The 57,671-nt window shown below is 53.2% G+C and carries 55 protein-coding genes (1 of these 55 only partly in view); 44 read left to right on the forward strand and 11 right to left on the reverse strand.

The features are described 5' to 3' along the window. From dinG to EDM57_RS08325, 27 genes are all read left to right on the forward strand, one after another. Positions 1-1,124: the end of an ATP-dependent DNA helicase DinG gene (dinG, locus tag EDM57_RS08195; protein WP_122904266.1), read on the forward strand. 1,777 nt of this gene lie to the left of the window's left edge; the window shows 1,124 of its 2,901 coding nt (coding positions 1,778-2,901); the start codon falls outside the window, past its left edge; the stop codon is at positions 1,122-1,124. 41 nt (positions 1,125-1,165) lie between these two features. Continuing rightward, entirely contained in the window at positions 1,166-2,077 is a 912-nt protein-coding gene (locus EDM57_RS08200) for a ComEC/Rec2 family competence protein (protein WP_122904267.1), read from the forward strand. After that, positions 2,070-2,693, forward strand: a complete 624-nt coding sequence (locus tag EDM57_RS08205; protein WP_122904268.1) for a redox-sensing transcriptional repressor Rex — start codon at positions 2,070-2,072, stop codon at positions 2,691-2,693. Before EDM57_RS08200 ends, EDM57_RS08205 begins: the two co-directional genes overlap by 8 nt. 15 nt (positions 2,694-2,708) lie before the next feature. Then, entirely contained in the window at positions 2,709-4,013 is a 1,305-nt protein-coding gene (locus EDM57_RS08210; protein WP_122904269.1) for an amidohydrolase, read from the forward strand. Positions 4,014-4,390: 377 nt separating this feature from the next. Further along, the gene (locus EDM57_RS08215) at positions 4,391-5,062 is read left to right on the forward strand and encodes a hypothetical protein (RefSeq protein WP_122904270.1); all 672 of its coding nucleotides are present in this window, start codon (positions 4,391-4,393) and stop codon (positions 5,060-5,062) included. A gap of 31 nt (positions 5,063-5,093) precedes the next feature. Further along, the gene (locus EDM57_RS08220; RefSeq protein ID WP_122904271.1) at positions 5,094-5,573 is read left to right on the forward strand and encodes a cell wall elongation regulator TseB-like domain-containing protein; all 480 of its coding nucleotides are present in this window, start codon (positions 5,094-5,096) and stop codon (positions 5,571-5,573) included. 159 nt (positions 5,574-5,732) lie between these two features. Next, positions 5,733-6,260 carry a hypothetical protein gene (locus tag EDM57_RS08225; protein WP_122904272.1) on the forward strand — a complete coding sequence of 176 codons (528 nt, stop codon included), beginning with the start codon at positions 5,733-5,735 and terminating at the stop codon, positions 6,258-6,260. Further along, positions 6,253-7,767 carry an AAA family ATPase gene (locus EDM57_RS08230; RefSeq protein ID WP_122904273.1) on the forward strand — a complete coding sequence of 505 codons (1,515 nt, stop codon included), beginning with the start codon at positions 6,253-6,255 and terminating at the stop codon, positions 7,765-7,767. Before EDM57_RS08225 ends, EDM57_RS08230 begins: the two co-directional genes overlap by 8 nt. 178 nt (positions 7,768-7,945) lie before the next feature. After that, positions 7,946-10,375, forward strand: coding sequence for a WIAG-tail domain (locus EDM57_RS08240; RefSeq protein ID WP_246005768.1), 2,430 nt, complete (start codon positions 7,946-7,948; stop codon positions 10,373-10,375). 191 nt (positions 10,376-10,566) lie between these two features. After that, complete coding sequence (asnS, locus tag EDM57_RS08245; RefSeq protein ID WP_122904274.1) at positions 10,567-11,856, forward strand: asparagine--tRNA ligase; 1,290 nt, start codon at positions 10,567-10,569, stop codon at positions 11,854-11,856. Positions 11,857-11,971: 115 nt separating this feature from the next. Next, entirely contained in the window at positions 11,972-12,655 is a 684-nt protein-coding gene (locus EDM57_RS08250; protein WP_122904275.1) for a DnaD domain-containing protein, read from the forward strand. Between the two features lie 109 nt (positions 12,656-12,764). Continuing rightward, a complete protein-coding gene (locus EDM57_RS08255; protein WP_122904276.1) occupies positions 12,765-13,187 on the forward strand; it encodes a hypothetical protein in 423 nt (140 codons plus the stop codon). Then, a complete protein-coding gene (locus tag EDM57_RS08260) occupies positions 13,168-14,349 on the forward strand; it encodes a glycosyltransferase family 4 protein (RefSeq protein ID WP_122904277.1) in 1,182 nt (393 codons plus the stop codon). The genes EDM57_RS08255 and EDM57_RS08260 overlap by 20 nt, the downstream gene beginning before the upstream one ends. Positions 14,350-14,471: 122 nt before the next feature. Further along, positions 14,472-15,518 (forward strand): glucose-1-phosphate thymidylyltransferase, encoded by a 1,047-nt coding sequence (locus EDM57_RS08265; RefSeq protein ID WP_122904278.1) that lies wholly within the window; start codon positions 14,472-14,474, stop codon positions 15,516-15,518. Beyond that, a complete protein-coding gene (locus tag EDM57_RS08270) occupies positions 15,515-16,318 on the forward strand; it encodes a glycosyltransferase family 2 protein (protein WP_122904279.1) in 804 nt (267 codons plus the stop codon). The genes EDM57_RS08265 and EDM57_RS08270 overlap by 4 nt, the downstream gene beginning before the upstream one ends. After that, on the forward strand, positions 16,315-17,265 hold the full coding sequence (locus EDM57_RS08275; protein WP_122904280.1) for an NAD-dependent epimerase/dehydratase family protein: 951 nt from the start codon (positions 16,315-16,317) through the stop codon (positions 17,263-17,265). The genes EDM57_RS08270 and EDM57_RS08275 overlap by 4 nt, the downstream gene beginning before the upstream one ends. Positions 17,266-17,289: 24 nt before the next feature. After that, positions 17,290-18,366, forward strand: a complete 1,077-nt coding sequence (locus EDM57_RS08280; RefSeq protein ID WP_122904281.1) for a glycosyltransferase — start codon at positions 17,290-17,292, stop codon at positions 18,364-18,366. 9 nt (positions 18,367-18,375) lie between these two features. Then, entirely contained in the window at positions 18,376-19,662 is a 1,287-nt protein-coding gene (locus tag EDM57_RS08285) for a UDP-glucose dehydrogenase family protein (protein WP_122904282.1), read from the forward strand. Between the two features lie 153 nt (positions 19,663-19,815). After that, entirely contained in the window at positions 19,816-21,627 is a 1,812-nt protein-coding gene (pepF, locus tag EDM57_RS08290) for an oligoendopeptidase F (protein WP_122904283.1), read from the forward strand. Then, positions 21,596-21,877, forward strand: coding sequence for a hypothetical protein (locus EDM57_RS22975; protein ID WP_148039100.1), 282 nt, complete (start codon positions 21,596-21,598; stop codon positions 21,875-21,877). Before pepF ends, EDM57_RS22975 begins: the two co-directional genes overlap by 32 nt. Continuing rightward, positions 21,874-23,097, forward strand: a complete 1,224-nt coding sequence (locus tag EDM57_RS08295; protein ID WP_122904284.1) for an efflux RND transporter periplasmic adaptor subunit — start codon at positions 21,874-21,876, stop codon at positions 23,095-23,097. Before EDM57_RS22975 ends, EDM57_RS08295 begins: the two co-directional genes overlap by 4 nt. 3 nt (positions 23,098-23,100) lie before the next feature. Beyond that, positions 23,101-26,196 (forward strand): efflux RND transporter permease subunit, encoded by a 3,096-nt coding sequence (locus tag EDM57_RS08300; protein ID WP_122904285.1) that lies wholly within the window; start codon positions 23,101-23,103, stop codon positions 26,194-26,196. A 107-nt stretch (positions 26,197-26,303) separates the two neighbouring features. Then, the gene (locus EDM57_RS08305) at positions 26,304-27,092 is read left to right on the forward strand and encodes an SDR family oxidoreductase (protein WP_122904286.1); all 789 of its coding nucleotides are present in this window, start codon (positions 26,304-26,306) and stop codon (positions 27,090-27,092) included. A gap of 51 nt (positions 27,093-27,143) precedes the next feature. After that, positions 27,144-27,635, forward strand: coding sequence for a YajQ family cyclic di-GMP-binding protein (locus EDM57_RS08310; protein WP_122904287.1), 492 nt, complete (start codon positions 27,144-27,146; stop codon positions 27,633-27,635). A gap of 91 nt (positions 27,636-27,726) precedes the next feature. Then, complete coding sequence (locus EDM57_RS08315; protein WP_122904288.1) at positions 27,727-28,209, forward strand: hypothetical protein; 483 nt, start codon at positions 27,727-27,729, stop codon at positions 28,207-28,209. A 122-nt stretch (positions 28,210-28,331) separates the two neighbouring features. Continuing rightward, entirely contained in the window at positions 28,332-29,990 is a 1,659-nt protein-coding gene (locus tag EDM57_RS08320; protein WP_122904289.1) for an AMP-binding protein, read from the forward strand. A 101-nt stretch (positions 29,991-30,091) separates the two neighbouring features. Then, a complete protein-coding gene (locus EDM57_RS08325; protein WP_122904290.1) occupies positions 30,092-30,604 on the forward strand; it encodes a GNAT family N-acetyltransferase in 513 nt (170 codons plus the stop codon). A gap of 236 nt (positions 30,605-30,840) precedes the next feature. Here the strand turns inward: EDM57_RS08325 and leuD are convergent, their stop codons facing one another. Both leuD and leuC read right to left on the reverse strand, forming a co-directional pair. Next, the gene (leuD, locus tag EDM57_RS08330) at positions 30,841-31,434 is read right to left on the reverse strand and encodes a 3-isopropylmalate dehydratase small subunit (protein ID WP_122904291.1); all 594 of its coding nucleotides are present in this window, start codon (positions 31,432-31,434) and stop codon (positions 30,841-30,843) included. Continuing rightward, positions 31,431-32,861, reverse strand: a complete 1,431-nt coding sequence (leuC, locus tag EDM57_RS08335; protein WP_122904292.1) for a 3-isopropylmalate dehydratase large subunit — start codon at positions 32,859-32,861, stop codon at positions 31,431-31,433. The genes leuD and leuC overlap by 4 nt, the downstream gene beginning before the upstream one ends. 116 nt (positions 32,862-32,977) lie before the next feature. Here leuC and EDM57_RS08340 point away from each other — a divergent pair, with 116 nt between their 5' ends. The 4 genes from EDM57_RS08340 (at position 32,978) to EDM57_RS08355 (ending at position 36,424) form a co-directional block, all read left to right on the forward strand. Then, complete coding sequence (locus EDM57_RS08340) at positions 32,978-33,865, forward strand: LysR family transcriptional regulator (RefSeq protein WP_122904293.1); 888 nt, start codon at positions 32,978-32,980, stop codon at positions 33,863-33,865. A gap of 94 nt (positions 33,866-33,959) precedes the next feature. Beyond that, positions 33,960-34,307, forward strand: coding sequence for a thioredoxin family protein (locus EDM57_RS08345; protein ID WP_122904294.1), 348 nt, complete (start codon positions 33,960-33,962; stop codon positions 34,305-34,307). A 30-nt stretch (positions 34,308-34,337) separates the two neighbouring features. Beyond that, on the forward strand, positions 34,338-35,246 hold the full coding sequence (locus EDM57_RS08350) for an RluA family pseudouridine synthase (protein WP_122904295.1): 909 nt from the start codon (positions 34,338-34,340) through the stop codon (positions 35,244-35,246). Positions 35,247-35,305: 59 nt separating this feature from the next. Next, complete coding sequence (locus EDM57_RS08355; protein ID WP_122904296.1) at positions 35,306-36,424, forward strand: YheC/YheD family endospore coat-associated protein; 1,119 nt, start codon at positions 35,306-35,308, stop codon at positions 36,422-36,424. A gap of 126 nt (positions 36,425-36,550) precedes the next feature. Here EDM57_RS08355 and EDM57_RS08360 read toward each other — a convergent pair whose 3' ends face one another. The 4 genes from EDM57_RS08360 to EDM57_RS08375 form a co-directional block, all read right to left on the reverse strand. After that, positions 36,551-37,510: a carbon-nitrogen hydrolase family protein gene (locus tag EDM57_RS08360; protein WP_122904297.1), complete on the reverse strand. Its 960-nt coding sequence runs from the start codon at positions 37,508-37,510 to the stop codon at positions 36,551-36,553. Positions 37,511-37,643: 133 nt separating this feature from the next. Continuing rightward, positions 37,644-37,979, reverse strand: coding sequence for a hypothetical protein (locus EDM57_RS08365; RefSeq protein ID WP_122904298.1), 336 nt, complete (start codon positions 37,977-37,979; stop codon positions 37,644-37,646). Positions 37,980-38,139: 160 nt separating this feature from the next. Next, positions 38,140-39,264 carry an aminotransferase gene (locus EDM57_RS08370; RefSeq protein WP_122904299.1) on the reverse strand — a complete coding sequence of 375 codons (1,125 nt, stop codon included), beginning with the start codon at positions 39,262-39,264 and terminating at the stop codon, positions 38,140-38,142. A 15-nt stretch (positions 39,265-39,279) separates the two neighbouring features. Continuing rightward, on the reverse strand, positions 39,280-40,338 hold the full coding sequence (locus EDM57_RS08375) for an ornithine cyclodeaminase family protein (RefSeq protein WP_122904300.1): 1,059 nt from the start codon (positions 40,336-40,338) through the stop codon (positions 39,280-39,282). A 131-nt stretch (positions 40,339-40,469) separates the two neighbouring features. Here EDM57_RS08375 and EDM57_RS08380 point away from each other — a divergent pair, with 131 nt between their 5' ends. Next, a complete protein-coding gene (locus EDM57_RS08380) occupies positions 40,470-41,351 on the forward strand; it encodes a LysR family transcriptional regulator (RefSeq protein ID WP_122904301.1) in 882 nt (293 codons plus the stop codon). 619 nt (positions 41,352-41,970) lie between these two features. On the opposite strand, the gene EDM57_RS08385 is transcribed toward EDM57_RS08380, so the two are convergent. Together EDM57_RS08385 and EDM57_RS08390 are read right to left on the reverse strand one after the other, a co-directional pair. Then, the gene (locus tag EDM57_RS08385) at positions 41,971-42,471 is read right to left on the reverse strand and encodes an NUDIX hydrolase (protein ID WP_122904302.1); all 501 of its coding nucleotides are present in this window, start codon (positions 42,469-42,471) and stop codon (positions 41,971-41,973) included. Positions 42,472-42,515: 44 nt separating this feature from the next. Further along, on the reverse strand, positions 42,516-42,968 hold the full coding sequence (locus tag EDM57_RS08390) for a GNAT family N-acetyltransferase (protein WP_122904344.1): 453 nt from the start codon (positions 42,966-42,968) through the stop codon (positions 42,516-42,518). A 273-nt stretch (positions 42,969-43,241) separates the two neighbouring features. Between EDM57_RS08390 and EDM57_RS08395 the strand changes: the two genes are divergently transcribed. The 3 genes from EDM57_RS08395 to EDM57_RS08405 all read left to right on the forward strand — a co-directional run bounded on the left by EDM57_RS08395 (position 43,242) and on the right by EDM57_RS08405 (position 46,294). Continuing rightward, entirely contained in the window at positions 43,242-44,609 is a 1,368-nt protein-coding gene (locus tag EDM57_RS08395; RefSeq protein WP_122904345.1) for a D-serine ammonia-lyase, read from the forward strand. A gap of 334 nt (positions 44,610-44,943) precedes the next feature. Continuing rightward, positions 44,944-45,594, forward strand: a complete 651-nt coding sequence (locus EDM57_RS08400; protein ID WP_122904303.1) for a helix-turn-helix transcriptional regulator — start codon at positions 44,944-44,946, stop codon at positions 45,592-45,594. Between the two features lie 250 nt (positions 45,595-45,844). Then, entirely contained in the window at positions 45,845-46,294 is a 450-nt protein-coding gene (locus tag EDM57_RS08405; RefSeq protein ID WP_122904304.1) for a hypothetical protein, read from the forward strand. 255 nt (positions 46,295-46,549) lie between these two features. On the opposite strand, the gene trhO is transcribed toward EDM57_RS08405, so the two are convergent. After that, positions 46,550-47,491: an oxygen-dependent tRNA uridine(34) hydroxylase TrhO gene (gene trhO / locus EDM57_RS08410; protein ID WP_122904305.1), complete on the reverse strand. Its 942-nt coding sequence runs from the start codon at positions 47,489-47,491 to the stop codon at positions 46,550-46,552. A 216-nt stretch (positions 47,492-47,707) separates the two neighbouring features. Here trhO and dut point away from each other — a divergent pair, with 216 nt between their 5' ends. Next, entirely contained in the window at positions 47,708-48,244 is a 537-nt protein-coding gene (gene dut / locus EDM57_RS08415) for a dUTP diphosphatase (RefSeq protein WP_122904306.1), read from the forward strand. Positions 48,245-48,354: 110 nt separating this feature from the next. Here the strand turns inward: dut and EDM57_RS08420 are convergent, their stop codons facing one another. Next, positions 48,355-48,657, reverse strand: a complete 303-nt coding sequence (locus tag EDM57_RS08420) for a DUF3846 domain-containing protein (protein ID WP_122904307.1) — start codon at positions 48,655-48,657, stop codon at positions 48,355-48,357. Between the two features lie 323 nt (positions 48,658-48,980). On the opposite strand from EDM57_RS08420, the gene EDM57_RS08425 reads away from it, so the two are divergent. The 5 genes from EDM57_RS08425 to EDM57_RS08445 all read left to right on the forward strand — a co-directional run bounded on the left by EDM57_RS08425 (position 48,981) and on the right by EDM57_RS08445 (position 54,900). Continuing rightward, the gene (locus tag EDM57_RS08425) at positions 48,981-50,048 is read left to right on the forward strand and encodes a sulfate ABC transporter substrate-binding protein (RefSeq protein WP_122904308.1); all 1,068 of its coding nucleotides are present in this window, start codon (positions 48,981-48,983) and stop codon (positions 50,046-50,048) included. A gap of 40 nt (positions 50,049-50,088) precedes the next feature. Next, positions 50,089-50,925, forward strand: a complete 837-nt coding sequence (gene cysT, locus EDM57_RS08430; RefSeq protein ID WP_122904309.1) for a sulfate ABC transporter permease subunit CysT — start codon at positions 50,089-50,091, stop codon at positions 50,923-50,925. A 12-nt stretch (positions 50,926-50,937) separates the two neighbouring features. Continuing rightward, positions 50,938-51,804 (forward strand): sulfate ABC transporter permease subunit CysW, encoded by an 867-nt coding sequence (gene cysW / locus EDM57_RS08435; RefSeq protein WP_122904310.1) that lies wholly within the window; start codon positions 50,938-50,940, stop codon positions 51,802-51,804. Then, positions 51,801-52,916 carry a sulfate/molybdate ABC transporter ATP-binding protein gene (locus EDM57_RS08440; RefSeq protein WP_122904311.1) on the forward strand — a complete coding sequence of 372 codons (1,116 nt, stop codon included), beginning with the start codon at positions 51,801-51,803 and terminating at the stop codon, positions 52,914-52,916. Before cysW ends, EDM57_RS08440 begins: the two co-directional genes overlap by 4 nt. A gap of 370 nt (positions 52,917-53,286) precedes the next feature. Further along, on the forward strand, positions 53,287-54,900 hold the full coding sequence (locus EDM57_RS08445; RefSeq protein ID WP_122904346.1) for an ABC-F family ATP-binding cassette domain-containing protein: 1,614 nt from the start codon (positions 53,287-53,289) through the stop codon (positions 54,898-54,900). 75 nt (positions 54,901-54,975) lie between these two features. Here the strand turns inward: EDM57_RS08445 and EDM57_RS08450 are convergent, their stop codons facing one another. Beyond that, positions 54,976-55,167, reverse strand: a complete 192-nt coding sequence (locus tag EDM57_RS08450) for a hypothetical protein (protein WP_122904312.1) — start codon at positions 55,165-55,167, stop codon at positions 54,976-54,978. Positions 55,168-55,372: 205 nt separating this feature from the next. Here EDM57_RS08450 and EDM57_RS08455 point away from each other — a divergent pair, with 205 nt between their 5' ends. The 3 genes from EDM57_RS08455 to EDM57_RS08465 are packed head-to-tail and all read left to right on the forward strand — an operon-like array spanning position 55,373 to position 57,645. After that, positions 55,373-56,230 carry a carbon-nitrogen hydrolase family protein gene (locus EDM57_RS08455; protein ID WP_122904313.1) on the forward strand — a complete coding sequence of 286 codons (858 nt, stop codon included), beginning with the start codon at positions 55,373-55,375 and terminating at the stop codon, positions 56,228-56,230. 27 nt (positions 56,231-56,257) lie between these two features. Then, positions 56,258-56,926 (forward strand): GNAT family N-acetyltransferase, encoded by a 669-nt coding sequence (locus EDM57_RS08460; protein ID WP_122904314.1) that lies wholly within the window; start codon positions 56,258-56,260, stop codon positions 56,924-56,926. A gap of 47 nt (positions 56,927-56,973) precedes the next feature. Then, entirely contained in the window at positions 56,974-57,645 is a 672-nt protein-coding gene (locus EDM57_RS08465; RefSeq protein WP_122904315.1) for a GNAT family N-acetyltransferase, read from the forward strand. Positions 57,646-57,671 lie beyond the last annotated feature (26 nt).

Genomic DNA, 57,671 nt, shown 5'->3' on the forward strand with positions numbered 1-57,671 from the left:
AAATCCGCAAAGTGACGAAAAAGCTGCTGGAAGGCATGACGGACTTCGCTCAGCACCTGGAGCAAATGCTAAAAAGCGTTCCCCAGGAAGAGAAGCCGCCGTTTTCCATCCGCAGCTTTCAAACCGATTTATACGGTCTGCTCAAGGAATGGCAGCAGGTGATGGAGCTTTTGCATTTCTTTTTGCTCGACCAAGACGACGAATACGTCTACTGGATGGAGGTCGAGTCCCGCATGGCGCGCAAGCAGGTGCATCTGTCTGCAGCATTGCTGAACGTGGCAGACTCGCTTGCGGAGCCGCTTTTTTCGCAAAAGCGCAGCCTGATTATGACGTCCGCCACCTTGACGGTCAAAGGCAGTTTTTCCTACGTGATGAGCCGCTTTGGCCTGGACAAGCTCCCCGCTGAACGGGTGCGCACGCTGGTGCTGCCGTCTCCGTTTCATTACGAGGAACAGGGACTTTTGCTCATCCCGTCCGATTTCCCGGCACCGGGCAAAGAAAACGACCAGGCGTATCTCGATGCGATTGTCCAGGGCTGTGTCGATGTCGTCGTCGCGTCGAAGGGCAGAACCTTGATTCTGTTCACGTCACACTCGATGCTGCGGCTGGTGTACCAGGCGATGAAGGAGCGGCTGGCCGAGGAAGCAGAGCCGTATACCCTGTTCGGGCACGGGATCGACAGCAACAACCGCAGCAAGCTGGTGCGGCTGTTCAGGACGATGGAGCGGAGCGTGCTCCTTGGGACGAGCAGTTTTTGGGAAGGCGTGGACATCCAGGGCGAGGAACTGAGCAGTCTCGTCATCGTGCGGCTGCCGTTTACGCCGCCGAATCATCCCGTCTATCAGGGACGCGCCGAAGCGCTCAAGGCAGAGGGGAAAAACGCGTTTATGTCGCTCTCGCTGCCACAGGCGGTCATTTTGTTCAAGCAAGGGGTTGGCCGCCTGATCCGGCATCATTTGGACCGCGGCGTCGTAGTCGTGTTCGATACGCGTGTCGTCGAATCGCGCTATGGCCGTTCGTTTTTGCAATCCCTCCCGCCGTTTCAGGTTGCGACCGGCTCCTGGCCGACGCTGCGTGAGCGAATTGCGCCGTTCCTTCGTATGCAATCCTTGTCAGATTCATAAAATGAAGCAATAGTCTAGCAAGGATTTAGGTGATAAAATAAATGTTATGGAAAAAAAAGTGGGTCTGGCTGCTGCTCGCCGCGTGTGTAGCTTTGTTGTGCTCGTGCTCGATTGACGCCCATCTGCAGGAAGCCGTGAAGGTAGACGACCCGTTTGCTGCTGAGCGTGCGGAAGAGTTTACGGGGCTTGTCGTTACTTTTTTGGCGCTTCCGCATGGCGAAAGCACACTGGTGCGGCTGCCGGGCGGAAAAACGATGCTGATTGACACAGGCAGCGCAGAGGATTGGGGCACGTTGTCCACGCATCTGTCTGCCGCCAAGGTGACGCGCCTCGACTATCTCGTGCTTACGAACGATCAGCCCGAGTATGCAGGAGGATACCCTTTTTTAAGCCAGCAAATCATCATCGACTCGGTCATTGTGCCCAAGCTGATTTCTCCCTCGATCCGCCAGTTCGTCCCGCTTGACCTGATCCGCAAGCAGAAAGAGATCGAGGAGAACCAGGAATTGATTCTGGATACCGACGTGACACTGGAAGCTTTGCTGCCGAGCGAACCGCTGTTTTTGTCCCCGCAGAACAATTCACTCGTCTTTTTGCTCAAGCACGGCCAATTGCGGTTTTTGTTTGCGAGCGGGATCAACGAAAAAGCCGAGGAACGCCTGCTGGAACGCCATTCCGACCGACTCAAGGCGGAAGTCCTCAAGGTCGGCGACCAGGGGAGCAATCAAGGCACTTCTCAGCCGTTTCTCACGCGGGTCGATCCGCATGTTGCCGTCATCCAGACAGGCAAGGAGCGCAGCGGGGACGGCCAGTCCGAGGTGCTGGAGCGGCTGGGCGAATCGTGGGCGGAGACGTTTGTCACAGGCAGGGACGGCTCGATTGTTATTTTGTCCAATGGGAAAGATTACAGGGTATTCAAGCAAAAAAATAGGGGGAAGACCGAAAGTGGCTAAACACGAAAAGATTTCGGAAGCGGTCGTCCGCCGTTTGCCGATTTATCTGCGTTACCTCAGCTATTTGCAGCAAAACGAGGTGACCACTGTTTCCTCCCAGCAAATGGGCAAAAATTTGGATGTGAATCCAGCCCAAATCCGAAAAGACCTGGCTACCTTCGGGGATTTCGGAAAAAAAGGGATTGGCTACGACGTCAATTACCTGGTGGAAAAAATACGGCAGATTTTGAAGCTGACAGAGGAAGTTCGCGTCGCCCTTGTAGGAGCCGGACATTTGGGGCATGCGATTAGCAACTACAACGCTTATTTGAAAGATAACATGCGGATTGCGGCCATTTTTGACAACGATCCCGGCAAGCTCGGCAAAGAAGTGGCGGGCATCCCGATTCAGCCGATGGATGAACTGGCAAAAACGATCCCAGACAAGCAGATCAAGCTGGCGATCATTACGGTTCCCGCATCGGCTGCGCAATCCGTATGTGATCTGTTGACTCAAGCGGGTATCAAGGGAATTTTGAATTTTGCTCCTACGACCATTCGCGCCAATAAAGATGTGCGCATTCACTATGCAGATGTAACATCGAATTTGCAGAGCCTGGCTTATTACTTAACGTAAGAATGGAGTGTAACGATGAAAAAGACCATCCTCATCCACGCAACAGTGATTACAGTGAACGACAAAAACGAAGTGATCCACGATGGAGCTGTCGCATTCGAGGGCGACAAGATCACGTATGTAGGACCAACTCCTGAGGATCTTACGGATGCCGGCTACGATGAAGTCATTGACCAAAAAGGCGACTTCATCCTGCCAGGACTGATTAATACGCACGGACACGCGGGCATGTCGCTTCTGCGCGGCTATGCCGACGATTTGCCGCTGCAGCAGTGGCTGGAAGAAAAAATGTGGCCGCTGGAAGCGCAATTTACCGCTGATTCCGTCAAATGGGGAACCCAGTTGTCGCTGATCGAAATGATCCGCACGGGTACCACGACATTCGTGGATATGTACGATCACATGGATGAGGTAGCCAAGGCGGTAGAAGCATCCGGCATGCGCGCCCGCCTGTGCCGCGGCATGATCGGACTGTGCTCGGAGGAAGAGCGTCAAACCAAGCTCGCCGACGCAACTGCCTTTGCCAAAGAATGGCACAACCAGGCAGACGGCCGTATTACCGTCATGATGGCACCGCATGCGCCGTACACTTGCTCGCCGGAATTCATCACGCAAATTATTGAAAAAGCGGACGAACTGTCCCTGCCACTGCACATCCATATGTCCGAAACGGCCTGGGAAGTCGGCCAAAACGAGAAAGACTACGGTCTGCGTCCGGTTGCTCACCTGGAGAAACTCGGCATGTTCAACCGCCCGACACTGGTCGCACATGCTGTACATTTGACGGATGAAGAGATTGACATCTTGGCAAAATACAAAGTGAGAGTGTCGCATAACGTCGTGAGCAACCTGAAGCTGGCGAGCGGCGTAGCTCCTGTGCCAAAAATGCTGGCAAAAGGCGTGAGCGTCTCGCTTGGCACAGACAGCTCGGCGAGCAACAACAACCTCAACCTGTTTGAAGAATTGAAGCTCGCGGCGATTTTGCACAAAGGCGTAAACAACGACCCGGTTGCCGTGCCAGCCGAAGAAGCGTTGCGCATGGCGACACGCTACGGCGCAGACGGCGTATTCCAGTCGGACACGCTCGGCAGCATCGAAGTAGGCAAACAGGCTGACCTGATCGTTCTCGACAGCCATCAAGCCCATTTCCACCCGGCGCACGAGCCGATTTCCCATGTCGTCTATGCCGCCAATGGCCGCGATGTCAAAGACACGATTGTTGCGGGCAAATTTTTGATGCGCAACCACAAGCTGCTCACAATCGACGAGGAGAGGGCTATCTACGAAGCGAACCGTATGTTCCAGAAGTTGAAACGGTAAAAGGCTCCTGTCTGGTGTGGGACAGGAGTAAGGGAGTGTAGGTGTAGGTAGGGGAATATGGGTACTACATCATGCCGTGCTCATTTTCGCCACAACTCTGTCAGGGGATGATGGCGAAAATGCAGTGTGGGTGTGTGTGACAGTTGACGCAATGGAGAAGACAATGCAGCCCAGGAGACTCGGTATTCCTGTAGCAAAAACCCTAGGATGTCAGGAGATGCGTTTTGTTGCGGTGACTTCACGCGCTCACCTCCTTGCGGGTGTATCAGTAGTATGACCGCCCGGCCCCGAGCTATGAATAGCAACTTTTCCGTGTCGTTCTAAAACCTTCCCGTATAGCATAGGCTAGAGACAAAAATGGGACAGGGGGAACGGAAATGTACATCCGGCCCAAACAGCTGTGGTGGCTTTTCCCGATTTTTCTCGGTCTGTTTTGTCTGGGGATGGCGCTCGGCTCAGCAGGCGAATGGAGTCGTTCGGCGTCTGTTACCAAGCAGGAGTCGTATCCGGTGCCGCAGCTACTGGAGCAGTTGACACAGGACGAAGAGCGTGCCTTTTTGGTTTACATGCACGATCAGGTGTTGAGCGGACGCTACGTACACGAGAAGTTCACCCTCGACGGGGAAATCGGGGGACACAAACTGGCGATCAGCCGTAACGATGAACAGCCGGTTTCCGTAAGAATAGACGGACAGGTACAGGATCATGCCGCCTTGCCCTACGCTTTGTTTACACCGTATGAACATGCGACCCTGCTGAAAAGTGTGCTGTCATCCATCTCGCCCGAGCCCGTCGCGGATCTGTCAGGGAGTGACTGGAGCGGCTATCGCCTTGCCGTGCCGCCGGAAAAGGTGACGTCGCTTCTCGCGATGTGGCTGGGGCCGTCTTTTCCCATCGCGGACATCACGCCCGAACTGGCGAGAGGGATCAGCATCGAGTATCAGCTATGGTATGAGCCGGATACAGGCACGCTTCGCCAGCTGGAGCTTTTAATGCAAATGAGGACGGCGGCTGGCGTCAAACAGGACCAGCTGCGCTTCCGTTTGTAATGTCAACCGCATAAAGGAGTTAAACGGGAACGTGATAGTGAGAATCATTGTGGGAGCGATCATCGTGCTGGTGTTGACAGGCGCGGGATTTGCCTATCATCTGACGGCTTCCGTAGCAGGAGAGCGCAAGCAATTCGAGGCGACCGTCCGCGAGTGGGTACAGGCGCGGACGACCATCGCAGAAATCGAGTCCATCGACGAATACCGCGGGACGGAGAGCTACGCTGTCGTCATCGGCAAAAACAAGGCCGGCACGCCTGTCGTCGCCTGGATGACGGCGGAAAAAGCAGTGTTTGACCGGATGGATCTTGCCGTGCCGCGCAAACATGTCGAGGAAGCAGTAAGCAAGGCGTATCCGCAATCAGCGATTACCCATATCGTCCCCGGACTTGAAGGGGACAAGAAATTTTGGGAAGTCACGGTAAAAGACGCAAATGGCCGCTACCACTACTTGCATTACGATTTGTTCAGTGGGGCCCTGCTCACCTCTTATGTTTTGTCGCCTGCATGATCGCTTCATAAAAAGAACGGATGACAGGTCTTTTCCGATTGGGAAAAGGCCTGTTTGGCATGCTACCCAACATCTGTATAAAAAATTGATATACCCATGTGATATACTGTTTTTGTTGATAAAAGAGAACAACGAGAACGCAATATGGGGGGAGTAGCCGTGCAGTTGAAATTGAGTGCGATCGGATTGTCCTTGCTAGCGACACTTGCTCTCCTGTTCGGAGGATGGTTCTTGTATCAGAAAATGGAGATCGAGGAGCCGATCCGCGCAGAAATCGGTCAGATGCAATCCGCCACCTTGGGCGATTTTGCTGTGAGCAAAGACAAAATTCAAATAGATTTGAAAGTGACCAATCCGGAGACGTTTCCGGCGGAGTACCGCAATCTCGTAGCCAAAACGGAAAAGGTTGCGGGCAGCAAACAAGTGACAATCGTGGTCACGAACCAGTCAGAAGCGATGACAGACATTTGGAAAAGCGGACAGTTCGTCTTTACGGAAGCGATGGACTTGCATCAGTACAGCCGCATCCCTGCTCTGATCGAGGAGTGGAAGCAGACGAACAAACTGGATGCAGCATCTGCCTTGATGGATGATGCAAATATCTACGTTTACTTGAAAAAAGGAGCGGAGGATTTCTACACCATTATTCCCCGTTCCGAGACAAAAGAGGTGACGGCGCGTGGGTAAAGAATGGCTGCTTGGCATCGTTCCTGCCGTCCTTGTTTTTCTGGTTTTTCTCGGAGTGAACATCACGCCGTTTGTACTGTTTGCCGCCGTTCTCGGTGCGATTTACTTCCTCGTCGTGCGTCAGCAAAACGGTCAGGGAGGCAATGTCGCGCTTGGCGGCAAACGAAAGCAGAACAAGCACGAAATTCCGAAGTCGGACGTGCAGTTTGCCGATATTGGCGGACAGGAGCGGGCCAAAAAAGAATTGAAGGAATCGCTTGATTTTCTTGTGTACAAAGACAAGATCGAGCAATACGGCATTCGCCCAATCAAAGGCGTACTGTTGACCGGACCTCCCGGAACAGGAAAAACGCTGATGGCAAAAGCCGCAGCGAACTACACCAACTCTGCCTTCGTGGCCGCTTCCGGCTCCCAGTTTGTCGAGATGTACGTTGGGGTCGGGGCGCAGCGTGTGCGAGAGCTGTTTAAAGAAGCAAGAACGATGGCGGAGAAAAACGGGCAGGACAGCGCGATTATTTTCATCGATGAGATAGATGTCATCGGGGGAAAACGGGATGGTCAGCAGCAGCGGGAGTACGACCAGACCTTGAACCAGCTTTTGACCGAGATGGACGGGGTGGCGACGAGCGACAAGCCGCGCATTTTGGTCATGGCTGCGACGAACCGCAAGGACATGCTCGATGCCGCACTGCTTCGACCGGGCCGTTTTGACCGTCACATTACCGTCGATTTGCCCGACAAGCCTGCGCGAGAGCAAATTTTGACCATCCATACGGCGAACAAGCCACTTGGCGAGGATGTTGTTCTGGAAAAAGTGGCGCAAGAGACGTTTGGCTTTTCCGGTGCGCAACTGGAAAGCGTCGCGAACGAGGCCGCCATCTACGCCATGCGCGACAAAAGCGAGAAAATCATGGCGAAGCATTTTGCCTACGCCGTAGACAAGGTCATGCTCGGCGAAAAAGTCGACCGCCAGGCTTCCGAGGAAGAGAAGAAGCGGGTTGCCCTGCATGAGCTTGGCCACGCGATCGTAAGCGAAGTGGTGCGTCCCGGCTCTGTCTCGCAGGTCACGCTCAGCCCGCGCGGCAAGGCGCTCGGCTACGTCCGGCAAAATCCGATGGAAGACCGCTACCTGTACACCAAAGAGGCGCTGGAAAAGCAGATCATGGTCAGCCTCGCCGGAGCGGTAGCCGAAGAAATCTACTACGGCGGACGCAGTACCGGCTCGAAAAACGATTTCGAGCAAGCGCTGGGAATGGCGCAGGAGATCGTGACGAGCGGCATGTCCGACCTTGGGATTGTTCATTTGCAGTACGTTGACAAAAACCGGATTCACGACGAAGTGGAGCGATTGCTCTCCCGCCTGCTGGAGGATACGCGCAGCCTGCTCAAACAGTATGACGACGTATTCCGCACAGGTCTTGGCACGCTATTGGAGGCGGAAGTTCTGCAAGGCGACGAGTTCCGGACGCTTCTGTCGCAGACGAGACAGGAAGCCGCTGTCTCGTAATCCCAGGTCTATTCGAGAAAACCTGTCAGCCAACGAATACCGTTGGTTTGACAGGTTTTTTTGCGTGTGCGGCTATCGGGACGATCGTAACAAATTTCGCCGTGCGGTGCCAAAAGCCTACTACTTTGAATATGTTACACAATGATACGGGAATGACATCAGGAGGCAAGGAGACTCTATGGCGAATGTAAACCGAAAAAAAATGAACAGAGGTCTGGGAAAAACATTTCGGCAATCGCTGCATGAAATTCCGTTAATGCAGACTTCTTCCAGGGTGGAGCGGGACTGGATAACCGATCTGGAGTTGGAGCTTTTGGAGAGCGAATCTGACAACAGTGTGACGAAGCCAGGCGCACAGACAGGCAAAACACCGATGCAACAGCCGCTGCCGAAAATGCCCAAGCAAGGCGCGTCCTCCAATCAGACAACTTTTTCCAAAGTTATCAAGGAGCGCAATGACGGCCGGGTTCAATCGTTTGTCTACACCGACGACTTGACGGATCAATCTGTCACCACAGAGAAAATCGCCAATCGAGCCGTCGATTCCTCGAAAATCAAGCCGGGAACGATTGATACCGTACTCCTGAAGGATTACGCCGTGGACAGCAACAAGCTTGCGGACAAGAGCATTACTTCAAGCAAAATCGCTCCCGGTGCTATCTTGGGAGAGCATTTGGGGCGCAATATCATCACGAGCGACCATGTGCAGGACCACTCCATATCCGGACAAAAGCTGGTCAACAACAGCATTACCTCCGAGAAGCTGGCTGACAAGACGATCGACTCGATGAAGTTCGCCGAGGCTGCCATCCAGACCAAACACATCCAGGAGCAGGCGATTACGACCGAGCTGCTTCAGGATCAATCTGTCACCTCGGATAAGATCAAGATGGGCTCCATTCAGACAAGTAACCTCGCCAACTATGTGATTAACTCCGTGAAGCTGGAGGACGGTGCGGTCACGACGGACAAAATTCGCGACGGGGCGGTGACTTCGACCAAGCTGGAGGAAGATGCGGTCGAGTCCCAGCATATTCGCGAAGGAGCCATTTTGCATCATCATCTGGCAGACAACAGTGTGGATGGCGCTAACATTGCACCAGGCTGTGTAACAGACCAGCATCTCGCCTTTCACAGCATTTACAGCCAGCATTTGCAGCCAGAGGCAGTCACCAGCGACAAAATCAGCCCGTACGCGGTCTTGACGGAGCATCTCGACCATGCGAGCGTCACCTCGGACAAAGTGGCCAAAGAATCAATCGGCAGCGTGCACGTCCAGGCTGGCAGCATCCAGACGAACCACTTGCAGGACGGTTCGATCACCGCGCGAAAAATCGCGGAGCACCAGATCACGACAGCGAAAATTGCCGACAAAGCCGTCACGCACGATAAATTGGCGAACAGAAGCGTGGGCGATCAGCAGTTGATTGAAGAGAGCGTGAACACGCGGCATCTGGCAGACGGGGCCATTCGCGCGGAAAAAATTGCGCGGCGCTCGATTGAAGAACAGCATCTGACGGATCGCCTCATCGGCAGCCAACACCTGCAGGAATATTCCATCCAGACACAGCATTTGCACGATCACGTGATTACCACCTCGAAGCTCGCGCCGGAGTCTGTCTCGACCGACAAGGTGAACGATCAGAGCATTACGGCCAGCAAGCTGGCAGATTCCGCCGTCACAGCCGCCAAAGTGGCGACAGAAGCCATCAAGACACGGCACCTGGGCAAGGGAGCCGTCACGGGCGAGAAAATCGCGGAAAAAGCAGTGTCCTCCCAGCATCTTGCCAATCAATCCGTGCAGCCCGAGCACATCCAGCCGAAAGCGATTTCGAAGGAAAAATTGCTGGAGGGCAGCGTCACCCGTGAGAAGCTGGCCGATTTCGCTGTTGACGGAAGCAAGCTGGAACTGCATGCCGTCACAGGCAAGCACGTGGAAAAAGGCAGCTTGAACGGCGGGCATCTCGCGAAGGGAACGCTGTCCGGCGAGCATCTTGCCGCCCAATCCATCGAGGGACAGCATTTGCAAAACCACGTCATAACCGAAGAAAAGCTGGCCGATCATGCGGTTACGGGAGCGAAAATAGCGCCGCGAGCGATTGCGGGGAGCCATCTTTCCGACAAGTCGATTACGCAGGAGAAGCTCGCCTTTCCAGCAGTAGAAACCCATGTCAACTTGGGGACGATGCTGCAGCAGTTTGGCTTTGTCCCATTCCGTATCGCGGCAACCAGCCAGACAGCAGATGTCACGGTGCGTCTGCCGCTGCCTTATGCCGATACGCACTACTGTCTGGTGGCGATGACCAACCAACCGGGGGTGTCCGTGTCCCTTAAGTATACGAAGCGCACCTCTGCCGTGTTGACCGTTTTCCGGCACGAGACAGGGGAGGAAGACAGCGGGGTACTGCAATGGATTGCGATTGGGGAAAAAGGCGAGCATGTGCACGACGAATTTGCTGAACTGCAAGCCGAGCAGCCCGAGCATGTCCTGGAGGACGAGTGGGAAGAGGACGACGATGTAGTCGATGAAGTACATGGAGAAGAAGCCGAAGAAGACAGTGAACTTGATGCCGAAGCAACTGGCGGCACAGACGACGGGGACGACTAGTTTGGTCAGAAGTTACAAGCAGGGGAGGTCAACGGCGAACGAACCAGACGACCTCCTCCAGTTGGTTTACATAATAATATTACGGTAATCAAGGAGAGGGAGTCTCTCATTGAATTTGCGGTTCCCCAATAGTATAATTGTTGGGTAGACTTAGTCTGTTGTGTCGCATGGTAAATGGAGGGAATTATTCGATGTTGACGACGATTGCCCAGGTAGGGCAGCATGTTGGACAAGAAGTGCGCATTGGATGTTGGCTGTACAACAAGCGCAGCAGCGGCAAGATTCAGTTTCTGCAGCTTCGCGATGGCTCCGGCTTCATCCAGGGCGTTGTAGTAAAAGCAGAAGTAGCGGAAGACGTATGGGAAAAAGCATCCCAACTGACCCAGGAAAGCTCTTTATACATAACCGGTGTCGTTCGCGCAGATGACCGTGCTCCAAGCGGCTTTGAGCTGACGGTCACTGGCGTGGAAATTATTCAGATTGCCCAGGATTACCCGATCTCCCTCAAGGAGCACGGTGTAGATTTCCTGATGGATCACCGCCACCTGTGGCTGCGTACCCCTCGTCAGCGTGCGGTCATGGCCATCCGCTCCGAGGTGATTCGCGCTGTTTACGAGTTTTTCCACGAAAATGGGTTCGTGAAAGTAGACCCGCCAATCCTGACGCCGACTTCGGCAGAAGGAACAACAAACCTGTTCCATACCAAGTATTTTGATGAAGATGCGTATCTGTCCCAGTCCGGCCAGTTGTACATGGAAGCAGCGGCAATGGCATTGGGCCGCGTATTCTCGTTTGGTCCGACCTTCCGTGCGGAAAAATCGAAAACCCGTCGTCATCTGATCGAATTTTGGATGATCGAGCCGGAGATGGCGTTCGTCGACCATGAGGAAAACTTGCGCATTCAGGAAGCATTTGTGTCCCACGTGGTACAATCCGTCCTGAAAAACTGCCAGCAGGAGCTGAAAACGCTGGAGCGCGATACAACCAAACTGCAAAACGTGACAGGCCCGTTCCCGCGCATCACGTACGATGATGCGATCAAGCTGTTGCAGGAAAAAGGCAGCGAGATCAAGTGGGGCGACGACTTCGGTGCGCCGGACGAGACATTGATCGCAGAACACTTCGACAAGCCGGTGTTCATCACGCACTATCCGACCGAGATCAAGGCGTTCTACATGAAGCCTGATCCAAACCGTCCGGAAGTAGTGCTTTGTGCAGACCTGATCGCGCCGGAAGGCTACGGTGAGATCATCGGGGGCAGCCAGCGCATCGACGATCCGGAGCTGCTCGCGAAGCGCTTTGCCGAGCATGAGCTGTCCGAGGAAGCTTACCGCTGGTACATGGACCTGCGCAAATACGGTACTGTTCCTCACTCCGGCTTCGGTCTGGGGCTGGAGCGGACGATTGCCTGGATTTGCGGACTGGATCACGTGCGCGAGACAATTCCGTTCCCGCGTATGCTGTATCGTCTCTACCCGTAAGGCTTTTCGTTTTTTCATACACCCTGTTGCGAGAGGGCAGCAGGGTGTTCCTATTGTCAGACAGCGCGTTTTACGCCCTTCCTTCGCTATTCCAACCCAGAGGTGAACATGCGTTATGGATTCCCACATTTTGCAATTGTTGCAAGAAGGTGCAACATCCGTCTCCAACCTTCTTCTGAAGATGTACAAACGAATGTCCCTGGCAGACGACGAAATGATGCTGCTCATTCATCTGCTTTCTTTTCAGCAGGAGGGGAATCGTTTTCCGACCTTGACTGAGCTGGAGGAACGCATGTCCATGTCCAGCATGAGATTGATCCAAACGCTGCAAAAGCTGTTGAAGGAAGAGTGGATCAGCATCGACGAGTTTATCGACCCGCATACAGGGCTGCGCCACGAGCAGTACAATTTGACCCCCTTGTACAAAAAGCTGTACCAGACCTGGCGCGAGCAGCAGATCGATCCACGGATGCTGACGCCGTTTCAGGAGACCGCAGCCACAGCAGATTCCGAACCAGTGGCGATTTATTCCCGGTTTGAGCAGGCTTTTGGGCGACCGCTGTCTCCGTTTGAAATGGAAAGCATCCACATGTGGACAGAGCAGGACGGGTATCAGGAAGAGCTGATTTTAACAGCATTGCGTGAAGCCGCAACTGTAGGCAAGCTCCACATTCGCTATATCGACAGAATTCTTTTGGAGTGGCAAAAGCAGCAAATTACCACGGTCGAGCAGGCACGGCTGTACAGCCTGAACTTTCACAGACAAAACCATTCCAAAGATTATCGCCAACCGCTTTGATGCAGTCGTCAAAGCGGTTTTTCCATTGTCTGTCTCCTTGGTACACGTACCCATTTTCCGCGTCTGACATAGCATATTACGTAGAAGCACGTTGCAGGAGGGAAGACATATGGAAAAACGCAAAAAATGGGATCTGTCGCATTGGGTCACGCCAGGCGTTTTTTCTGGCCATTTTGTGGTCGATGAAGCGGTGGAGCGTGTCTCGATTGTGAAGGTCGGTGAAAAAGGGCAGGAGGCTGTTGGGGAAAAAGCGACGGCAAAGACAGCTTGCGAGCAGCCCGCAGAGACGAAAGAGCCGGTGCCGGAGCCGAAGTTTGAGATCATCATGAGAGAAACCGACGTGGTGACAACCGAGCAGTTGGAGAAGCTGGAGCAGGAGGTTGCCGCCCTGAAGGAGTCGCTTGCCGCCTGGGAAAAACGTTGGAAAAAATTCGAGGAAGAGCAGGCAAAAGAAAGACAATATTTGTATCAGGTGGTTCTTTCCTTGAAAAAGGAGTGGGAGAGCGAACGCAATGAACATCGCCATAATTAGCCCGGGGCCATTTTCGGTGCCACCAGTCAAAGGCAGCTCGGTGGAGCACGACATTGACGAAGTGACGAAGATGATCGACCCCGAGCACAAAGTGACGATTTACACCCGGCGCTGCGCGGCATACCCCAAGTCGTCCGTGGAGGACAACCGGGAGTTCATTCGCTTTCCCTACGATAACCCTGCGTCTTATTTGCGCAAGATCATCAGGCACATTCGCAAGCATAAGCCGGATGTCATCCTCGTGGAAAATCGGCCGATTTATGTCTTGCAGCTCAAAAAGCATTTTCCGAAAATCCCCGTTTTCGTCAACATGCATTCTCACGTGTACGGCTCTCCGCCCATGATTGGCAAGGAAAAAATGAAGCGGGTCGTCCGGCTGTCGTCCGGCTTTATTACGAACAGCGAGTTTTTGCGCCAGCATTTTATCAAGTCGTGCAAAATCCCCCCGCACAAAATTCACGCGGTACATCTTGGCGTGGACGTGACGCCCTATCAGGTGGCGAAACTGCATTACACAATCAAAAAACTGCGCAAACAGATCGGGCTTGCGCCGGATGACCGCGTGCTGTTTTATGCAGGAAGGCTCATGCGGGGAAAAGGCGTCCATATTCTCATTAAAGCGTTTCACCAAGTCAGCAAGCAGGATCCCCGTGCGCGGCTTGTCATCGTCGGTGGAACCGGATACGGCAGCAATCGCTTGAATCCGTACGTGCGCGAGCTGAAACGGCTGGCGAAGCCGCTCGGTGACAAAGTGCGCTTCGTCAAATTCGTCCCGAGTGCGCAGATGCCGCTGTATTACCAGATTGGCGACATCGTGGCGACCCCTTCCATCTGGAAGGAAGCGTTTTGCCGCGTCAACCTGGAGGCGATGGCCGCAAGCAAGCCTGTCATTTCCACGACGCGAGGCGGGATCAAGGAGGTTGTCACTCATCAGAGCAGCGGGTTTTTGCTTCCGCCCAAAGAGTGGGAAAAAGAATTGCCCGCCATTTGGAAGCTGCTCTGGAGCAATCCGCAGATCCGTGCAGAGATGGGCAGACAGGCATTGCTGCGGGCAAAGCAATTTTCCTGGTACGCGACCGCCCAAGGCTATTTGAATATTTTTGAAAATGCCATCGGCAAACGCCCAACAGAAAAGCAGCAGCCGCTTTTGAAAACAGGCTGACCCGCTTGAACGGCCGTTAGGTTATTGCCTTTTCTTCGTGCTGAGTGGACGCGAGCCCTGTCCAGATCCCACACCATGCATACCTTGTAAGTATCGCAGAGCACAACTGGGGAGTGATACTTGTGAAAGGGTTAATCTTGTGTGCTGGACGTGGTACGCGACTGCACCCCTTTTCCTATTCTCAACCAAAAACCCTCCTCCCTGTGGCCAATCATCCGGTTTTACACTACTGCATCAGCAAACTGTGTGAAGTGGGTGTGCATGACATCGGTATCGTCATCCACCCTTCCCAAGTGCAGATTCCTCCCTTGGTGGGCAATGGTAGTCAATTTGGGGCTACCATTACTTTTATCGAGCAGGAGGTGCCGCTTGGAATCGCACATGCTGTCCAATTAGCGCAACCGTTCCTGCAAGACGAACCGTTTATTTTGTTGCTTGGTGACAACTTGTTGATGGATTCGCTGCACGGGCTAATGCGTGCGTTTACCAGTGAAAAGTCAGACGGTGTAGTGATGCTAAGTGAAGTGGAGAGACCACAGGATTACGGGATCGCCGAAGTCAAGAAAGGGCGTCTGGTCTCAGTCGAAGAAAAACCTCGCCAGCCGAAGAGTAATCTGGCTGTCATAGGTGCATACCTGTTTACCCCTCCCATTTTTGAGTCGATTGCTACACTGCAGCCATCCGCCCGTGGTGAATATGAAATCACGGATGCGATCCAGTCGATGATTGATCGCGGTTATCATATTGCGCATGCGCTTGCGAAGGGCAAGTATTCCGATGTGGGAACGATTGATCGTTGGCTGGAAGCAAACCGTTGGATGCTGGCAAAAGATTTGGGCCAGACTCATCACATTGGCAATCGGTCCGTCGTCACGAACTGCGAGATTGTCGGACCAGTGCTGATCGGGGAAGACTGTCACATTGAAAATTGTCGCCTTGGTCCATACGTTTCGATTCAAAATGGGGTGCATCTGAAAAACTGTGCACACATTGAAAACAGCATCCTGTTGGAAAACAGTTCACTCATGGACGTCGCCTGGAGCGTTACGGACAGCGTTTTCGGAAGATCGTCTTATTTGAGAGGGCAGTCAGCGAGTTCAAGCGGCATCTTCATCTTGAGTGACAAGTCATCGATTCGCATTCCAGGTGTGAAGAGGGAGGACACATGAACCCAACCTTTACCGTGGTCATCCCGACGTACAACCGCGCCAAGTTCATCCGCAAAGCGATCAACAGCGTTTTGAAGCAGACGTCAAAAGACTGGAAGATGTTAATCATCGACGATGCCTCAACCGACAATACGAGGAAAAAGGTAGAGAAGTATTTGTACCACCCCAACATCACGTACTACCGGATGGAAAAAAACTCCGGCATCGGAAAAGTGATGAACCAGGCACTGTCCATGGTTGACACGCCATACCTTTTGCAACTGGATTCGGACGACTGGCTGCCCAAACGGACGCTGGCGATCATCAAAAAGTACATTCGCAAAAGCAAAAAAAGTACGGCGCTTTTCTATGGCAACGTCAAAATCTGGCGAGTGCGGCGCGGGAAATATTACAACCCGTTTCTCGTCAAGCACAAGCATTTTCGCAACAAATACCAGTTTTTGAAGTACAACCGCTGGATGGTTGCGCCGCGCTGCTACCGGGTCGAGGCGCTTCGCGAAGTGGGAGGGTGGGATACCTCCGACAAATACGAAGGCCGGATCATGGAGGATCGGCGCATCATTTTGCGGCTCATCGAAAAATTCCGCGTCCGGTATATCAATCGCAAGCTGTACAACCGGACGAAGCACAAAGGCCAGCTGACCGACAAAAAGATGAAGCGGAGACGGAATCATTTACGCAAAAAAACGTTCAAATATTACCTCAAACGCTGGGGCAACAAGTACAAAGCGGTCTATGGCTACAAAGATGGCTATCTCATCATTAAACGGTTGAAGAAAGTGAGGCGGCGGAAGCGATGACAAAGGCACTTGTCACCGGTTGTGCTGGTTTTATCGGGTCGCATCTGACCCAGCGCTTGCTGAAAGACGGGGTGACAGTGATTGGCGTCGACGGGTTTGTCGATAACTACGACGTTGCTGCCAAGCTCCGCAATCTGGCAGAGATTGGGAGCCATCCCGCCTTTACCTTTCATTCAACCATGCTGCAGGCAGAGCGGTGGAACGACTGGCTGGACGGAGTGGATGTCGTCTATCATCTGGCTGCGCTGCCGGGCGTGCGAAACAGCTGGGGCAAGGCATTCTCGGAGTACGTCAATCACAATATTCTGGCTACCCAACTGCTGCTGGAGGCGTGTCTGCAAAGGCCAAAGCCACCAGTCATCGTCGTTTCGTCTTCCTCCTCCGTGTACGGAACGATGCAAGGGACGCTGACGGACGAATCCGCCCCGCTTCGGCCCGTATCGCCTTATGGTGTCACGAAGGAAGCGATGGAGCAGGTATGCTCCGTCTACGTCAAAGCGTACGGCCTGCCGATCACGATGCTGCGCTACTTCACCGTGTACGGCCCAAGGCAGCGGCCGGACATGGCTTTTCACCGCTTTTTCCGGCAAATGATGAAGGGAGATCCCGTGGTCGTGTACGGGGATGGCCAGCAATCGCGTGACTTTACGTACGTGACGGACGCCGTGGAAGCAAACATATTGGCGGGACGCCACGCTGCACCGGGCGAGATTTTCAATGTGGGTGGAAATCGTGAAATCAAGTTGATCGACGTGTTGCACATCATGGGTAAGCTCATGAACGTCACGCCGAAAATCAGCTTTCAGCCCGGCCCGGCAGGCGACTCGTTGCGAACCTGCGCGGACATTCGGCTGGCCGAGCAGCGTTTGGGATACCGTCCGCAAGTTTCCCTGGAAGAGGGGCTTCGCCGGCAGTTGGCGGATATGCGTTTTCATCCTAGAAGCTAAATTCGAGAACAGGAGGCCGGTTGCATGCATCGGGTCCTCGTCTATCGGAGAAAATTCCTGCCCAGAAGCGAAACCTTCATCTACGAGCAATTGCTCGGGCATCAGAGGGTCAAACCTGTCGTGCTGACCAGACAGCGGCCGTTCAACCGAAAACAGTTTCCGTACTCGCCAGTCTACGTGCGCAAGACAATGGCGGGTCTGACCCGCTGGCTGAAACGAAAAAAAATCAATTGCTTGCATGCGCGGTTTGGTCCGGCCGGACTGGAACTGCTTCCGTACGCCAAAAAAGCGGGCCTGCCTTTGATTACCTCCTTTCACGGCTTCGATGCGACCAAGCGCGTGCGGCAAAGCCCGCGTTATCGCCGTGCGTTGAAGCGATTGTTCCGCAAGGGCAAGGCGTTTACTGTCGTCAGCGACTACATGAAAAGGCGGCTGATCCGCCTGGGCTGCCCGGGTGGCAAGATCACGCTGATCCGCTCGGGCATCGACCTGCGCAAATTCCCGATGCTGCCGCCCCAGCCGGTTGAAGATGGCGAGTACAGGCTGCTCAGCGTCGGACGGCTGACGGAGAAAAAAGGCATGGACACGTTAATCAAGGCGTTCGTGCAGGTGCATCAAAAACATCCGAAGGCCAAGCTGATAATCGTAGGCGACGGCGAGAAAAAGAAAAAGCTGCGCAGCATGATTAAAAAATACAAGCTGGGCAAGCACGTCGTCCTCAAGGGCGCTTTGCCGCATCAGGCAGTGCAGCGCGAGCTGGCGAGATGCCACCTGTTTGTCATCGCCTGCAAAACGGCGAAAAACGGCGACCAGGAAGGGATCCCGAACGTGCTGATGGAAGCGATGGCGTCCGGCAGACCTGTCATTTCCACGTATCATGCGGGCATTCCCGAACTGGTGAGCCATGGAGAGACTGGCTATCTCGTCCCGGAGCGCGCTCCGACGAAGCTGGGCAGGATGATAAACCACGCGCTGGCCTCTGCTCATGAATGGCCGGAAATGACGGCGCGGGCGAGGATGAAGGTGGAGAAAAACCACGATATTCACAAGCAGCGTCTCAAGCTGGAGGAGCTTTACTTGCAAATGATGAAAAAACGATGAGGTGAAGTGATGAAAGTTGCCGTTATCGGTACTGGCTACGTAGGGCTGACAACTGCTGTCTCCTTGGCCATGAACGGGCATCAGGTGATCGGCATCGACCTGGTCGAAGCAAAAATCGTCAAGCTCAGGCAAGGGATTTCCCCGATCTACGAGCCCGGATTGGAGGAAGCGTTGAAGCAGGTGCTGACAAACGGCGCCCTGGCTTTTTCCACCAAACTGCAGGATGCCGGGGACGCGGACGTTTTCTTTGTTTGCGTCGGCACACCGGAAGCAGAAGACGGGACTGCTGACTTGCGCTATGTGTACAGTGCCGTAGCTGCGATCAAGGAGATACACCAAGCCTCGCCGAAAAGCCGAGTCATCGTCATCAAAAGCACGGTGCCAGTAGGGACAGGCGACAAGGTAGCCGAGCTGCTCAGCGGCTGCCAGGAGCTGTCGGTCGCGTCCAATCCGGAGTTTTTGCGAGAGGGTAACGCACTGTTCGATGCACTGACGCCGTCGCGGATCGTCATTGGAGCAAGCGAGCCAAAAACGCGAGAGGTCATGGAAGAGCTGTACAAAGGAGTGAGCGCTCCGCGTGTGGTCACCACCCGAGCGAACGCCGAGCTGATTAAATACGCCTCCAACGCCTTTTTGGCGACGCGCATTTCGTTCATGAACGAGCTGTCGAGGCTGAGTGCGGCGCTCGGAACTGATATGGTAACGATTGCGCACGGGATGGGCCTGGACAGCAGAATCGGGCCGGAGTTTTTGCGGGCGGGCGTCGGCTATGGCGGCTCCTGTTTTCCAAAGGACACCATTGCCTTGCTGCAACTCGCGGCGCAAAACGGCATTTCGCTCAGCATCCTGGAGCAAGTGCGCAAGGTCAACGCGACACAGCCTGTCTGGTTTTTGGAGCAACTGCAAAAATTCGTGCCCGACTGTCGCGGCAAGCGGATCGCCGTCCTGGGCTTGGCTTTCAAACCGGATACGGATGACATCCGCGAGGCACCATCTCTTTCCATCCTGAAAGCGCTGGAGGAAAAGGGAGCGGCTGTTTTTGCCTACGATCCGATTGCAGCGGACACGGTGCGGCAGAAGTTTCCGAACGTTTCATATACGAATACAGCTGATGAGGCCATGCAGGGGGCACATGCTGCGCTGTTGATAACCGAGTGGAAAGAGTGCGTGCAGCTTGATTGGGCAAAAATTTATCAGAGCATGGCTCAGCCCGTGCTGCTGGACGGACGCAATGCGTGGCCGGCCGAGCTTGTCAAGCAAGCCGGGTTTCAGTATTGCGGAGTAGGGAGAAGCTGACTTTTCCAATGGAGAAGCTCAGCTTTTTTCTTTTGCCTGTGAAAAAGGATCGGCCAACTGTGCTAATGATTTGAACAAGTTGGCATAATACGGTAGGATAGTCACATATGGATGATTTGACCATCTTGTGCAAATGACGAGGGAGTGATCGCGGTGAACAAAAGCAAAACGTTGCCAAAACGAAGTGACGTCCCCGCTGAATACAAGTGGCGGTTGGAAGATATTTACGCAACCGACGCGGACTGGGAAAAAGATGTGCAAAAGGTGAAGCAACTGACCGAGCAGATTGCTGCCTTGAAAGGGACGCTGGCACAATCCGGGGAGCAGTTGCTCGCAGCGCTGACCTTGCAGGATGAGTTGCTGAAAACGCTCGATACCGTCTATGTTTACGCGCGCATGCGCCGCGACGAGGACAATGCGAACAGCACGTATCAGGGATTGACTGACCGGGCTACCAGCCTCAGCACGCAAGTATACGGGGCGATCGCGTACATACAGCCGGAAATTTTGTCGATCCCGACCGAACAGCTGGAGACGTGGATCAAGGAAACAAAGGGGCTCGACCACTACCGGATTATGCTGGACGAGATTACGCGCTACAAGCCGCATACGCTTTCCGCAGAGGAAGAGGCGCTTCTTGCCAACATGAGCGAGCTGGCTTCTGCTCCGTCCAAAATTTTTGGCATGCTGAACAACGCCGACCTGAAGTTCCCGATGATTACGGACGAAAACGGCGAAGAGGTAGAGCTGACCAAAGGACGCTATACGCAGTTCATGGAAAGCAAGGATCGACGCGTGCGCAAGGAAGCCTTTGAAGCGCTGTACGCCACGTACGGCAAGTTCCGCAACACGATTGCGGCATCGCTGACTTCGTCGATCAAGAAAGACGTCTTTTACGCCCGGACGCGCAAGTATCCGTCCGCGCTGTATGCGGCTTTGTTTGCGGACAACGTGGAGGTGTCCGTATACGACAACCTGATCGCGACGATCCGTGAGCATTTGCCGCTCATGCACCGGTACATTGCCCTGCGCAAAAAGCTGCTCGGCGTAGAAGAGCTGCACATGTACGACCTGTACGTGCCAATCGTGCCCGAGGTCGAGATGAAAATTCCGTACGACCAGGCGGTAGCCACGATCAAGGAAGCGCTGCATCCGCTCGGCGAAGAGTACGGCCGCGTGCTTGCCGAAGGCTTTTCCAACGGCTGGATTGACGTGCACGAAAACGAGGGCAAGACGAGCGGGGCGTATTCGTGGGGCGCGTACACGACGCATCCGTACGTGCTCATGAACTACCAGGAAAACGTGAACAACATGTTCACACTGGCGCACGAGATGGGCCATGCGCTGCACAGCTACTACTCCAATCAGGCACAGCCGTACACGTACGCCGATTACAAAATTTTCGTGGCCGAAGTGGCATCGACGCTCAACGAAGCGCTGCTGATGCACCACCTGTTGCAGACCACGACTGACAAAAAGCAGCGGATGTATTTAATCAACTACTACCTGGAGCAATTCCGCGGTACCGTTTTCCGGCAAACAATGTTTGCCGAGTTCGAGAAGATCGTACACGAGAAGGAGGAGCAGGGAGAGCCGCTGACAGCCGACTCGCTCAGTGCGATTTACCGCGAATTGAACGTCGCATACCACGGACCGGAGATGGTCGTGGACAGCGAAGTAGACCTGGAGTGGGCGCGTATTCCGCACTTCTACCGCAACTTCTACGTCTACAAGTACGCTACCGGATTCTCTGCTGCGACCTCGTTGTCCAAGCAGATTTTGGAGGAAGGACAGCCGGCTGTGGACCGCTACCTGCAATTCCTCAAAGGCGGCAGCTCCGACTATCCGCTCAATCTCTTGAAGAAGGCGGGCGTGGACATGGCTTCTCCGGCTCCGATCGCGGAAGCGTTGAGCGTGTTCAAAGGCTTGCTGGATGAAATGGAACAGCTTCTCGCAGAAAAATAAAAACGTTGCCGCAAGAAGACAGTCAAGCACAGAAGCTCGGCTGTCTTCTTTCTTTTTAAAAAATGGAAGGAAAGCCAAAAAAACGCAACGGTCTGCTATTTTATTCGTATATATTTATGAACTTGCGGGGTTGTCTTCTCCGTCCCAAGGCGGAGACGAATTTCCAACCGTTGACTGTTTTGCGGCAAAGGCAATTTCTGGCACAATTACGCAAGGAAATGATTGCAAACATTTGGAGGAATCATTGTGAGAAAACGGGCATCAATCATTATGGCCTCTCTTTTGCTGGTTGCAGCCGGCTGCGGAGGGCCGGCAGCAGAGCCTCCCGCGCAGGTGGAGGCCAAGGCAAAAGTCGTTGAGGTGGTGAAAGTACAGAAAGCTGCACAACCGGTCATGCTGCAAGTAACCGGGATGGTGGAGGCGAAGCGTGACGCGGAACTTCCATTCGGCACAGGCGGAACGATCTCGGCCATTCAGGTGACGAAAGGGATGAAGATTGCACAAGGACAACTTTTGGCAACACTGGATTCGCGTTACTACCAAAAAGAAGTGGAAGCCGCTGCCAGCCAGGTAGAAGAGGCGACTGCACGCAAGACGAAGGCGCTGAAAGGCGCGACGGCAGAAGCGATAGAGCAGCAGCGTTTGCAAGTACAAAGCGCCGAGAGCCGTCTGGAAAAAGCGAAACAGGACCTCGCAGCGGGGGAAAAGCTGTTTGCTGGCGGGGCTATTTCGCAGACCGAAATAAATGATTTGAGACGCGCCCTGACCCAGGCGGAAATTTCCGCGCGCGACGCCCAACTGTCGCTCGCCGAATTGCAGCGTGGAGCACAGCCGGAGGACATCGCGATGGCGAACGCTTCGATCAAGGCAGCAGCCGGACAGGTGGAGCGGGCGAAAAAGAGTCTGGATGATGCGAAAATTCAAGCGCCGTTTGCCGGAACGGTTGTAGAAGTATACAAGCAGGCGGGCGAACAGGCTTCTCCAGGCGAGAAAATCATCCATCTGGTTGACTTGACCGAGGTGAAGGTCACACTCGATGTCACAAGCGATCTCATCAGCCAATTCCAGGAAAAGACGAAGGTACAGGCGGTATCCGATGACGGCAAAAAGAGTCAGGGCACGATCAGCTTCGTGTCACCCGTCGTAAACAAGGAGACAGGCAAGTACCGCGTCGAAGTGACGATTCCAAACGCCGACGGCTACTGGCGCGGCGGAATGGCTGCAACCATTGAGGTTCCGCGCAAGGTAAACGGGTTTTTGGTGCCGCTGGAAAGCGTCGGGGTAAGCTCTGCCCAACACTACGTCATGGCAGTGGAAAACGGCCTGATTGTGAAAAAGGAAGTCAAAACCGGACAAATGGTCGGCGATCAAATCGAGATTCTCTCAGGTGTCAAAGAAGGCGACCAGCTTTTGCGCAGCGGTATTACGTTCTATGTCGAGGGGCAAAAAGTAGAGGCGAAGGGAGAATAGCGCATGAACAAGATGATTCTCTTTTTGCTGAAACGGCGCCTGATCGTCTATCTGTTTACCTTTTTGCTCGTCATCGCCGGACTTGGCTCCCTGTTCAGCTTTAACGTAGAGCTGGTTCCGAAAACAAACTTCCCGATGCTCTCTGTCAACATTTCAGGCGGGGCGCTGCCTCCGGAAGAGATGGAAGAGAAGATTACGAAAAAAGTAGAGCAGGAACTGAAATCGATTGCCAATGTGAAAGAATATTCGTCTACGACAGGTACCGGCTACGTCAACATCCAGATCACGGCCGCAGAAGGGCAAGGCGAAAAAGTCAAGCAGGACGTGCAAAATGCCGTGAACCGCTTGCGCAACGGGTTCCCGAAAGCCGTTGACAGCGTCAGCGTGAATCAGATGAACTTCGGGGATGAGCAAATGATCGACTACGCGCTGGTCGGAGCCGATCCACAGGCAATGCTCAGTCTGGCGAAAACGACGATCAAAGACCGGATCGAGGAGGTGCCGGGCGTCAAGGAAGTCTCCGTATCCGAGCGCAGCTTCGAAAACAAGATTGCGATCACGTTGCGCCCAGACAGGCTGAACGCGTATCGGACTACTCCCCATGAGGTAATCGCGCAACTGCAGGAGACAAACTGGAAGCAAGCAATTGGCACACTGGAAAATACGGGTTTTGATACCGTCGTCATGATTGACAACACGTACAACTCCGTTCAGGAGCTGAATGCGTTGCCGATTGTGACGCCAAACGGCACGGTTACGCTTGCACAGCTTGCAACTGTCGAGGATTGGCGCGGAAAAGTAAAAGATTCGGTAGCGCTGACCAACGGAAACGTATTCGTACACCTGAGCGTATCGCGCGCCGATGGCAGCGATCTGATTACGACACAGCGCAAGGTCGAGGAAGTTGTCCGCGGGATCAATGCGGAAGCGAATGGCAAATACCAGATGAAAGTCATGTTCGAGGCCGTTTCGTACATCGAGCATGCGGTGACAAACCTCAGCCGTGACGTTTTGCTTGGTGGCGCATTGGCGATCATTATTTTGTTCGTGTTTTTGCGCAACTGGCGGGTGACGCTCGTTATTGCGACGACACTGCCGATGTCCGCGCTCATGACGTTTATCGCCATGAAAATTGGCGGCTACAACATCGACATGGTCAGCCTGCTCTCGCTCAGCTTGTCCGTCGGCCTGATTGTCGACGCCGCGATTGTCGTATTGGAAAGCATCTACCATTTCCGGGAAAAAGGCGAGCAACTCAAGCAGGCGATTATCAAAGGAACGCGAGAGGTTTTGACGCCTGTTTTCACCTCGCAGCTCACAATCATCGTCGTCTTTTTGCCGCTCGTCTTTGCCGACTTTGAAGACTGGCTCAAGCCAGTTTTGGCGACCATTGCCTTTACCGTTTCTTCTGCCATTATCGCATCGACCATCGCCGCTTTCTTTTTCGTCCCGGTCTTTTCGGATCGATTTTTGCAAAAGGACAAAAATGTTGCGTTGGAGGGCGAAGGCAAGGAGCATGCCATCAACCGCCTGTTCAGCAAACTGTTGAATCTGGCCTTGCGCCACCGAATCAAGACAGTCATCTTTGCGATCCTGATGTTTGTCGGTGCGGGTGTGCTCATGCCGTTCATGAAGATGGGGCAAGGCATTAACCCGAATGAAAACTTCATTTTCGCCACGCTGGATATGCCAGTCGGCTCCACTCTGGAGCGTTCGCAAAAGGCCGCATTGATCGGGGAGGAAGCGCTGCGCGGCATCCCGGAAGTAAAAGACGTGTTTTTCTTCTCCTCCAGCTCGGGGTCGGAAATTTTCATCTCGCTCGTGCCCAAATCGGAGCGCACGCGCGACAAGGAAGTGCTGACGGCCGATATTAACGACCGCCTCAACGCGATTCCTGGCATTGAATCGATCTCCATGACGTTCGGACAGCAAGGGGCTTCGGCACCGATCCAGCTCGACGTCATCGGGGATGACATGGAGCAGATGCGCAAAATCGCAACAGATGTCGAGGGCATGCTGTCCACCATACCGGGCGTGACCAATATTCGCAACGACTTTAAAGAAGGCAAGGAAAAAATCACGCTCATTCCGAAGCAGGACGCGCTCGCCAGACTCAACGTCGATCACCGCTCCCTGCTCCAGCAACTGAGTGTATGGATTGGCAACCAGCAGATCACGTCGATCACAAAAGACGGGATCGAGGTGGACGTTGTCGCCAAAATGCCGGACGACTGGCTGAAGCACCCGGAACAGCTCAAGCAAATGATGGTGACAGCCAAGGACGGCTCCCAGGTACCGCTGATTGACCTTGTAGACTGGTACTACAGCAAGTCTCCGATTACGCTGTTCCGTGAAAAAGGCGAACGGATTGTCACGGTCTCTGCCGAACTGCAAGGAAGCGACCTGGGAACGGTTGGCCGCGAAATTGATGCGAAACTGCCTGGCCTGGTCGTTCCGGCCGGATACAAGGTGGAGATCGCCGGGAAGCTGAAAGAGCAAAGCGCCAACCTCGCGCAAGGGATTTTCGTCTTCGTCGGCGTGATCGCGTTGATCTACGTCATCATGGTGGCGCAGTTTGGCCGTCTCTCCCAGCCGTTTATTATTTTGCTGACGATTCCGATGGCGCTCGTCGGCGTGGTGATGGGCTTCGTGCTCACCCAGCGAACGTTTGGCGAAATGGCGATGATCGGGATTATCATGCTGGTCGGAATCGTCGTGTCCAATGCGATTTTGCTGATCGACCGGATCAACCTGCTGCGCGACCGCGGAATGGAAACGGCCGAAGCGATTGTACAAGGCACGAAGGACCGCGTTCGCCCGGTTATCATGACAAAGCTGACGGCGATTCTGGGGATGCTGCCGATGGGACTGGCAATGGCGGAAGGCTCCGACCTGGAGGCGCCGCTCGCGACAGCCGTTATTTCCGGCTTGATCTTCCACACGATGGTGACGCTGGTGCTTGTCCCTGTGCTGTACTCGTTGTTTGAGGGAGCCAAGGAAAGACGGCTCGCCCGCAAGGCAGCACGCCAGGCCAAACGGGAAGCAAAACGCATGGCAAAGCAAGCCAATAACAGCCATATTTCTAACAAAGAGATGTAACGGTGAAAAAGAGAAGGGGAGGGCGCTTTTTGCCCCTTCTCTTTGCTTTTCGTTCGTCTGAAAGTTCTGTAGAATATAAAGCAAGTACCTTGAAAGGAGCTTTGCACATGGACTTGCAATTGCAGGGCAGGACAGCTCTCGTGCTTGCCTCGACAAAAGGCCTGGGAAAAGCGACCGCGCTCTGCCTGGCGCAGGAGGGGGCCAATGTCACCATCTGCGGCAGAGACGAGCAGGCGCTGCAAGCCGTGCGCGCCGAAATTGAACAGGCAACGGGCCGATCTCCGCTGGCAGTCCAGGTGGATGTCACCAGACTGGGAGACATCGAGCGGGTCGTGCAGGAAACGGTTCGCCACTTTGGCAGCCTGGATATTCTCGTCAACAACTCGGGCGGACCTGCGACCGGAAAATTCGATCAGCTGACTGACGAGCAGTGGATTTCCGCCTTTGAGCTGAACCTGCTCAGCTACGTTCGCGCCATTCGCGCTGTTTTGCCGCACATGCGCGCCAGACAGTTCGGGCGAATCGTCAATTTTGCTTCCTCTTCGTTCAAGCAGCCGCTGGAAAACCTGATTTTGTCGAATACGTTTCGCACGGGAGTTCTGGGGCTGGCCAAGACACTTGCCGCTGAGCTGGGGCCAGATGGCATCCTCATCAACACAATCGGTCCGGGACGGATTGCGACAGACCGGGTACAGCAGCTCGATGGGCTGAGCGCGGATGCGCAGGGAGTCAGTGCTGATGAAGTCCGGCAAAACTGGGAAAAACAAATTCCGGTTGGCAGGTACGGCCAGCCTGATGAGTTTGCGCGCATGGTGACTTTTTTGGCATCGCCTGCCAACAGCTATGTCACGGGTCAGTCCTTCCTCGTGGACGGGGGATTGGTTCGGGCGATTTAGGGGCATGACCGAAAAAACGCCGAACAGGCAAAAGGGTAGGAGGTAATGCGCATGAGCAAGGAAAACTCGTTTGATATTGTGTCCAAAGTAGACTTGTCCGAAGTGAACAACGCCATTCAAACTGCCATAAAGGAGATCGAGAATCGCTTCGATTTCAAGGGGAGCAAGAGCAGCATCAAGCTGGAAAAGGATGAGCTCATCCTCGTTTCCGACGACGACTTCAAGCTCAGCCAGGTCAAAGACATTTTGCTGGGCAAGCTGGTCAAGCGGAATGTGCCGATCAAAAATCTCGATTACGGAAAAGTCGAGCCGGCAGCGGGCGGTACCGTGCGCCAGCGGGTAAAGCTGGTGCAGGGCATCGACAAGGACAACGCCAAAAAGATCAACAGCATCATTAAAGAGGCAGGGCTGAAAGTAAAGACGCAAATTCAGGACGATCAAATTCGCGTGACAGGCAAAAGCAAGGATGAACTGCAGCTGGTTATCAGCGCGATTCGCAAGGCGGATTTGCCAATCGAGGTGCAATTTATCAACTACCGCTGACGGCTGACAAAGTTTTGCTTCTAACTCTCTTTCCTCTCGCATATGCATGTACAAATAAGTGACAAGCACTTGCGAAAGGGAGAGTAGAGACATGAAGGTCTTTATTATCAGTATGCGCAATCTCATTTTGGGCGGAATCGTCTTCCTGGTTGTTCTGGTGGCGGGAATCGTGCTGTTGGTCAAAGATCCGTTGCACGTCTCTGACTCCTATCATCCAGGTGAAGCGAGTGTAACAGCCAGCACCAATTCCAGTGCGCCGCCCAGCCAGCCTGCCGGTACAGCCAAGCCATCTTTGAATATGGATATAACGGTGAATGGATCGACAGCGGAAGTATCGCTTTTGACGCAAAACTTCGAGTTTGTGCAGGAAAACGGCGAGCTTGGGCAAACGCCAGTCTATGGCAAAGGTCACGCCCATCTGTACCTCAATGGCGAGTCTAAAGGAATGATCTATCATCCGGAGTTCATTTTGAAAAAGCTGCCGAAGGGCGAACATGAGATTCGCGTCGAGCTGAATTACAGCAACCATCTGCCGTACAAGGTGGAAGCTACGAAAAAAATTGTCGTGAAGTGAACAAAGAAGCGTTCCGATCAGGGGGACGCTTTTCTTTTTTTCGTTCAGGCAGGAATATGATGGCAAAAAACGAATCCTAGTTAATAAAGATAGAATAGTCTGAATTTTTTGGGGGTGCTGTTATGCTGCGGATGATTACGATTGGCGATTTGCTGGATGAGGCAGCCAGTCTGTATCGGGAAAAGGAAGCGCTGGTCTATCATGAGCGGTCGCTCCGCTATTCGTTTGCCCAGTTTCAGGAGGTGTGCAATCAGGCGGCAAGAGGCTTTATGTCGCTCGGCATTCAAAAAGGCGAGCATATCGCCATCTGGGCGACCAATGTACCCGAATGGGTGATTTCGCAGTTTGCGACTGCCAAGATGGGCGGCGTGCTGGTGACGGTCAACACGAGCTACCGCGTCCACGAGCTGGAATATTTGCTGCGCCAGTCGGAGTCGACGACGCTAATTTTGATCGACGGCTATCGCGACGTCAACTACCTGGAGATGATCCGGGAGATTTGCCCGGAGCTTGCGACGTGTGAGCCGGGCGCTCTCAAGTCGAAGCGGTTGCCGAACTTGCGAAATGTCATCTACCTGGGCGAAGAACGGCAGCCCGGCATGTTCTTATGGAAAGATTTGCTTGCGCGAGCCGAACTGGTCAGCGAGGAAGAGCGACGTTTGCGCCAGGAGTCGCTGTCTCCCGACGACGTCATCAACATGCAGTACACGTCCGGGACGACAGGCTTTCCAAAAGGCGTCATGCTGTCCCATGTCAATATCGTCAACAACGCGATCAAGGTCGCAGAATGCCAGCGACTCGGGGTAGAAGACCGTGTCTGCATCCCCGTGCCGTTTTTCCATTGCTTCGGCTGCGTAATGGGCACGCTCGCCTGTGTGGCGACGGGAGCGACGATGGTTCCGGCGATTGCTTTTGATCCGGGACTGGTGCTGTCGATTGTCGAAGCCGAGCGCTGTACGGCGCTCTACGGGGTGCCAACGATGTTCATTTCAGAGTTGAACCATCCGACTTTTGAACAGCGGAACCTCAGTTCGCTGCGTACAGGCATCATGGCTGGCTCTTTGTGTCCCATCGAGGTGATGAAAAAGGTCGTGGACAAAATGGGCATCCGCGACATTACCATCGCCTACGGACAGACCGAAGCTTCTCCTGTCATCACCCAGACGCGGCCGGAGGATTCAATCGAGCGCAAGGTGTCTACGGTCGGCCGCCTACACGAAGGAGTCGAGGCGAAAATCATCGACCCGGCCACGGGCGAGATTGTCCCGCCAGGCGTACAGGGCGAGCTGTGCACACGCGGGTATTTGGTGATGAAAGGCTACTATAACATGCCGGATCAGACGGCAAAGGCCATCGACGAAGAGGGCTGGCTGCATACCGGCGACCTGGCGACTGTAGACGAGGAAGGGTACTACCGGATTACAGGCAGGCTGAAGGATATGATTATTCGCGGCGGGGAAAACATCTACCCGCGCGAAGTCGAAGAGTTTTTGTACACCCACCCGAAAATATTGGACGTCCAGATCGTCGGCGTGCCAGACGCCAAGTACGGCGAGCAGGTGCTGGCCTGCATCCGTGTCAAGCCGGGAGAGACACTGACAGAAGAAGAAGTGCTGGCATACTGCGAAGGAAAAATCGCCCGCTTCAAGACGCCGCGCTACATTCAGTTTGTGGACGAATACCCGATGACAGCGTCCGGGAAAATTCAAAAGTTCAAGCTGCGTGAACAGGCAATGGCGACGTTTGGCCTCACAGACCCTGCCCAGACCGGGCTGGCGTAAGCAAGCGAACGTCAGGATTTTCTGGTGTTTTCTTGCGGCAATCTTTGCAAGCCTGGCAACTCTTTCCTATCATGAGTGGGCCAGGAGAGGGGAAGCAAAAGATGGAAGTACGACGATTGGGACCTGAGGATACAGAAGCATTCGTCAAAGTAAGGCTGGAAGGGCTGCAAACCGACCCGGATGCGTTCGGCGCCACCTGGGAAGAGGAAATCAGGCGCCCGATGGCCGAATGGCAGGAACGGCTTTCCCAGGGGCCTGAGGGCGACAGCGGCTATTTCGGCGCTTTTGTCGCGGGCGAACTGGTGGGCATCATCGGCTTTTTCCGGCAACGCGGACTGAAAGCGAGACACAAGGCTTCCGTCGTCTCCATGTACGTCCGCGAAGCGCATCGCGGAACAGGTGTTGCAACTGTACTGATGCAGGAGGAACTGGCCTATCTGAGACAGCGGGGTGACATCGACCAGGTACAGCTTTCTGTCGTCACGACAAACCACAGCGCCGTGCGCTTTTACGAAAAAATGGGCTTTTTGCCGTACGGTCTGGAAAAGCGGGCGCTGAAATCAGGGGAGCGCTACCTCGACGAGATGCATATGTACTTGTTATTGCACGACTGATCGTTTCGGAGGGTGACGATGGCTCTGCTCGCGAAGCGGTCACGTTAGGTACATGCTCCCGTTTACGTGACAGAGTCCCTCTTCGGTTGGTGGGGGAGGTGGATTCGCACCTCCGCCAACTTTGGTGAGACAAGAAGGGACAGGAGAGCGATCCATAAAAAAAGCGAAGGCATGAACAGCTTGCATGCCTTCGCTTCGTTTTAGGAGTGATGAGACGGACTTTTTCGCGAGCCAGCTTAGCGAGCCTGACGACTAGCCTCGTAAGCAGCGATTTTGTCTTCGTACTGCAACGTGATGCCAATATCGTCGAGGCCGTTCAGCAGGCAGTAGCGGCGATACGGATCGACCTCGAACGGGTAGGAGAGACCTTCGCTGTCGCGTACTTCCTGCTGCTCAAGGTCGATGGTCAGCTCGTAATTTTCGCGGCTTTGTGCGCGTTGGAACAGTTCATCTACCTGTTCTTCGCTGAGCTTGATCGGCAGGATGCCGTTTTTGAAGCAGTTGTTGTAAAAAATGTCCGCGAAAGACGGAGCGATCACGCAACGGAAGCCGTAGTCCAGCAAGGCCCAAGGAGCGTGTTCGCGGGATGAACCGCAGCCGAAGTTGTTGCGGGCGAGAAGCACAGTCGAGTCTTTGTACGCTGGCTGGTTCAAAACGAACGAGTCAATCGGTGTGCCATCAGCCGCAAAACGCCATTCGTAGAACAAAAACTGGCCGAAGCCGCTGCGTTCAATGCGCTTGAGGAACTGTTTCGGGATGATCGCGTCTGTATCTACGTTCACACGGTCCAATGGTGCGACCAGTCCGGTATGGACGACAAATGGGTTCATTGGAATACCTCCTTGCTTACGCTCTCTCTTTTCCATTCACGTACGTCTACGAAGTGGCCGGCAATTGCTGCTGCCGCCGCCATTTCCGGGCTGACCAGGTGGGTACGTCCGCCGCGACCCTGACGGCCTTCGAAGTTGCGGTTGGAGGTAGAAGCGCAGCGCTCTCCTTCCGACAGGACATCCGGGTTCATCGCAAGACACATCGAGCATCCGGATTCGCGCCAGTCAAAGCCGGCTTCCTGGAAGATGAGGTGCAAGCCTTCTTCTTCTGCCAACTGCTTGACAGCCTGGGAGCCAGGGACGACCATGGCGTGCACGTTAGGGGCGACTTTGCGTCCTTTTGCCACTTCTGCTGCTTTGCGCAAGTCTTCGATCCGACCGTTTGTACAGGAGCCGATGAAAACACGGTCGATCTTGATTTCGCTGATCGGTGTGCCGGGAGCAAGATCCATGTAGGCCAGCGCGTCTTGCGCTGCTTTGCGTTGTGCCGCTGTTTCAAAAGACGCGGGGTCTGGAACAGTGCCGGAAATGTTTGTTCCCATGCCAGGGCTTGTTCCCCAGGTCACTTGCGGCTCAATGGTACTCGCATCGATTTCTACACAGGCGTCATAGGTTGCGCCTTCGTCTGTGCACAGTTGCTTCCACTGTTCTACGGCTGAGAGGAAGTCTTCGCCTTGCGGAGCGTAGCGTCTGCCTTTCAGGTAGTCGAAAGTCGTCTGGTCCGGCGCGATCAGCCCGGCGCGTGCACCGCCCTCGATTGTCATGTTGCAGACGGTCATGCGCTCTTCCATCGTCAACTTGCGAATGGCTTCGCCCGTATATTCCACGACATATCCTGTCGCAAAGTCAGTTCCGTATTTTGCGATAATGGCCAAAATTAAGTCTTTTGCACTGACACCAAATGGCAACTCGCCGTTCACGCGGACTTCCATCGTTTTTGGTTTCAGCTGTGGCAAGCATTGTGTCGCCAGAACGTGTTCGACCTCGCTCGTCCCGATTCCGAAGGCGAGAGCACCGAACGCACCGTGCGTGGAGGTGTGGCTGTCGCCGCAGACGATGGTTTTGCCGGGATGAGTCAGGCCAAGCTCTGGGCCGATGACGTGGACGATCCCTTGGTCCGGGCTGTTCAGGTCAGCGAGCGTAATGCCGAACTCGCGGCAGTTTTCGGTCAGCGTCTCCATTTGTTGGCGGGAGATCGGGTCTTTGACATTGAAGCGGTCCGCAGTCGGCACGTTGTGGTCCATGGTGGCAAAAGTCAGATCAGGACGGCGTACTTTGCGGCCTGCCAGGCGGAGTCCTTCAAACGCCTGCGGGGAAGTGACCTCGTGCACAAGGTGCAGATCGATGTACAAAAGGGTCGGTTTTCCAGCTTCTTCGTGAATCACGTGATTGTCCCAAATCTTTTCAAACATCGTGCGGGGTTTCATCAATGATTTCCTCCTTCGTGCGAAAACTCTTAACAAGGTTGTATCATGGCAAAGGAAATAGTTCAAAGATATAATAATTATGAGAAGGATAGCTTTTGCCTATCGGGAGGTTTTTTATGGAGTTACGACAGATTCGCTATGTGCTCGCGGTTGCGGAGGAACGCAGCTTTTCGCGGGCAGCCAACCGTCTGCATCTGGCTCAGCCGTCGCTTAGCCAGCAGATTGCCAAACTGGAAAAAATACTCGGGGTCAGCCTGTTCCATCGTTTGCCCCAGCATGTCGAGCTGACGGACGCGGGCCAACGGTTCGTGCAGGTCGCCCAAACACTCGTGGACATGTCCGAAGCGCTGGAGCGGGAAATGCGCGCTTATGCGGTCGGAGAGAGCGGGCGGCTGTTGGTAGGCAGCCTGCCGATTACAGGCGCGTATGTGCTGCCGCGCGTTTTGCCCACGTTTACCAAGCAGTTTCCGGGAGTTGAGCTGCAACTAATGGAAGAAACATCCAGTCATTTAGAGCAATTGCTCGTGAGGGGAAAAATCGATGTCAGTCTGTTGACGATGCCGATCAGCGATCCTTCGCTGGAGATCATTCCAGCAATCAATGAGGAAATTTTTCTCGCGGTTCCCCCGAATCATCCACTGGCGGACAAAAAGGAAGTGGATCTGGCCCGCCTCGCAGATCAGCCGTTCATTTTGCTCAAGGAAGGCCAGGGCTTCCGGACGATTTCTCTGCGGCTGTGCGAGCAGGCTGGCTTCCGGCCGCGCATCGTGTTTGAGAGCTCCAACATCCAGACGGTCCAGTCGCTCGTGGCAGCCGGGATGGGGTTGTCATTTGCGCCGAAAATGATTACACTCGCACCGGGTACGCTGGAGCCGCCTGTCTACGTGCGGCTTGAGACGAGGCCGTATCGGACGCTTGTCGTCGCCTATCGCAAGGACAAGCCGCTGTCCCGCCCGGCAGAAGCGTTCGTGCGCTGTCTGGTGGAGCAGGGCGGCGCCCTGTAGCTTACGGGAAGAAGTGTCAGGCGCATGCGACAAACGCGCAGTCTTTGTGCTACACTATTGCCAAATCATACTAGGTAGGAAGGAAGATTCCGAGATGAGAGAAATCAAGACAGAAGCAGAATTTGAACAGGCGATTGCATCCAGCAAGCCGGTCGTGGTGAAGTTTTTCACCGATTGGTGCCCGGATTGCCACCGGATTGATCCGTTCATGCCCGAAGTCGAAGAAAAATACAAGGAACAATTGGACATGGTCGCGGTCAATCGCGATACGCTGCCAGACCTGTCGCAGAAGTACGATGTGTTCGGAATCCCTAGCTTCATCGCGTTCAGCCAGGGCAAGGAACTGATTCGCTTTGTCAGCAAGCTCGGAAAAAGCCGCGAGGAGATCGAGCATTTTCTCGACCGCGCTGTCCAGGTGCACAACGGACTCCAGGAGGCGTAACAGCACGAGCATAAGGCAGGGAGATTGACCATGCGATCAATGAAAAAAGAAGGAGAGTGGCTCGTTGCCCGCTTGCAGGCGGACGACGACGCCATCCCGGTTGGGAACCTGCTGCGCGAGGTGTGGAAGCTGCCGCGCAAGCAGGTCCATCTTTTGTTTCAGCATAAAGAAGTGCTTGTAGACGGCGCACCTGTCGCCCAGCATGTGCTGGCAAGAGAGGGACAGGAGATTCGCCTGCGGATGTGTCCGCCGGAGCCGCTGGGGCTTGCGCCTGCCAGTGAGCCGCTGCAGGTGTTGTATGAAGACGACCATCTGCTGATCGTAAACAAGCCGGCGGGCATGCTGCTGCATCCAACCGAGCCGCACCATCACCTGACGATGGATCATTTGGTGGCGGGGCATTTTTTCCGGACGGGACTGCAAGCGAAGGTGCGCCACGTACATAGACTGGATCAGGATACTTCCGGGGTGGTGCTGTACGCCAAGCACGCCTGGGCGTCTGCCTTGCTGGACGAAATGCTGCGCGAACGCAAAATCAAGCGGACGTATATCGCCTTCGTCTCGGGGCAAATGGCCAAAGGCAGCGGAAAGATCAACGAACCAATCGGCAAGGACAGGTATCACGCGACACGCAGACGCGTGACCCCAAACGGCGATCCTGCCATCACGCATTACGAGGTCAAGGAGCGCTACAAGACAGCGACAAAGGTGGAGTGCAGGCTGGAGACGGGGCGCACGCACCAGATTCGCGTCCACATGAGCCATATCGGCCATCCGCTCATCGGCGACGAACTGTACGGCGGCAAGCGCGATCTGGTCAAAAGACAGGCGCTGCACGCTGCGGTTCTGACGTTCGCGCATCCATTTGGGGGAGAAGTCGTGGAAGTGCACGCGCCGCTTCCGCTCGATCTGCTCGCCTTGGAAAAGAAGCTGCGATAAGCGCCATTTGCCCCCTTGCTGAATAAACTGCCAAGGAGGAATCGAGAGAGGGTGGAAGAATGAAACGACCCACAATCGGCATCTTGACTTGGCGGGAGGGCAAACGCTTCGCAGAGCCGACCTATTTCCGGCGACTGCTCAAGGCAGGACAAGAACTGGGCTGCACCGTTTTTTTGTTTTCGCCCAAGGATGTACTCGCTTCGGGCAAGCAGGTGAGAGGATACGTCCTGGATGGGCAAGGCAAATGGCAGGGACGCCTGTTTCCTCGGCCTGACGCTGTATTCGACCGCTACCGCTATACGCCGACGCAAGCGTTTAAAGACTACGTTGCTTTTCGCCGCACCAGCGATTTTTTATACGCAAACAATCGATTGGCGAACAAATGGCGGGTTCACGAAGTGCTTTACCGAGATACGCGCATGCATCGCTGGCTGCCGGAAACTCTGTTATATAACAGAAAAAATCTCATCCAGATGCTGGGGCGGCATTCGCTTTTGTACGTCAAGCCGCTAAATGGTACTGGCGGGCGCAATCTTTTTTCCATCGAGAAGCGCGGGGGCGGCTATCGGCTGCTGGGGCGCGACAAGAAGCGGGCGAAGGTGCAGAGCTTTTTCACGGACATATCCGCCGTCCTGCGCTGGGCTGACCGCTGGACGAGGCAGGAGAAGTTTATCGTCCAGCAGGGACTGAACTTGCAGCTTGTGCCTTCACGCGCCGTAGACATGCGGCTATTGATCCAGAAAAACGGACAGGGCGAGTGGAGCATCACCGGGCACGGCATACGGGTGGGCGGCGAGCGCAGCGCGACCTCCAACCTGCACGGGGGAGGCAAAGCAGTTCCGGTGTCTGATTTCCTGCGCCCGCGCTTCGGCGAGGATCGCACTGCCCAGATTGTCCGCGACTGCGAGGAATTGGCGTATCAGACAGCGCTGACGCTGGAGGATCACTTCGGGCGCATGGTCGAGTTTGGGTTGGACATCGGGATCGACGTGGACGGACGCGCCTGGTTGATCGAAGTGAATCCGAAGCCTGCACGGGAAATTTTCCGAGAAATGGGCGCAATTGAGCAGTACAGACAGGCGATCCGGCGACCGCTGGAGTACGCGCTCTATTTGGCGAAAACACAGGGGCGCGAAGGACGGGAGCCTTTTTTGAAGCGTAAAGTGGCAAGTCGGTAGGGAAGACGCATGAGAAGGAAACAGCCGAGCTGATGAAGCATCGGCTGTTTGGTGTGCGTGTGGGGGGGAGGCAGTAGGAAGTTTTTTGGGGGAAATCTCCAAAAATTCTTTCCAAACAGTATGCCGTCACTCATCCTTTTTTGAAACCCGAACAATGTCCTGTTTCTGACGATTGACGATTAATTGGAATACATCAGGACGACTGTAATGGCCTACCACATCGAAGTCATATCGGCTTTGCGTGACCAAGGAAAGATCCAGATTTGCAATCAGAATGCCTTCCTGATTATAAAGAGGTTCCACAATATATTCCCCAAGTGGTCCAACGATGGCGCTGCCCCCTCTGCATAAAATGTCGGGGTCCTGCCTAATGTCATCGTAACAAGCCAAGTCTGTCGGATACGTATCTTTAGTCACGAACTGGTTGCAGGAAATAACAAAGCAACGCCCTTCACAGGCAATATGCTGTATAGTGGCCTGCCAGGTGTCTCGGGCATCTGCCGTAGGAGTAATAAAGATGTCAATCCCTTGAGCGTACATGGCTGTTCGAGCAAGCGGCATGTAATTTTCCCAGCAAATCAAACCGCCAATTCTTCCGAAGGGAGTATCGATGACCGTTAGCGTGCTTCCATCCCCTTGCCCCCATAACAGTCGCTCAGAACCTGTTGGCACGAGTTTTCTGTGTTTGCCCAGAACATTCCCGTCCGGGCCTATATACACAATGGAATTGTATAAAGTTCCTCTGCTGAATTCCCGATCCCGTTCCACGACGCCTATAGCTAGATAGACTCCGGTCTCTCTGGCAAGCTCACCTAGAAGCTCCGTTTCTACGCCAGGTACGTCAATCGAATTTTCCCAGTATCGTTCCCAGTCACTTCGTCCAGCGGTATTCCGGCTCCCGACACGTGTACCAAAGTATAACCCTCTCGGATAACCCGGCAAGAAAACTTCAGGAAAGACAACTAAATTAGCTCCTTTTCCAGCAGCTTCCTTCGTCATCCTTACAATTTTGTCCAAGGATGATTGCTTGTTAAAAAGAATAGGTGCGGATTGGACAACTGCTACACATATAGCTCTTCTATTCATTTTAGTAAGTTCTCCTTATTATTAAATTTTTTCAGAGTAATCATGGGAAAGCTCTGCAATCATGGCATCCATTCGTTTGCTTTCAGAGGCTAATATTCGCCTGAGCGATCACTCCTCACTGAATCTCGACTTGCTATCTATGATAAAAGAAAAAGTATGAAAACAAACCATCCAATGTTATATCGATTAAACCATCCACTGCAAAACTCTTTGTACTTTCCTCAGCAAAAAACCATCCAAATTCGAAGAGACAAACACCATTCATGTTCAGTTGATAGAGATTTGACATGATGATGCTGAAAACAGGGTCTTTTATTTGAAAATAAAATGGAAGCATACGCCGAACTGGCATTGGAATGTGATGGGTATAAACTTCCAGTAACATGCCTTTTTGTGCAATTTTTTGACGCCATTGTTTCAATATGTTGAACATGGATGGGTAAAACGATCTCGGACTGGATGGCGACATTCAAAACACACCTAAGCAAACAGTTGGTACAGCCAACCCCCGTTCGGCACTTACACCCTAGAGCTATCGCCCATCCTGGGCGCACTGAGAAGGAAACAGCCGAGCTGATGAAGCATCGGCTGTTTGGTGTGCGTGTGGGGGGAGGGGAGTGAGTAACGAATTACTTCATTTTCCGTACATACTCTGATACCTGCTCAAGTCCAGCTTGTAAAACTTCTGTACTGCAAGCATAACCAATGCGAACATACCCTTCCATATCAAAGCACGTACCAGGTGTCAAAAATGCACCAGTATTCGCCAGTAGACCTGTACAAAAAGTAACAGAAGGGACTGGAAAATCATATTTCAACATAGCTGTCGTTCCCGCACGTGGTTTTACATAGGAGAAGGATTCTTCATTATTCACCCATTCATCCAGGAGGGCAAGGTTGTCTCGCACAATTTTGCGATTTCTCCTTAAAATCTTGTCGTAGTTTTTCAGTGCATGGACAGCGAGTATATCGTCTAACATCCCGCAACTGATCGTTGTGTAATCACGGTGCTTCATACATTCCGCAATTACCTCTTGTGGAGCAACAATCCAACCAAGACGAAGCCCTGCGAGAGAGAGTGCTTTTGAAACGCTTGATGTGCTAATTCCCTTCTCATATAGATCAGCGATTGATGGGACATCGGCGTCATCATCTTGGAGTAAGTTCCGATAGACTTCATCACAAAGGACATAAGCTCCACAAGATCGTGCAATCTCAACGATTTTTTCCAGAATATCCCGTTCCAATAAAGCACCAGAAGGGTTATTCGGATTATTAATACAAATCATTTTCGTGTTCGGTCTAATCAGAGACTTCAACTCGTCCAGATCGGGGAGAAAATGATTTTCAGGGCGTAGCTTCAAGAGGTCTACTGTTGCACCGAATGATTGAGGAACCTCATAAATTTGCTGATAGGTCGGATGCACCGCAATTACGTGATCGCCAGGTTGAACAAGGGAGTAAAAAACTAAAAAGTTGGCGCCAATTCCCCCATTCATGACGAGAACTTGATGAGGATTAATGGTTGTGTACAAGTTCGCAACTAGCTGCCTGAACTCGGGAGAACCCTCAATATGACCATAGGTTAACTTAAGAGGATAGAGGGAACGGAAAAAATCATCAGGGTTTGAACCATCTAACGTAACGAGTTCCTCTAACGTGAGGGAGTCCACACATGTTTCCGCAATATTAAAAGTAGCGCTCTTTTCATATGCATTCATCCATTCTTCTACGGAGAAAGACTTGATTTTCATGATTCATATCCTCCCTTACAGGTTAGCAACGATTCCGATTCCTTTTGCTTCCGCTTGTTTTAAAATGTAATCAGCCGTAATCAAGTCTTGCAGGGCGATCCCTGTGCTATCAAAGATCGTAATGTCGTCATCTGAAAGACGGCCGGTTGTTGTACCGAGAATCACACTACCAATTTCCGCAAGAATGTTATCTTTTTCTATTATTCCTTTTTTGATCGGTATCTCCGTTTCTCCTACCTGAACAGCTTGGGCAACATCATCAACAAATACTCTTGCAGAAGCGAAAATTCTTTCGTCTATTTCCTGTTTTCCCGCCATATCTGCCCCTACGCAAGAAAAGTGTGTTCCGGGCCGAACCCATTCTTTTTGGATGATCGGTTGTCGAGAAGGAGTTGCGGTAATAATAATATCTGCTTCCCCTGTTGCCTTCTGAATCTGGTCAGTTGCCACAAATTCAACTTGTTCGATTCGAGAAGCGTATTCCTCAAATAACATCTGATTTTCCCTATACGGAGACAAAAACTTTTCTTTTAATTTTGCTGATAGTGAAGAGCAGAATGATGTTGCTTTTTCCAATGATTGATGATTGTAAACCGTCACCTTCTTGATATGCTCCATGAGCATCAGCGTTGACATAATTTGATAAGGAGCTAAGTGACCTGTTCCGACGATAAGTAAATGCTCAGACTCTTTTCTTGCAAGATACTTTGCACCAATCCCACCAGCTGCTCCTGTCCGCATCAAGGTGATTGCTTCTCCTCCCATCATCCCAATGGGGACGCCTGTTTGGCTGTCGAGTACGAACACAAAACCAGTGAGGGGAGGCAACTGTTTGGAAGGATTATCCCCAAACCATGACACGAGTTTTAATCCGAAAATATCAGCTCCCATCAGATGTCCTGATTTAATGTCCATGTCTGCTTTTCCTGGGGAAAATTCATGGAATACCATCGGGAACAACGCGGCCTCTTTTTGTGCCTTTAACGAATAAGCACGCTCAACCAATTCGATTACCTGTTTCATATCCAATAATTTTTCTACATTCTGCTGATTCATGATTCGAAATGGAAACAATTCTGCTCCTCCTTTGTAGACATTGAAATCTTGTTGGTCTTACTTTAGCATAGGGTCTAATTATAAGAACAATTGATGTATGTTATCGTCACTATCACGAATTTTTAGAGACGGCCAAGGAGAAGAGAAATATGGAACTTCGAACATTGAAAACCTTCCAGGTAGTTGCTACCCATCTGAATCAGACGAAAGCTGCCGAGATTCTTGGATATACGCAACCGACGATCACTATGCATATAAGGAATCTGGAACAGGAGATCGGTCACTCATTGTTTCATCGGGTTGGGAAGAAAACGTATTTGACTCCGGCAGGAAAAGTATTGAAACAGCATGCAGATAGACTCTTGGACTGTGTAGAGGAAATGAACAGAGCATTGAACCGATTGCATGATCCCTATGGCACATTGGTTATAGCAGCGCCCGAATACTATTGGACTCATTTTTTGACGATTCTTATCCACACCTTTGTGAAACTTCATCCGCAAGTAAAGTTAAAACTGGTCTCTTGTAACAGCGGAGACGTCATTCGAATGGTCACTTCTCGTGAAGCAGATGTGGGGATTATTGCCGGGCAAAATAGAAATGAAGAACTGGAATTTGTTTCGCTTGATGCAGAAGAGCTGCTATTGGTCATTAGAAAAGACCTCCATCAAAACAACGACCTTTCCGCCATTCTGCAAAAGTATCCCTTACTCTATAAAGAGAGCTATCATCTTGATGGGCTGTATGATCGTTGTATGGAAGAAATACCAACGCCGAAAGCTGTAATTGAAAGTGGCAGTGAAGAAGCGATTAAGCAAGCAATTATCAATGGGACAGGTGTCGGAATAATCAGTGGTGAATTCATTAGCGAGGAAATAAGAAAGGAAGAACTCATTCCTTTGCATCGCTTTAATCAGACTTTGGATACCTTTTTAATTGCACGCAAGGATCGTTCTGATGAAATTACCATTCACGCATTTGTAGAACTGGTAATGGAAGGGTGGGGCGAGGCGGTTGAAGAATCCATGTAACTACACTTCATTGCAGCATATAGCCGCATCCGCATCACAGGCAGTGCGGCTATTTTACCTTTTTACTCCAATAACTAAGCTGCTGATCTGATGCCTGTGATTCCTTTCTCTCCTCTACCACCTAACCACCAAAAAATTGTCGGGTGGGTCAGTTCTAAAACGATGAGGGTGGGCCAAAATAAAGTCGGCATTTAAATTTACATAATAATTATTATGTAAACTATTGAGTCGGTGTGTCCTTGCGACAAGTGAGTGGAGCAATGGAACTATGCCACTAGAAGCGCAAGGACAGCAAAAGAGAAGGGAACGAGTATCCCTCGTTGTTCCGTCATACTAAAAACAAGACAGAGCCTCTTTGCAAATGATAGTAACCGATGATTTTAATTCAAGTGAACGTAGCTGTTAAGTGCTATCTCAAGACAAGAATAAAATCATAAGACGCGTATATAAAAAATTCTATGTAGATAATTAAAAAGAAAGTCAGGCAATTTTTCCGTAAACAAACCGATGAAATTACACTGTTATCCATGTGGATCACATCCTTGGATAGGGCTGAATTTAACCGACCGAATCATGGAATCGATAACTTTTTCGTAAGTTCAGGTGTATAGTAAGGGAATCAACCAAACAGGTATGGAGATAATTCCGGAAGCGAAGCGCGCTCGTAGCCAACCACCCGGCCGCTTTCATACGTAAATGCGTGCTCGACAGGCTCGTCGTTTTCCAACATATACGGTAAAAAACGCGGGACATTTTCCGCGATTCCTTCGTTGTCCGGGTGCAAGATCCAGTCCAGCGTCACCCAGTCCAGAATGCCTTCCTCGACTCGCCGGGGCGTGTCAAAACGCTCCCATGCATCCGGCAGCTCGGCTACGAAAGCGTACATTCCGCCAAGTACCGTCCTGTCGAGCTTCCACGAGACGATTCCTTTGTAGCGGGCGGAGGTCAACGGAATGCCGGTTTCTTCGAATACCTCGCGGAGAACGCAGGCAAGCGGTGACTCGTTTGGCGCGAGCTTGCCGCCGACGCCGTTCCAGCGGCCCATCAATGGCGGTTTGCGCCGATTCAACAGGAGAAACTCGTTTTGGTGCATAAGAAAACAGATCGTGTATGTATACATGGGAATCCTTTCTAATAGGGCAATGATGGCGATATGGACAGCCCTCAAATATCTCGGGAGAGTCGCACCATATCCGTCAACAGAATGCCGTTTTCATAGATCGATTCTTCGTAATGTCTGCGAAAAAAGTCGCGGTCGATCCAGGTCATGCGAAACCCACATTTCTGGTACAGGGCGAGCTGATTCAGGCTGGAATTGCCTGTGCCGACCTCAATCGTTTTGTATCCGGACGCCTTTGCTACCTCGATGGCGTGCAAAACGAGTTGTTTGCCGATGCCTTTTCCTTGATGGGCTTCATCCACCGCGATATTGACCAGCTCGATCGTGTCCGGGCGGGTAGGGAGCAGGACGTAGACCCCGACAATCGCCGCGTCCTGGACGGCGACATAGCACTGTCCCCTTTGCAGGTAGTCTTCCACCAATTTTGGCGAAGGATCTGCAAGCAATAGCAGAGGCATGGGGGCCTCCTCGTGCGGAGCCAGCTTTCTGATTTCCATTTTGTTCTCTCCTTTTGGCTGGGGCTTCGTCTGCTTTTGCAGCACAGACATGCCTGCTTTCAGCCGTTCCTTGCTATTGGCTAGCTTTGTATTTGTGCTATTATAACAATCGTGAAAAAAGTTTGCAAAATGTGCCAATCGCGATACGGATACGGGAGAGCTGGTAAAATATGTACAGCCACGATGCGAACGAGCTAGTATACGACACCAGTCGCATCGCCGGGCGACCACGCAACCTGACGGGCAGCAGGAACAAAAATGGAGGCGATTGCGATGGAAAACCGTATGATAGTAGCAGGAAAATCAATCGAGCAGTGGAAGCGGGAGTATCCGTTATTGTCCGAAATGATGGCGACGAAGGAAGTATTTTGGACAAATCCGGGCTATGCTCCCATCGCCTGTGCGGCTCTGTCGGTGACAGCCGAAGAGATACATGAGGCGGAGGAACGTTTGCGCCGATTCGCGCCGTTCATTCAACGCGCATTTCCGGAAACGGCCGAGGCAGGCGGACTGATCGAGTCGCCGCTCGTATCCATCGGCAAAATGCAAAGCGAACTGGCGGCCCGCTTCGCACAGGAAATACCGGGACGGCTCCTGCTGAAGTGCGATAGCCACCTGCCAATCGCAGGTTCCATCAAGGCGAGAGGCGGCATCTACGAGGTGCTCGCCCACGCGGAGGATTTGGCCAGAAAGCACGGTCTATTGCCTGCTGACGGGGATTACGCCGTGTTTGCCTCCGATTCGTATCGCGAGCTGTTTTCCCGCTACTCCATCGCTGTAGGGTCGACGGGCAATCTCGGACTGAGTATCGGGATCATCAGCGCGAAGCTCGGCTTTCGGGTGACGGTACATATGTCTGCGGATGCAAAAGCCTGGAAAAAGGAACTGCTCCGCGCAAAGGGCGTGCAAGTGATCGAATACCAGTCCGACTACGGAAAAGCGGTGGAAGAGGGCAGAAAACAGGCGGAAGCCGACCCAAATTGCTATTTTATTGACGATGAAAATTCCAGACGGCTGTTTCTCGGTTACGCGGTGGCCGCAAGACGTTTGCAAAAGCAGTTGGAGGAGCAGCAGGTTGTGGTCGACAGCGAGCATCCGCTCTTCGTGTACTTGCCGTGCGGGGTGGGCGGCGGACCGGGCGGCGTCGCCTACGGCTTGAAGCTCGTGTACGGCGATCACGTCCATTGCTTTTTTGCGGAGCCGACACATTCGCCTTGTATGCTGCTCGGCCTGATGACGGGCCTGCATGACCAGGTCGCCGTGCAAGACTTTGGTATCGACAACAGGACAGAAGCGGACGGACTGGCAGTGGGGCGGCCATCCCGTTTCGTCGGCAAGGTGATGGAATCGCTGCTCAGCGGCGTTTACACCGTGGCAGACGAGGAGTTGTACCGATTGCTGCGGGCGCTGCGCGACAGCGAGTCTGTGCGGCTGGAGCCGTCTGCGCTGGCTGGCATGCCGGGACCTGTGCGCCTGCTTGCACACGCGGCCGGGCAGCGCTACATTGACCAGCATGGCCTTGCTGGCAAGCTGGCAAACGCGACCCATATCGTCTGGGCGACCGGGGGCAGCCTGGTGCCAGCGCACATTCAGGAAGAATATTATGCCAAAGGCTTGCAGTATGACCAGAGCAGCATCTAGTCGCAAAAAGAAACGCGGTCGCCCGAGCGGGGTCAGTCCCCGGTGTGACGGCGTTTCTTTTTACTTTATGCAGACTGCGGAAATGGAAGAAAAATTCGGCGCACAGCAAGAAATATGCATAAGGTTTGCGAATAAATTTTTCTGTTCATCTGCACTGATAAGCAAAATGAAAACGTATAGCTAACAGGAATACCAGTAGTGGTCTGTCTACAGTCTTGATATATAAAAAATTCTATCCCTCTTTTCATTTCCAAGAAAAAAATATACGATACCCTTAATGATTTATAGGCATCTGCATTAACGTCAGGCGTCAGGGACGAAAGGAGCGGGAAGCATGGGGAAATATGCGGAGGAATTGAAACGGTACATTCCGGTTGCCGATGCCATAGCGCGGACTTTCGGCAGAAACTGCGAGGTCGTCTTGCACGATTTGAGCTCGCCACAAGCTTCGGTTATTTACACCGCCAACAACCACGTAACAGGCAGCGCCATCGGCGAATCGTTCCATCCTCTCCTTACACAGGTGCTTTTGTCCCAAAAGTTGCAAAATGACGTCGTAGCCAACTATCGCACCGAGACGGAGGACGGGCGGACGATCAAGTCGACGACGGCCTTGATCCGCAATGCCAAAGGAGAGGCCATCGGCGCTTTTTGCATCAACATCGACATCCAGCCGCTGGTCCACACACGCGCGTTCATCGAGGACTTCATCCGCATGGACGAGGAGCCGCCGGCGCGGGAAGAAGTGGACGGCGTGCAAAACGTGTGGGAGATCGTGGAAAAAATAATTGCCCAAATGATCTCCGGAAAAGATGTGGAGAAAATCGACAAAAGCGAAAAGCTGCGAATCGTCCAGTTCATGGACAAAAAGGGCGTGTTTTTGATTAAAGGCGCACTGGAGAAAGTGGCATCCGAATTGAAAGTTTCCAAGGTGACGATGTACAGCTATCTGGATGAGCTGCGAAAAAGCGAGAAGCCGGAGTAGGAGGGGCAAAAAGCAGGCGTGCGGCAGCTGCGCATGGAGCTGGCACGTTTTTTGCGTTCGGGGGCAGGACTCGTTACTCGTGAGGTCGAATCCTGTATGTAAGAGCCTGGCGCACCAAGTCAAAAGGTCCGTCTGCGAGTTTTGCGGCGGTTTTTTCTGCTTTCCCAGCACAATCGACATTTTCTCGCCTGTTTTTTGACTAGCGACAGCCTGTTTTTGGCGAAAATGGGATCGTAAAGGAGTGGTGAGGATGGAGCAGGTTCTTCAACTCGTAAAAGATTACTGGCCCGTTGCTGTTTGTATCATCGTGGTGATTTTGGCTGCACAATGGGTCGTGCGCAGCTTGATCCGCATCCTTTCGCTTGCGGCTATTTTCGGAGTGGTGCTGGTGCTGTTCTTCCAGTTCAGCCCGGAGGAAGTCATTCAGATGGGGCGGCAAGCCGCGGTAGCTACCCAGGAAGTGGTGGACAAGACGATTACTCCAGTGCTGGACAGCGAACTGAAGGATGCCGACATTACGTTTCAACCGGATGGCAGCTATGAAGTCAAGACGGCCAGCATTCGCATTGTGGGCAAAAAAGGAGAGACGAAGGCGACTGTCTACTACAAGGACGAAAAGTGGGAAGTGGACATCGGCCAGCTCGGCAAGCTGTTCCAGGACAGAATTGGCAAAATGGAGCAAGAAACGGCGACCATGTAAAAAACGCATGAACCTGTAGGTTCGATGCGTTTTTTTATGTCTGTTTATTAAGCTTGCCAACGCGGACGCCGTCATGGACGATTTGGCAGAAATGTGCGCGATTGCGCTTTCGGCTGTTCAGCTTGCGCGCATCGCTCGCCAGGCATCCCATAGAGACAACAGAAAGATGGACAGACCCAAGGTGAGGGGAGAGAAAGCACAAAAAAACAAGCTGACCTCCACAAAGGACTGTCAGCTTGTCTGGTTTTAGATGGGTTATGCGTTTGCTCCGGCAGCTTGCAGCTTCGCTTTTTCTTCCTCGACGAAGCGGTTGCGCGGATGCTCGCGGCATTCGTCGGAGCAGGAACGCTTGTATTTTTGCTCGCACTCAGGGCAGCAGAAGTGCTGTTTGTTGCAGAACGGATTCGCACAGTTTACATAGCGGTCTTCGACAGTGCCGCAGTAGTAGCAGCGGCCAATCACTACGTCTTCTTCGGTGTGGTTGATCGGTACGGAGATGCGCTCGTCGAACACGTAGCATTTTCCGTCCCACAGGCGGCCTTTTACTTCCGGGTCTTTACCGTAGGTGACGATTCCGCCGTGGAGCTGGTACACATCTTTAAAGCCTTGTTCCAACAGCACGCCGGTCAGCTTTTCGCAGCGAATGCCGCCTGTGCAGTAGGTGAGGACTTTTTTGTCCTTGTATTGGCTCATGTTTTTCGCGATCCACTCAGGAAACTCGCGGGAGGACTCGACTTCCGGACGGATTGCGCCGCGGAAGTGACCGAGATCGTATTCGTAGTAGTTGCGGCCATCGAGGATCACGACGTCCTCTTGCTGCATCATTTCGTAAAATTCTTTCGGGCTCAGATATTTCCCGGTTTTGACGTTTGGATCAACATCTTTTTCCAGACGCCAGGTCACCAGTTCTTTTTTCGCGCGGACGAACATCTTTTTGAACGCGTGCCCGTCCACCTCGTCTATTTTAAACCACATGTCGGCAAAACGCGGGTCTTTTCGCACATACTCCATGTAGGCATCTGTCTGCTCAATGGTACCGGATACCGTTCCGTTGATGCCCTCAGGGGCGACGATAATCCGTCCTTTCAGACCAATCTCCTTGCAAAATTGCAAGTGTTCAGCAGCATACTCCTCATAGTTGTCCACTGGGGTATACTTGTAGTAAAGCAGCACACGATATGGCTTTTGTACTTGCAAGGTACAGTTCCACCTTTCTTTTTCAATTGTAGTTTTTTGGTGCAACGGTGATTATAACACAATCAGGTGGCAAAAACCTAGAAAAAAGAAAAGGGATTTGTGAGCGTTCTATGAAAACGCGCCGAAAACAGGCAAAAAAGTGGCGAGCTTGCCGGACATCTTGTACACTATGGAAGGAAATCAGCTAATGAGGCGATAGACGAGGAGAGACTTGGAATGAAGCTGACAAATGAGCGCCTGGTTGCGCAGGTCAAACTGAAAAAGCTGCATCCGGATGCCGTGATCCCGCAATATGCGCGTGCCATGGACGCCGGATTTGATCTGGTAGCGGTGGAAGATACGATTATTGCCCCGGGGCAGTCTGCCAAAATCCCGACCGGACTTGCTTTTGCCTTGCCGGAAGGGTATGAGCTGCAAGTGCGCCCGCGTTCCGGGATTGGCGCGAAGACAAAGCTGCGCCTTTCGAATGCGCCGGGAACTGTCGATGCGGGTTATCGCGGAGAGGTGTGCGTATTGATGGACAACATCCGCATTCCTTCCGGCAAGCTCGGCAAAGTATGTCTGGATGCAAGTGAAAAAGAAGTAGAGGTAGCTGAGGAAGTGGACGCGCACAGCTACTTCATCAAGAAAGGCGACCGGATTGCGCAAGGTGTGATCGGACTGGTCCCTGTTGCCCAATTTGAGGTTGTCGACGAACTGGATGAGACGGAAAGAGGAACGGGCGGCTTCGGCAGCAGCGGCATCAACGGCTAAGCAAAAGCTGAGACCATCCACAAAAACGAAAAGACCCCTGAGAAGCAGCGTATCTGCTGGCAGATCAGGGGTCTTTTTGCTGTACGCTCGCTGTTACGAGCAAGCTGCGATTACACTTTGGACGCAAGGAAGCGGTCGATGCGGCTAATATCTTCCTCCGTGAGCGAGCGTCCGTCGGCTTTGACGAACACGCACGGACCGTAGACCCAGTCCAGATAGCCGTCAGAGGTAATCGGAAAGTTGTTTCCCAGCACGCCGCGCCCATCTTCATTCACAATCAAGGAAATTCCTTCCAGATGATCGTCGGCCACCACTTCAAAGTCGCCGTCCACCAGTTCACTCAAGGAGCTGGTATCGGCAATGTCGAGCTTCTCCGCCTGTTCATGCGGACGTTTTACATAGACGGTAATCACGTTCCTTCACTCCTTTGTCCTTTCATCATAACCGAAAGCAAAAAAATGCGCGAGACGGATGTCCGCGTCGGGTGATTGGACGAGGCGTTCGCCGACCCGCAAGAGCGCGGCGGCCTCAGCCTGCACAAAAGAAACCAGCGGCGCAAGGGAAAGTCTTGATCCCGAGAATTTGGACTGCCGCTCGCGCTCACCTCGCCCGCCTATGGGGCATAAAGTGGATGGGAAATAAGATTGACAGTGAGGGAAGGGCAGGTATAATCTAAATATCAAAGTATTCCGAGTAAAATAGTATAGATTAAAAACGGGGAGTGAGAGTTACCACAATGAACACCACAAAGGGCAAGATCCATTCCAGTCTGAGACGCATCGGAATTGTCGCGTTAGCGATTGCTTTGAGTGGATGCTCCGCGGCGTCGCAAGGAACAGAAACGGGCGGGACAGAGGCGGGAGGCAGCGCGCAAGCCGTCGAGCTGCTCAATGTCTCCTACGACCCGACGAGAGAATTTTACCAAGAAATTAACACGGAATTTGCCCAAGAGTGGAAGGAGAAAACCGGACAATCGGTTACTGTCAAGCAATCTCACGGAGGCTCCGGCAAGCAATCCCGCTCGGTCATCGACGGACTGGAAGCCGATGTCGTGACATTGGCGCTCGCCTACGATATTGATGCCCTAGCCGAGCGAGAACTGATTCCGGCCGACTGGCAAAAAAGACTGCCGGATAACAGTTCGCCCTACACCTCGACCATCGTTTTTCTGGTGCGCAAAGGTAATCCGAAACAGATCAAGGATTGGGACGATCTGGTCAAACCGGGCATCTCGGTCATCACACCGAACCCGAAAACGTCCGGGGGAGCCAGATGGAACTACCTCGCTGCCTGGGGCTATGCACTCAAGAAAAACGGGGGAGATGAAGCCAAGGCAAAGGAGTTCGTGGCGGCGCTGTTCAAAAATGTTCCGGTCCTCGACTCCGGTGCGCGCGGCTCGACGACTACCTTTGTCGAGCGGGGGATTGGCGACGTGCTGATCGCCTGGGAAAACGAAGCGTATCTCGCGGTGAATGAACTGGGCAAAGACAAATTCGAGATTGTCAATCCATCCATCAGCATTTTGGCCGAACCGCCTGTTGCCATCGTTGACAAATACGTGGAAAAGCACAAGACAAAAGAAGTCGCCGAAGCGTACCTGCAGTTCCTGTATTCAAAGAAAGGACAGGAAATCGCAGCGAAGAATTACTACCGTCCTCGCTCTGAGGAAGTGCTCAAGGCGCATACACCTGCGTTCTCTGAAATCGAACTGTTCACAATCGACGAACTGTTCGGAGGGTGGACGAAGGCGCAGCAAACGCATTTCTCCGACCAGGGCGTCTTCGATCAACTGTACCAACCGTAAACGCCAGAAAACATAACCTGTCATCAGAGGAGTCAGCTCCATGAAAAAATTATTTTCGCGCAGGGGGTTTTTGCCGGGCTTCGGGATGACGATGGGCTACACCATCATTTATTTGAGCCTGCTGGTGCTGATCCCCCTGTCGGTCCTTTTTTTAAAAGCTTCCACATTAAGCTGGGAACAATTTGTGGGCACGATTCTCGATGCGCGCGTGCTCGCTTCGATTCGCGTCAGTATTCTCACTTCTTTTTTTGCCGCCTGTGTCAATGCCGTATTCGGCGTCCTGGTCGCCTGGGTGCTGACCCGCTACCAGTTTCCCGGCAAACGCATCATTGACGGCATCGTCGACCTCCCGTTTGCCTTGCCGACAGCAGTAGGCGGGATTGCGCTCACCTCCATCTACGCTGAAAACGGGTGGATCGGGCAGTATTTGGCGGAGTGGGGGATCAAAGTCGCGTATACGCCAATCGGCATCTGGGTGGCCTTGACGTTTATCGGTCTGCCGTTTGTCGTGCGGACGGTGCAGCCTGTCTTGCAGGACTGGGATCTGCAGATGGAGGAAGCGGCTGCGACGTTGGGGGCGACACGCTTTCACACGTTTACCCGCGTCATTTTGCCCCATTTGCTGCCGGCGATCATTACCGGCTTTGCCCTTGCTTTTGCCCGAGCGCTCGGCGAGTACGGTTCTGTCGTCTTTATTTCCGGCAATATGCCGCTCAAGACAGAAATTGTGCCGCTGCTCATCATGACAAAGCTGGAGCAGTTCGACTACGCGGGCGCGACAGCGATTGCGACGGTCATGCTCGTTGCCTCGTTTGTCATGCTGCTGATGATTAACTACTTGCAATGGAGGATGAACAAATTCGATGCGGCACGATAGAGGGTGTGACCAATGAAGCATGTAACGGAGCCAGCCTACGTGCGCTGGAGCTTGATCGCGGTTGCTTTTCTGTTTCTCGGACTGTTTCTCATCCTGCCGCTGATTGCCGTCTTTACCGAGGCGTTCAAGCAGGGGGCAGACGTGTTTTTCGCCGCCATTTCCGACCCGGAAACGCTGTCGGCGGTCAAATTGACGCTTTTGGTCGCCGCCATCAGCGTGCCGTTGAACGTCACGTTTGGCGTCGCCGCTGCGTGGGCCATCGCGAAGTTTTCGTTTCGCGGCAAAAATGTGCTGCTGACGCTGATTGATTTGCCCTTTGCAGTGTCGCCTGTCATCGCCGGGCTGATTTTCGTTCTCCTGTTTGGCAGCGAAGGAATTGCCGCGCCGTTGTTGGCTACGCTTGATCTGAAAATCATTTTCGCCGTGCCGGGCATTGTGCTGGCGACGACTTTTGTCACGTTTCCGTTTGTCGCTCGCGAGCTGATCCCCGTGATGGAGGCGCAGGGCAAGGACGAAGAGGAAGCGGCCGTGTCGCTCGGGGCGAGCGGCTGGAAAACGTTTTGGCGCGTCACCTTGCCGAATGTGAAATGGGGCATACTGTATGGCGTCATTCTCTGCAATGCCCGGGCGATGGGCGAATTTGGCGCTGTCTCGGTCGTTTCCGGACATATTCGCGGCATGACCAACACGCTGCCTCTGCACGTGGAGATTTTGTACAACGAATACCAGTTTGCTGCGGCTTTTTCGGTCGCGACGCTACTCGCTGTGCTGGCACTGGTTACGCTCGTCGTAAAAAGCGTAATCGAGTGGAAAACAGAGCGACAGTTCGAGGTGGAAGAGGAATATCACTTTGACGTGTCAGGAGAGAGGGCAGGATGAGCATTGAGGTTGTCAACATTTCAAAGACGTACAAAAACTTTACCGCGCTGCAAAATGTCAATTTGCACATTCCCGAAGGCGAACTGGTCGCGCTGTTAGGCCCGTCCGGCTCCGGCAAGACGACCCTGCTCCGGCTGATCGCCGGACTGGAGCAGGCGCAGCAAGGGAGCATCCTGTTTAACGGCGAGGACAATACAAATCGGGATGTGCGCGAGCGTCAAGTCGGGTTTGTGTTCCAGCATTACGCCCTGTTTCGGCACATGACGATTTTTGACAACATCGCATTCGGTCTGACCGTCCGTCCCCGCAAAACAAGGCCAAGCAAAGCAGAGATTCGCGAAAAAGTGCATTCGCTGCTCAGGTTGGTGCAATTGGAAGGGCTGGCGCATCGCTATCCTTCGCAATTGTCCGGGGGACAGCGACAGCGTGTCGCGCTGGCCAGAGCGCTTGCGGTGGAGCCAAAATTTTTGCTTCTGGATGAGCCTTTTGGCGCATTGGACACAAAAGTCAGGCAGGAGTTGCGGCGCTGGCTGCGCCATTTGCACGGAAAGCTCGGCTTGACGATTTTGTTCGTGACGCACGACCAGGAAGAAGCGATGGAGCTGGCAGACCGCGTCGTCGTCATGAATGAAGGCAGGGTGGAACAGGTCGGCACGCCCGAAGAAATTTACCACAAGCCTGCCAACCCGTTTGTCTACAGCTTCCTTGGCCGAGTCAACCTGTTTCACGGGCGGATTCAGGACGGACGGATCAAGCTGGGGGAAGCGGAGTTCGAGGCGGAGCACGCTCATTTTGATGGGCCGGCTGTCGGCTACATGCGTCCGCATGACGTGGAAGTGTCGCTGCACCCGCCGAAATCGTCCGCGACCACAGCCGTTCGGGCGCAAATCGAACGGATTACACCGCTCGGCCCGTTCGTCCGTCTGGAATTGAAGCGGCTGGATACGAAGGAAGTGTTTGAAGCGGAGATGAGCCGTCAGCGGTTTTTGGAGCTGAACGTGGTCGAAGGCGGCTTGGTGTACGTGACGCTGCACAACGTCTCCATTTTTGTGGAAAACGCGCCGGCGATCAAGCCAACGCGGGTCTACGTTCCGCAGCAGGTCAGCATTTGAACGATCACGACAAAACGAAGGCAAAACCGGTCTGCACAAAAAGGCAGGCCGGTTTTCGCGTGGAAGGGCACGATTATTCGCCCCGTTGCTTGGAGCGAGTTTCTTCCTTGCCGACCGTCGTCGAAGAGCGGGTCTGGGAAGGATTTTCTTTTTTGCCCATCTCGTTTTTGACTCCGTTGTGCTTGGACATTGTCACGACCTCTTTCTTCGTTAGGGTGGAAATACAGTGGTAGCATTCCCGGTTTTGCAACAATCCATGAGGAAAAGTGTCAAGGCTGAGATTTGTCGCAGCGGCAATTCTTTTGCAATATGAGGTTGGCTCTGGTAAGATAAGTGTTTGAACGATTCAAAAAAGGCAGGTATTGCGACGATGATAAGCACTCAGAACGTGACGCTGCGCTACGGCAAACGCGCACTGTTTGAAGATGTATCGATCAAGTTTACCCCTGGTAACTGTTACGGCCTCATCGGTGCGAACGGTGCGGGGAAATCTACATTTCTCAAGATTCTCTCCGGAGAGATTGAACCGACGAGCGGACACGTTTCGGTGACACCAGGCGAGCGTATCGCTGTGTTGAAGCAGAACCATTTCGAGTTTGACGAGTATGAAGTCCTGAAAACCGTCATTATGGGTCACAAGCGCCTGTACGAGATCATGGAAGAAAAAACGGCGCTCTACATGAAAGAAGACTTCAACGAAGAGGACGGCAACCGCGCCTCAGAGCTGGAAGCGGAATTCGAAGAGCTGAACGGCTGGATGGCAGAAGCGGATGCAGCAAGCCTTCTGATTGGTCTGGGCATCCCGACCGAACTGCACGACAAACTGATGAAAGACCTGTCCGGTACGGAAAAAGTACGGGTATTGCTCGCGCAAGCGCTGTTTGGCAACCCGCACATTCTGCTTTTGGACGAGCCGACGAACCACTTGGATATTGAGTCGATTCGCTGGCTGGAAAACTTCCTGGCCGATTATGAAAACACCGTCATCGTCGTTTCCCATGACCGTCACTTCCTGAACAAAGTGTGTACGCACATCGCGGATATTGACTTCGGCAAAATTCAAATGTACGTGGGTAACTACGACTTCTGGTACGAATCCAGCCAGCTCGCGCTGAAGATGGCTCGTGAACAGAACAAGAAAAAAGAAGAGAAGATGAAGGAACTCCAGGAGTTCATCGCGCGCTTCTCCGCCAACGCTTCCAAGTCGAAGCAAGCGACCTCGCGCAAAAAGCTGCTGGAGAAAATTACACTGGAAGACATCCGTCCATCCAGCCGCAAATATCCGTTCATCAACTTCAAGCCGGAGCGCGAAGCGGGCAAAAACCTGCTTTCGATTGAAGGCTTGAGCAAGACAGTGGAGGGCGAAAAGCTGTTTGAAAACCTCCATCTGGTCATCAACAAAGGGGACAAGGTAGCGTTTGTCGGACCAAATGAGCTGGCAAAGACGACCTTCTTCCAGATTTTGATGGGCGAAGTTGAGCCGGACAGCGGTTCTTTTGAATGGGGAGTCACCACTTCCCGCGCGTACTTCCCGAAAGACAACGCCCAATACTTCGACACAGATTTGAATCTCGTGGATTGGCTGCGTCAATACTCCAAGGAGCAAGACGAGACGTTCATCCGCGGATTCCTTGGCCGCATGCTGTTCTCGGGCGACGAAGCGCTGAAAAAAGCGAACGTGCTGTCCGGGGGCGAAAAGGTTCGCTGCATGCTGTCCAAAATGATGCTGTCTGGCGCCAACGTGCTGATTATGGACGAACCGACGAACCACCTGGACCTGGAATCGATTACGGCGTTGAACAACGGCTTGATCGACTTCGATGGAACCGTGCTGTTCGTCTCCCACGACCATCAGTTCGTGCAAACGATCGCCAACCGGATCATCGAGTTCACACCAAAAGGCGTGATCGACAAGATGATGACCTACGACGAGTACCTCGACAGCGAAGAAATCAAGCGCCTTCGCGAAGAGCACTACGCGTAAAAGCGAAAACCCGTATCCTGCGCACCAATCGTTGTGCCGGATACGGGTTTTTTTGGCGGTTAAAAAAGCAGGCTGCTAGGGTGTGGACGGCTCGTCCTCCAGCAACTCCACTTTGTTCAAAAACGACTCCTTGCTGGAAAAAATCACGCGTTCCTTACGCGGAGCCGTAAAAAAGACGACGATGTACTGCTCGTCGATGTATTCAACGATTCCGCGTTTCTTCGGACGCTCTTTCGTTTTCACAGGCTTGTTCAACCATTCATCCATCTGGATTCCTCCTATGTCTCACGTAGCTATTATACCAGCTTTCGAAGGGATGAACGTAACGTAAAAAACGAACGGACATCCTGTTTCGCCGGAGCAGTCGCCTCAACGTCCAGCCTTTGCACTTGTTTATCTGGAAAGAGAGACTTTCCCGATCATTTTTGATATATTTTAGACATCTGGAAAAAAGGAAGGAAGGAAGATTGCCGTGAAAATGCGCGTCTCCGCAGTGCAGTACCATCTGCATACGATACATAGCTTTGAAGATTTTGCCAATCAAGTCGAGCACTACGTCCGTAACGCCCAGGAGTACGACAGCGAATTTTTGCTGTTTCCGGAATTGTTCACCACCCAGCTCATGTCCATCGGTGACGGACAAGGAAACGCTTTGCCGATTACAGCGCTGCCGTCCTTTACAGAGCGGTACGTGCAGCTGTTTACTTCGCTTGCTGCCAAGTACGACATGCACCTCATCGGCGGCACGCACATTATCGAGGAAAACGGCAAGCTGTACAACACCGCCTTTTTGTTCTACCCGGACGGACGGGTGGGCCAGCAAAAGAAAATCCACATCACGCCCTGGGAAATCAAAGGCTGGAACATGGGGGCAGGCGACGCGCTGCAAATTTTTGAAACCGACAAAGGCAAGGTCGCGCTGATTATTTGCTACGACATCGAGTTTCCCGAGTGGGTGCGCATCGCCAAGGCTCGCGGCGCAGACGTCATTTTCTGTCCGTCCTGCACCGACGACCGCCACGCTTTCCATCGCGTACGCTACACGAGCCATGCGCGCACCATCGAAAATCAGGTGTACGTCGTTCTGACGGGGACAGTAGGTTCGCTGCCGACAGTCGACTTTATGCGTGCCAACTTCGGTCAGGCGGCGATTTTGACGCCAAACGATGTGCCGTTCCCGCCGCGCGGAGTGCTTGCTGAAGGCGAAATCAACCAGGACATGCTCGTGACCGCCGACCTTGACCTGTCGCTGTTGTACGAAGTGCGGGAAAAAGGCTCGGTGACAACGTGGCGCGACCGTCGCACAGACCTGTATCCCGATTGGAGCTAGCATCTCGCGAACAGACGGAGGATGGAAATGTACCGCAAAGAACTGTATGTGTTTGAAGGGGACAAGCCGCGCAAGGCTGTCATCCGCAACTACAACCGCTCCGACTTTTTCGAGCTGATCCAGATTCAGGCGGAGAGCTTCCCGCCGCCGTTTCCATCCGAGCTGTGGTGGAACCAGGAGCAGCTCACCAACCACATTACGCTGTTTCCCGAGGGCGCGATTTGCGTGGAGGTGGACGGTGTCCTGGCAGGCTCGATGACCGGACTGCTCGTGACATTCGATCCTGCGCACCCGGAGCACAAGTGGGCAGACGTGACCGACAACGGTTACATCCGCAACCACGATCCAAACGGGGACACGCTGTACATCGTGGACATCTGCATCCGGCCGAGCCACCGCAAACTCGGACTCGGACAACTGATGATGCAGGCAATGTACGAGCTGGTCGTCCAAAAAGGCTTGAAACGGCTTTTGGGCGGCGGAAGAATGCCTGGTTACGGCCGCTATGCAGATGAGTGGACGCCGGAGCAATACGTCGAGCGCGTGGTGGCGGGAGAGGTCAAAGACCCGGTCATTACGTTTCTCATGCGTTGTGGCCGGATGCCTGTGCAAATTGTGCCGAACTATTTGGAGGACGAGGAGTCCCGCAACTACGCCGTGCTGATGGAGTGGAAAAACCCGTTTCTCGCACGCTAGGCGACGAACGAATTACCGATTTTTCAGAACCAGGAGGATGAATCACGATGGAATTTGTACGCATTCAACATATTGACAATCCGCTGTTTGCCAAAATGCACCGCTTGATGCAGGAAGTTTTCCCGCCAGAGGAGGTTCTCGCCTACGAATTGTGGAAAGAGCCGCTCGAAGACCCGGGAATTCGCGTATTTGTGGCCGTACATGAAGGCGAGGTAGTCGGCGCTACCGAATACCGCTACTATCCTGATCTGAACGTCGCCATGACCGACTTCACCATTATCGGGCGGGAAGGGCTTGGCGTAGGCCGTTTTCTGGCGAGAGAGCGGCAAAAAGACCTGCTCGCGCTGGCGAAGGAAAATGGCAAGGAACTGTACGGCATGTTTGCCGAAATTTACGATCCGTACCGCGTGCAGGAGCACAGCTTTGGCGGCATCAAGCCGATGGACCCGTTCGTGCGCCGGGAAGTTCTTTCCCATCTGGGCTACAAGCGCACGAATATCGCGTATGTGCATCCATCCTGGCAAAACGATGGTGAAGCAGTAGCTGGACTCGACCTTGGCTTCCTGCCGACGAATGAAGAGCAGACAAGTCTGGAGGCAGAACTGATCGTCACTTTCCTCAAGCGCTATTACGCCGTCCTGCCGCAAAAGCCGCAAGCTTGGCTGGACATGGTGGCAGAGCTTGAGAGCAAGGAAAGCGTAGAGCTTCTGCCGATCTAATCCCAAAGCGATACACAGCACGAACC

It is taken from the genome of Brevibacillus gelatini (assembly GCF_003710935.1).
GTDB classification, from domain to species: Bacteria; Bacillota; Bacilli; order Brevibacillales; family Brevibacillaceae; genus Brevibacillus; species Brevibacillus gelatini.

Bases quoted from the DNA above. Each gene is read 5' to 3' on its own strand.
- EDM57_RS08360 (WP_122904297.1), bottom strand. From the start codon at position 37,510: ATGAATAGAAGAGCTATATGTGTAGCAGTTGTCCAATCCGCACCTATT.
- EDM57_RS08240 (WP_246005768.1), top strand. From the start codon at position 7,946: ATGGCGAATGTAAACCGAAAAAAAATGAACAGAGGTCTGGGAAAAACA.
- EDM57_RS08340 (WP_122904293.1), top strand. From the start codon at position 32,978: ATGGAGTTACGACAGATTCGCTATGTGCTCGCGGTTGCGGAGGAACGC.
- EDM57_RS08385 (WP_122904302.1), bottom strand. From the start codon at position 42,471: ATGTATACATACACGATCTGTTTTCTTATGCACCAAAACGAGTTTCTC.
- EDM57_RS08390 (WP_122904344.1), bottom strand. From the start codon at position 42,968: ATGGAAATCAGAAAGCTGGCTCCGCACGAGGAGGCCCCCATGCCTCTG.
- EDM57_RS08400 (WP_122904303.1), top strand. From the start codon at position 44,944: ATGGGGAAATATGCGGAGGAATTGAAACGGTACATTCCGGTTGCCGAT.
- EDM57_RS08280 (WP_122904281.1), top strand. From the start codon at position 17,290: ATGCATCGGGTCCTCGTCTATCGGAGAAAATTCCTGCCCAGAAGCGAA.
- EDM57_RS08210 (WP_122904269.1), top strand. From the start codon at position 2,709: ATGAAAAAGACCATCCTCATCCACGCAACAGTGATTACAGTGAACGAC.
- EDM57_RS08270 (WP_122904279.1), top strand. From the start codon at position 15,515: ATGAACCCAACCTTTACCGTGGTCATCCCGACGTACAACCGCGCCAAG.
- EDM57_RS08370 (WP_122904299.1), bottom strand. From the start codon at position 39,264: ATGAAAATCAAGTCTTTCTCCGTAGAAGAATGGATGAATGCATATGAA.
- cysT (WP_122904309.1), top strand. From the start codon at position 50,089: ATGAAAAAATTATTTTCGCGCAGGGGGTTTTTGCCGGGCTTCGGGATG.
- EDM57_RS08255 (WP_122904276.1), top strand. From the start codon at position 12,765: ATGGAAAAACGCAAAAAATGGGATCTGTCGCATTGGGTCACGCCAGGC.
- EDM57_RS08445 (WP_122904346.1), top strand. From the start codon at position 53,287: ATGATAAGCACTCAGAACGTGACGCTGCGCTACGGCAAACGCGCACTG.
- EDM57_RS08405 (WP_122904304.1), top strand. From the start codon at position 45,845: ATGGAGCAGGTTCTTCAACTCGTAAAAGATTACTGGCCCGTTGCTGTT.
- EDM57_RS08440 (WP_122904311.1), top strand. From the start codon at position 51,801: ATGAGCATTGAGGTTGTCAACATTTCAAAGACGTACAAAAACTTTACC.
- EDM57_RS08450 (WP_122904312.1), bottom strand. From the start codon at position 55,167: ATGGATGAATGGTTGAACAAGCCTGTGAAAACGAAAGAGCGTCCGAAG.
- EDM57_RS08395 (WP_122904345.1), top strand. From the start codon at position 43,242: ATGGAAAACCGTATGATAGTAGCAGGAAAATCAATCGAGCAGTGGAAG.
- EDM57_RS08200 (WP_122904267.1), top strand. From the start codon at position 1,166: ATGTTATGGAAAAAAAAGTGGGTCTGGCTGCTGCTCGCCGCGTGTGTA.
- EDM57_RS08275 (WP_122904280.1), top strand. From the start codon at position 16,315: ATGACAAAGGCACTTGTCACCGGTTGTGCTGGTTTTATCGGGTCGCAT.
- EDM57_RS08260 (WP_122904277.1), top strand. From the start codon at position 13,168: ATGAACATCGCCATAATTAGCCCGGGGCCATTTTCGGTGCCACCAGTC.
- EDM57_RS08320 (WP_122904289.1), top strand. From the start codon at position 28,332: ATGCTGCGGATGATTACGATTGGCGATTTGCTGGATGAGGCAGCCAGT.
- EDM57_RS08325 (WP_122904290.1), top strand. From the start codon at position 30,092: ATGGAAGTACGACGATTGGGACCTGAGGATACAGAAGCATTCGTCAAA.
- EDM57_RS08465 (WP_122904315.1), top strand. From the start codon at position 56,974: ATGGAATTTGTACGCATTCAACATATTGACAATCCGCTGTTTGCCAAA.
- leuC (WP_122904292.1), bottom strand. From the start codon at position 32,861: ATGAAACCCCGCACGATGTTTGAAAAGATTTGGGACAATCACGTGATT.
- cysW (WP_122904310.1), top strand. From the start codon at position 50,938: ATGAAGCATGTAACGGAGCCAGCCTACGTGCGCTGGAGCTTGATCGCG.
- EDM57_RS08350 (WP_122904295.1), top strand. From the start codon at position 34,338: ATGCGATCAATGAAAAAAGAAGGAGAGTGGCTCGTTGCCCGCTTGCAG.
- EDM57_RS08305 (WP_122904286.1), top strand. From the start codon at position 26,304: ATGGACTTGCAATTGCAGGGCAGGACAGCTCTCGTGCTTGCCTCGACA.
- EDM57_RS08425 (WP_122904308.1), top strand. From the start codon at position 48,981: ATGAACACCACAAAGGGCAAGATCCATTCCAGTCTGAGACGCATCGGA.
- EDM57_RS08365 (WP_122904298.1), bottom strand. From the start codon at position 37,979: ATGTCGCCATCCAGTCCGAGATCGTTTTACCCATCCATGTTCAACATA.
- EDM57_RS08345 (WP_122904294.1), top strand. From the start codon at position 33,960: ATGAGAGAAATCAAGACAGAAGCAGAATTTGAACAGGCGATTGCATCC.
- EDM57_RS08460 (WP_122904314.1), top strand. From the start codon at position 56,258: ATGTACCGCAAAGAACTGTATGTGTTTGAAGGGGACAAGCCGCGCAAG.
- EDM57_RS08355 (WP_122904296.1), top strand. From the start codon at position 35,306: ATGAAACGACCCACAATCGGCATCTTGACTTGGCGGGAGGGCAAACGC.
- leuD (WP_122904291.1), bottom strand. From the start codon at position 31,434: ATGAACCCATTTGTCGTCCATACCGGACTGGTCGCACCATTGGACCGT.
- EDM57_RS08250 (WP_122904275.1), top strand. From the start codon at position 11,972: ATGGATTCCCACATTTTGCAATTGTTGCAAGAAGGTGCAACATCCGTC.
- EDM57_RS08215 (WP_122904270.1), top strand. From the start codon at position 4,391: ATGTACATCCGGCCCAAACAGCTGTGGTGGCTTTTCCCGATTTTTCTC.
- EDM57_RS22975 (WP_148039100.1), top strand. From the start codon at position 21,596: ATGAAATGGAACAGCTTCTCGCAGAAAAATAAAAACGTTGCCGCAAGA.
- asnS (WP_122904274.1), top strand. From the start codon at position 10,567: ATGTTGACGACGATTGCCCAGGTAGGGCAGCATGTTGGACAAGAAGTG.
- EDM57_RS08285 (WP_122904282.1), top strand. From the start codon at position 18,376: ATGAAAGTTGCCGTTATCGGTACTGGCTACGTAGGGCTGACAACTGCT.
- EDM57_RS08315 (WP_122904288.1), top strand. From the start codon at position 27,727: ATGAAGGTCTTTATTATCAGTATGCGCAATCTCATTTTGGGCGGAATC.
- EDM57_RS08380 (WP_122904301.1), top strand. From the start codon at position 40,470: ATGGAACTTCGAACATTGAAAACCTTCCAGGTAGTTGCTACCCATCTG.
- dut (WP_122904306.1), top strand. From the start codon at position 47,708: ATGAAGCTGACAAATGAGCGCCTGGTTGCGCAGGTCAAACTGAAAAAG.
- EDM57_RS08300 (WP_122904285.1), top strand. From the start codon at position 23,101: ATGAACAAGATGATTCTCTTTTTGCTGAAACGGCGCCTGATCGTCTAT.
- EDM57_RS08310 (WP_122904287.1), top strand. From the start codon at position 27,144: ATGAGCAAGGAAAACTCGTTTGATATTGTGTCCAAAGTAGACTTGTCC.